Raw genomic sequence first — 57,267 nt, 5'->3', positions numbered from 1 at the left:
CTCGATGGCGATGGGCATGGTGAACTGGCTCGTCCCGGAGGCAAGGACAATTGTCGCCGAGAACTCCCCGATGGAGATGGCGAAGGCGAAGGCGGCCCCGGCGACGACGGCCGGCCAGACCAGCGGGAGTTCGATGTCCACGAGCGCCCTGGCACGCGGCGCGCCGAGCGCGCGGGCGGACTCGACCAGCGTGTGGTCGATGCTTTCGAGGCCGGGCGCGACGGTCCGGACGACGAAGGGGTAGCCCGCGACGGCGTGGGCGGCGATGATGGCGAGGCCGCCGCCGACAGCGAGTCGCGTCCCACCGACCTCGACGCCGAAGACGAGACCCCGGAGCAGCCCGAGGCCGACGACGATACCGGACACGGCCAGTGGGGCCATGGCAACGGCGTCGACGACCTTCCGACCGCGGTAGTCCCGCGTCGTCAGCACAGCCACGACGACGCCCATCGGGAGGGCAACGGCGAGCGAGGCGATGCCGAACAGCAGCGAGTTCCGGACGGCGTCCCACGGCTGGACCTGGAACGACGCGCCGGTCGTCTGCCGGTCGATAAGGAATCGGTAGTTCGCCAGCGTCAGCCCCTCCGGCCCGCTGAGGCTGGCCAGCACCATGCTCGCTATCGGCGCGACGAACACCGCCAGCGCGACGACGGCGTAGACGGCAAGACCCATCCGGGGAAGCAGTTCACGGACCGAGAACGACGGCGGCGTCAGTGGCCGCCGCGGGAGCGGTCGAATCCCCCGCGACCGGACGGTATGCTTCGCTTCGTAGCGGAGATAGGCGTACAGCAAGCCCAGCGAGATACCGAGCTCGATGAGCGCGAGCGCGGCCGCCTCGGCGTAGTTCAGGTCGCGGATGAGTCGGTAGACGAACACCTCGACGGTCGCCAACTGGAACCCGCCCAGCGCGAGGACGATGGGGAACGTGCTGAACGTGAACACGAACGTCAGCGCCGCGCCCATCAGCACCGACGGGTACAGTTGCGGGGCGACCACGTCACGAAAGGCTCGAAGGGGACTCGCACCGAGGCTCCGAGCGGTCTCGACCGCGCTGGCGTCGACGGACTCCCATGCGGCGGTCGTCACCCGCGCGACGAGGGGCGCGTTGTAGAACGCGTGGGCGATGATGACGGCCTCCAGCGTGAACAGGAGATTGACCTGTCCCAGACCAAGCGCACCGAGCACGGCGTTGAGCGTCCCGTTCCGGCCGAACGTGGCGACGAAGCCGACTCCGACCATTATCGACGGGAGGACGAAGGGGAGAATCGTCAGCGACCGGAGGGTCCGTCGTCCCGGGAACTCGTAGCGAGCGAGCAGATACGCCGCCGGCAGACCGAGGACGACGCTGGCGACCGTCGACAGCGCCGCCTGGTACGCCGTGAAGCCGATGACGCCCAGCCGCCGGTCCGGCGAAAGGGCGGCCTCAATGACTGCTCCTATTGGTTCGCCGGCGAGCAACCGCGCCGGTTCCCCGAAATAGAACGGGTCCCGAAGTATCGAGACGAACACCCGGCCGGTCCAGCGGCCTTCCACGAGAACGCTGTCGATGAACACTGTCGCCACCGGGTAGTAGAAGATACCGAGCAAGAGCGCGATAGTGGCGACCGCCAGCCCGACGATGGCCCGTCGCTCGATGCTGTTGCGGATGCTTCGGCGGCGCTCTTGGGTCGCGTTGCTCGCCGTCGTCGTTGACCCTTCGCCGTTGTCACTGGCACCGCTGTCGCCGCCTGCCCTGTCGTTGCCATCGGCACCGCCGTCGAGATCTCGGGCCACAGTCGGTCGTCGTTAGTTCGAGGCGAACTGCCGTTCCCAGTCGGAGATCCAGCCCGAGACCGAGCCCCTGAGTTCATCGTAGCCGAAGGTGACCGGCTCTGGGGGTTCCTGAGCCAGTTCGGCGTAGTCCTCTGGAAGCTCGGCAGATTCGGTCGCCGGGAACTGGACGTTTCGGACGGCGATTTCGCCCTGAATCTCCGGGCGCAGCAGGAAGCCCATGAATTCCCGGGCGAGGTCGGGGGTGTCCGCACCCTCGAAGACAGCCATCCCCTCGGGGTTGGCGTAGCCCTGGTCGTTCAGGAAGCGGATCTGGTGTTCCTCCAGGTTGGCGTCGTTCTGGTCGGCGAACACCTGATCGGTGGAGTAGGAGACGACCATCGGCGCTTCGCCGCCCGACCACGCGCTGTAGGCGTCACTCCAGGATCCCAGCACCCGAACGTCGTTGTCCTGCAGGTCGCTCCAGTAGTCTAGGTAGCCGTCGGGGCCGAACTGTTTTATCGTGTGCAGCAGGAACGCCCGCCCGGTCGCGGAGCTGGCGGGGTTCTGCGTGATGAGGTCGCCGGCGTGTTCCTCGGCCAGCAGGCCGTCGAAGGTCTCCGGTGCGGTGGTCGCCGTCCCGTCGAACACCAGGCTGATGTAGCCAGTGTCGTAGGGGATCGCCCGGCCGTCGGGGTCGAACTGCAGACCCGGCTTGATGTCGTCCTGACCGGCCACGTCGCCAACGTCGGCAAACAGCGCGTCGTCGAGGTTCTCGTCGACCCGGACGAGGTGGTCGGTGTTCAGTCCGAGGTACATGTCGGCCTCGATGTCGACGCCGGCGTTCCGGCGCTCGATGTAGTGGTTGACTTCGTTGCTCGGCGTCTGCCAGATGAGGCGAGCGTCGAACTCCTCCTCGAAGCGCTGTTTCACCCACGCGCCCGGACTCGTCGACGGCGAGTCGACGAAGGCGCTGTAGGTCCCGATGACCAGCGTCTCCTCGGCACCGCCAGCGTCGCCGGTGCTCGTCCCGGTCGCAGTCGACTCGTCCGTGCTCGACTCGTCGCTACCGCCCAGCCCGGCACAGCCAGCAAAGGAGACGGACACCGTCGCGCCGGCCGCTGTCAGGAACGAACGTCTATCCATTACTCCGTGGTCACACCCAGTGGTACTTAACCCCGCTGTTCCAGAAATGGCTGGCCCCAGCGGCTTAAATCGCGGTTGTGACCGTTATTACCCCTTGGTACTGCAGGATCGTCACGGAGTTGTAGACAACGACGGCCAGTGTCACTACGGCGAACAGGGTGAGAAAGACCGTCGCGTTGCGCTCGGAGAGCAGTCGCCACCCGAGGACTAGCCACAGCATCGCCCCGAACTTCACGAGCCAGAAGCCGGCCAGTCCGTACTCCGCGAGCATCGCGCTGACGACGACGTTGCCCTCCTGGAGCCCGACCGTGAGTCCGGTCATCGTCAGAAGGATGTCCCCGATTGTCGCAACGAGGATGACGGTCCAGAGCACTGCATGTGTGGGCGACAGGTTGTGTTCCCGCCAGCGCGCCACCCCATCTTTGTCTCCCTCTGTGCCGGGCATCATCGATATGTTGGGCGGAGATGGCATGAATGATCGGGGTTAGTGGGGCTGGTGAAGGGACTGTTTTATTTTCACCGTCGTGAAAACCCACTGTAATGAATCTCGTCGGCAAATGCCCGCCGTCTCCGGACGCACTCGCCGCAGCGGCCGACCGGGGGTTTGATAACGTCGAACTCCATCTGCGGCCCTCGGACCTCGACAGCGTCGAAGCGACGGCCGAGACGGTCGAACGCTCTCCAGTTACGGCGCTGTCGGTCCACACGCTTCACGCCCGCCCGGACGACGCCGAGCCGTTTCAACGGAGCAACGCCCTGGCCGACCGGCTCGACGCCTATCTGGTGGTCCACAGCCAGTACGCCCAGCACACGCACACGGCGCAGTTAGACGCCTACGATTTCACCGCGCCCTATGGGTACGAGAACAACCCCGGGATGAGCGCCCACTCCCTCCAAAACCTCGTGTTGGACCGTGGGCACGACCTCGTTCTCGATACGGCCCACCTGTACATGGCTGAGCCAGCGTATCTGGACTCGCTGACGGGGCTGCTTCGGGAGTATGGCGACCAGATTCAGGTCGTGCACTTCACCGACGGCACGTCGCTGGAAGACGGACTGGCGTTCGGTGACGGCGACATCCCGATCGAACGGACCGCGGATATTCTCGATAGCCATTTCGATGGGGCCGTCGTCCTCGAAGTGATGCCCGACGAGCAGGCTGACGCCCGTCGGCGTGTTCTGGAGTGGTTGGACTGACGGGACTCGGACACAGCTTTTTGCTCGTCCGCTTCGAGTGTGGTGATACGACATGGCAAACGACGTGCTCGACAGGGCGTACGACGATCAGATGCAGGCGCTGGACGCCGACGGTGAGATCGTCGAGCCCGACCTCATTCCGGACCTTTCTGACGAGGCGCTGGTGTCGATGTACCGCGACATGCGCTTTGCCCGCCGGTTCGACGAACGGATGATAAGCCTCCAGCGGCAGGGCCGGCTCGGCACCTACTCCTCGCTGGCTGGCCAGGAAGGGTCACAGATCGGGTCGACCTACGCACTGGCCGACGCGGACACCGTCTTCTACCAGTACCGGGAACACGGCGCGCTCGTCGCCCGCGGCCTCCCCTGGGAGTACGTCCTCTACTGGATGGGCCACGAAGCGGGCAACGCCGCTATCGGCGACGTGAACGTGTTCCCGCTGAACATCTCCATCGGTGCACACCTCCCCCACGCCGTCGGGTGGTCGTGGGCAGCAAAGCGCAAGGGCGACGAGCGCGCCGGCGTCGTCCACTTCGGCGACGGGGCCACAAGCGAGGGGGACTTCCACGAGGCGATGAACTTCGCGGGCGTGTTCGAGACACCGACGGTGTTTTTCTGCAACAACAACCAGTGGGCCATCTCCGTGCCGCGGGAGCGCCAGACCGCCAGCCAGACGCTGGCACAGAAGGCCGACGCGTACGGCTTCGACGGCGTGCAGGTCGACGGCATGGACCCGCTGGCGACCTACACCGTCACGAAAGCCGCGCGAGAGCGGGCCGTGGGGGCCGACAGCGGGGTGCAAGAGCCCATCTTCATTGAGGCCGTCCAGTACCGCTTCGGCGCGCACACGACCGCCGACGATCCGGACGTGTACCGGGACGACGCGGAGGTCGAGCAGTGGCGCAAACGTGACCCGCTGGACCGCCTGGAGAAGTTTCTCCGGAACTGCAATCTGCTGGACGACGAGAAAATCGACGTGATGGACGACACCATCGACGAGCGCCTCGGCGAGATTATCGACAACGCGGAGGGCCACGCCGCCGACCCGACGGACCTCTTTGCGGACGTGTACGCAGAGTCCACGCAGAATATCGACGAGCAGCGCGAGTACTTCGAGGCCCTCCGCGAGCGCCACGGCGACGACGCCCTGCTTGAGTCCGAGTAGCCGACCGAGCCTGTTATTGCCGTCCCGCCGCTTCCCTCGACTGTGACAGAGTGGCCACCGGCGGACCCCGCCGACGCGACAGCCGTTGCACAGCAGCGTGACGAACTGGTCGCGGCGGTCCGGGACCACGCCGGACAGGTCGCCTACCAGCTCGCTCGGCTGGAAGGCGGCGACTACGGGCAGGCGGACATCGAGACCGACCGCGGCGAGTGGACGGTCAAGTACGAGGGCGGCGACCTGGAGTACCTCCGATTTTCGCCGCGGCGTGGCTCCGAGGTGTACGTCATCTCCACCAAGCAGCCGCCCGAACCGGAGCCGCTGGCGGCCGCGCTCGCAGACTACGACGCCTTCGTCGAGGGATTCAACGACTACGTCGCGTCGCTCGACGGCGTCCTCGACGACGTGTCGACGGAGTTCCCCGAGATCGCGACGACCGACGGCGTCGTGGCCGAGCGTGACCGCGTTCTCGGTCGCATTCGCGAGATCTGCGACCAGATCGCCCGGGAGCTCCAGCGCTACGAGGGCGGGGACTACGGGACCTTCACCGACAGAATCGGTGGCACGCGCTGGGAACTGAAGTGGGACACCGACGGCGCGTCGTATCTCCGCGTCGGCGGGAGCAACGGCCTCTACCTGCTCTCGCAGTACGAACCGCCGTCTGCCGCCGACATCCGCGAGTACGCCCCGCAGTTCGCTGATTTCGTCGAAGCGTACAACGACCACGTTGAGGAGCTGGAATCGGACCTCGGGACCGTCGAGCTCTGAGTCGGCTTGATCTCCTGCTGACTGCGGTGGCAGTCTGATCGGTGAGCGGATAGTGTGTCGAATCGGCCAGCACTGTCGTTTTCGCGTAACCGCTGTACGGAAGTCGAATTACTGCAAAATACCACCGAACGATATATCGGCAGGGTTTTGAAGGGATATCACCCAAGCCGGAGGTATGAGTTGGACTGAGGCCGTCGATAGCTCGGCCGTCAGCAGGGGGACAGTCGGTGACTACGTCGAGGCGATGGGCCCGTCCTGGATCGCGGGCGCAATCGCCGCCGGCCCGGCGACGATTGCCAGCCTCGTGACCGCGGGCGGTGCCTTCGGCTACAGTCTTCTGTGGGTCGTCGTCCTCTCAGCGGGGGCGGGCGCGCTGGCGCAGTATCTCTCAATGCGACTGGGACTGCTGACCGAACGGGGTATCGTCGCCGTGGTCGAGGACCACCTCGGCGAAACGTGGGCGTGGCTGCTGGTCGGTGACGCAGTGCTTGCGGCCGGCGTGGCACAGCTTGTCATCATGAACACCCTCGCCACGGTTTCGGCGACGGTGACCGGTATCGACGCACGAATCTGGGGCGTCGCCTGGGCGCTCATCCTCGCGGCGGGACTGGCCGGCGGCGGCTATCGGTTTCTGGAACTGGCCGCGAAGGTCCTCGTCTTGCTTGTGATCGTCGCGTTCGTCGCCAGCCTGTTCGTCGTCCCAATCGACGCCGGCGCGGCAGTGACCGGTCTGATCCCGTCCGTCCCGTCCGGGAGCGCGCTGGTCGCGGCCGGCATCCTCGGCGGCGCGGTCCACATCACGCTCATCACGATGCACTCTTACACGATGCGGGCCCGTGGCTGGACCCGCGAGGACTACGACCTCGCGACGGTCGATGTCGGGGCGTCCATGCTGGTCGCGTTCGGCATCTACAGCCTCGCTATCTTCCTTGTGACGGCGAGCGTGCTCACCTCCGGCGACCTCACGACGGTCGGCGCTGCGGAGGCGCTCGGCCCGCTCGTTGGTGACAGCGCCCGCTGGCTGTTCCTGCTCGGCCTCTGGGGCGCTGCCGTGTCGACGCTCGGGGGCAACACCATCGTCCCGCCGTTCCTGCTCGCCGACAAGCTCGGCTGGGGCACCACTATCGAGGACAGCCGCTACCGCGGGCTGCTCGTCGCCGTTGCGCTGCTGTCCGCCCCGGGCGCGTTCATCGGCGGGAACGTCCTCGGCCAGCTCGTCCTCGTGCTCGCGCTCGGCACCGTCGGCACGCCCTTCGTCATCGCTCTCGTTCTCTACCTCCTGAACTCTGACGCGGTTCCGGAGTCGAACTCGCTGGCGGCGAACGTCGGCGGGCTGGCACTCATCGCTGTGTCGGGCGGCCTTGCCGGAAACTTCGTCGTCGAACAGATCGGCGGCGGCGTCGGCCCACTCTCCGGGTTCGTGCTAGCCTTCGCCGTCGCGCTCGGCCTCGCTATGGCCGGCCTCGGCGGGAAGTTCCTGCGGGAGGAACGCCTCGCGTGACTGGTATCGAAGTCCCGCTTTCGGGGTCGACGCTCGTCACTGGACCCTCGAACGCCGGCAAGACACAGACGACCGCGGCCGCTCTGGAGGCCTGGCTCGACCGCGAGGGAGCCGACGGCGTCGTCGTTCTCGATTTCGCCCCCGAACTCGAACGGGACGGGACCGTTCTGGGCGGTCGCCTCGACCGATTCATCACTGTGCCGGAGACGGTCTGGATCGGCCGGATAGACGCCAGTGCGCCACGTGCTGAGAGCGAGACCGACGATCAGGCGGTCGAACTCGCCCGAGACAACGCTCGGCGGGCCAAGCGACAGATAGATGCACTTCCGCAGAATCCGCGAGCGGTGTTCGTCAACGACGCGACCATCCCGTTTCAGCACGAGGCCGCCACGGTCAGCCGGCTCACAGAGTACTGTGACGGGGCGGCTGTGGCCGTTCTCAACGCCTTCGACAGCGACGAACTCGGCGTCGATAACCCGGTGTCTCGGGCCGAACGGGACGCACTCGACTGGCTTCGAAACTGGGCCGACCGAACCGTCGACCTGTCGTAGCGTTGGTTACTGGCGGGTTCCGATACGTTGTGTTAGCTCGTAACTGCCGTATCAGTCTGATACAGATACGCCGCTGCGGCGGCGAACACGACCTCGGAGACCTTGGATGCGATAGCCATCTGGTTGACCCGGCCACCCATCACGAAGAACGCGGCGACCTGTGCGAGTGCGAAGACGATAGCGACGAGATACAGCTCTCGCCGCCAGTATTTGGTCAGGTACAGCACGATACCGCCGATGAAGCCGAGCCCGGCCAGTATGAACAGGGCCCCCTGCACGGTATTGAACTGCATAACCATCGGTGCCAGTGAGAGGTGGATGTACGTCGAGACCAGTGCCGCGAGGATCGCGACGATGGGGACAACGCCGGAGGGGAGGCCAGTGAATAGCGACTGTGTGCCGGTGTTTGAATCGGTTGCTGACATGTTTTCGTACATGATAGATAGCAGCCAGAAGGCAGAAAAAGGTTTGCCGAAGGGAGGTGCGATTTGGACGTAAATCCGCCGTGTGGCGCTAGTATTTTAAAATATATCGGGGTATTGAGGAGGTCGATGGTATGGGGCCCATCTACTCACTTCCCTGGGTAGTAATGGGAAACATACGGAAACAGATATATTTGGGTGCGGCGTCACTGGGTGTGATTGCCGCCACTGAACGGTCCCGTACAAACGTCTCGCAGTGGGTCTCCGTTGGCACTCACCGGTTCCACTCGTAGAACCACCACGCGCCGCCCAGCGCCATCAGTCCGATACCGAGCGTCGAGGTCGCAGGCTCCGGAATAATGAACAGCACGAGACCGATGAGTATCATCCCGACCGGTTCGAGTTCGTCAAAATACTTGGTGAGGTCCATACTCGGGATTCACTCGCCTCCCGTATAGAGGTTCGTCCGACTATCGGGGATCGCCGACCCGTGGCAAGCGACCAACTCAGCGGAAGCGGAACGTTTCGAGGTTCTCCGGCGCGAAGGTCCGGATGTTCTGGTCGTGGTACAGCGACGAGGAGAGGTCCTGGGTCGCGGATTCGTCGCCGTGGACACAGAGAATCTTCTCTGGCCGGGGGTTCATCGTCTTCACGAAGTTCTCCAGGCCCTGCCGGTCGGCGTGTCCGGAGAAGCCGTCGACCGTCTCGACGGTCATCTCCAGCGGGACTTTCTCGCTGCGCCCGCTGCCGCCGACGGGTACCTCGTCGAGATCGCGCTGGAGTCGGTTGCCGAGGGTCCCCTGAGCCTGATAGCCAACGAGGGCGAGCGTCGAGTCCGGGTCGGGACCGAGCTGTTCGAGCCAGGACAGCACGGGACCACCGGTGAGCATCCCGGAGGGTGAGAGGACAATGCAGGCATCGCCGTCGGCGATCTCCTCCCGTTCTGCGTCGCTGCCGTCGATGTGGTTGAACTGGTCGGCCAGGAACGGGTTCCGGTCCTCGTCGAAGATGCGGTCCTGCAGCCCGTCGCGCAGGTACTCGGGGTAGGTCGTGTGGACGGCTGTCGCCTCCCAGATCATCCCGTCGAGGTGGATCGGCATCTCGGGGATGTCGCCTTCCCGCATCGCCTCTTCGAGAACGAGCATGAGTTCCTGTGACTGTCCGGCGGCGGCGGTCGGTATGAGGACCGACCCGTCGCGGTCGTGGGCGTTCTGGACGATCTGTTTGAGCTTGCGCTCGGAGTCGGACTGGTCGGTCTGGTAGTCGTTGCGGCCGCCATAGGTCGACTCCAGCACGAGCGTCTCCACGCGGGGGAAGTCGTTGACCGCGCCGTCGAACAGGCGCGTGTCGTCGTAGTGGATGTCCCCTGAGAAGGCGACGTTGTACAGGCCGTCGCCGACGTGGAAGTGACACACCGACGAGCCGAGGACGTGGCCGGCGTTGTGCAGCGTCAGCTTGATGTCGGGCGCGATATCGGTCACGTCGCCGTACTCAAGCGGGATGGTGTGTTTGATCGCCTCGCGGACCATCTCGGAGTCGTAGGGAGGGGTGTGACCCTCGTCGGCCGCGGTATCGAGGTAATCGAGCGTCAGCAGCCCCATCAGGTCTCGCGTCGGCTCGGTGCAGTAGATGGGGCCGTCGTAGCCGTACTCGAACAGCAGCGGGACCAGCGCGGAGTGGTCCAGGTGCGCGTGGGTCAGGACGACGGCGTCGATGCCGTTGGTTCCAGCCCCGAACGCCTCCGGGATGTCCAGATACGGCTGGTCGCCGTTCGAGCCGGGCTTGCTGCCACAGTCGATGAGGATCCGCGTATCCGGCGTCGAGAGGATGAAGGCGGCGCGGCCGACCTCTCGACAGCAGCCAAGCGTCGTGATGCGGACGTACTCGTCGTTGGACATCGGCTCGCGGTGGATCTGCCGGCCGACGCGTTCGAGGATGTCCCGGCGGTCCTCCCGTTCCTGTTTGAGGAAGTTCCGGACGTTGTCGACCGTCGAGGACTCGATAGGCGGCGTCCGAACGACCTCGGGCGTCCATCCGACCTCCTGTGTGATGTCACGCAGTGTCGAGCCGCGCCGCCCGATGACGACGCCGGGCTTCTGGGCCTGCACGACCACCTCGCCGGTATCAGCGTGGAAATTCAGGTCCACAACGCCGGCTTCCTCGGGGATGAGGTCCCGAATCGCCTCCTCAGCCTCCGCTGGCGGGGTCAGTACGTCCGGATCCGGGCGGACCGTGATGCGTTTGCGGAGTTTCGACGCGAGTCGGCGAACGAGATCACTGTTGGCAGCGAACTCCTTCGGGTCCCGCGTGTATATGACGAGTTCCGGGCCCTCGTAGGTGACATCCGAGACGGAGATACGGGGCGGAACTTCGCTATTAATCGTTGCCTTCACGTCTTCGAGTTGTTTGTCTACAGTGCTCATAGCTCAAAACGGGGTGTCATCCCGCCGTCCACGGCTGGTGCGGGCCGACCTGGAGCCGCGGGATGTACGCTCTCTAATAAAGTCATCAGTTATCGGTGAGTTGCCTCCGGACGTGGAGAGATGTCCGGAAAACCGTCCTCTGTTCGTCAGTAATCCCCTCGTATTATAAAAGCCTTCGCAATACGGCGGTCTGCGGCGTCGAGCCGGCGTGGGCCGACCTCCAGCCCGCTGTGGTGTCCGCCGTGCCACAAGGGGTAAACCAGAACCGTGTGAGTGGCCGACATGCAGCTGACACCGGAGACTGTCGCCGAGGAGTACGAGTGGGTGAAGGAACGCGACGACGCCGTCGTTCCACTAATCAACGAAACGCGAGCCCATCTGGGCGACCAGTTCGGCGTCGATGTCGACACGCTCACCGCAGCGGACTACACGGCCGCCATCGACGATGTGTTTGCCGACGGCGACCGCGCCGTCAACGTCGCTGCGCTGGTCCGTCTCCTTCGGGAACTGGACGTTACGGGCGATTATCCCGGCTTTGTCGTCGACGAACTGCTGGGCCGTGAACTGGCAGCCATGATCGCCGGCGAGCAACCGCTCCGCCTGCTCGCCGAGGCCACCTTCCACGTCGCGGACGTGCGAACACACGGTAGCGACACAGACACCGCGGGCGCTGATGACCTCGATGCGGCGCTCGCGGCCGGAGTCCAGACGCGGGTCCCGGGCTGGCCGTGGCAACAAACCGGGAGTCCGTTCACTGTAACGTAAGTTCGGTCGAGACTATCGACACTGTACTCGTCGTCTTGATTTCCCTCCAAGTATGTAGACTGAAAATAATTAATCAGATGTTGCTTTGAGAAATAAATATTACATACAAGAGTAAAACTGGTAACTACATAGACAGTATACATCCATGGTTGGTGAGCAGATTCCCGGTCAGTGTCCAAAATGTGGATCCGTAGACGTTCAGATAAACAGGGTTGCACCGTCCGCTCATGAGCGCGGGGAGGAATGGAGTGTCCGTGCGAAGTGTTCCGACTGTAGCGACTACACTGAGTGGTTCGATTAGCGTACGTGGCGGTTCTGTCACGGAACGAGTGAGAGCACATTGTCAGCGGTGTGGTTTCATCGCCGTTGAACTCGCTCCCAGTAGCGTGGCCATCGGTGAACTGAACGTGTCCGGGTCACCGCTTAGATAGGCGTTCGTCGTCGTAGCTACTTGTGAAAATCCGTCTTCAGTGATGGCTCTCCGGTGGTCATGGTGACAGACCGGAACCCCGCTCGCTGTGGGATACATCGCCCTCATATATAAGAATTGATATATACTATGTATGCATGAATAGTCCTGTAAAACCAGATATGTGGTAATTCACTAAACCCAATTTAGGGAAAGTAATAGTATTGCGGGGAAGGAAGCGATTCCCAACAGAGGGACCTCACTAGATGTCCAGTTCCAAGATACCAGGACAGTGCCCGAAATGCGGGTCGGTCAACATCAATGTGGTCAAGGTCGCACCCCCGAACCACGACCGCGGCGATAGTTGGGCAACCCGCGCCGAATGCGATGAGTGTTCGGACTACGTCGAATGGGTCGACTGAACGGATTGTTGGCGCGAGTTACCGGCATGTGCCGACCCCGGGCACTTTCCGGAAATAACTCCAGCAATCCGTATGAGCGGAGTCAGCTACCCGAAAACGAGAACGACGGCGTCGTCAGGAACGCCGTTTCGTACCCCTCGTGGCGAGACACCTGTGGCGGAGCGATGACATCGACACCGACCGACGGCTCCTGTACCGTCGTCTCGACGATTGCGCCGTAGTGATACCCGAGTTCGGGATGGACGGCGGCGGTCAGCGCGTCCTCGAACACCTGTTCGCCGTCGGCGTCTACCGTTCCGTCCAGTGACATCATCGGGAGCGGAACGCGGTTGTACGGCGTCCGGACCGAAACGGCCAGATACGACTCGCCCTCGGCAAGGAATTCGGCGTCCCGGAGCCACGTGACGGCGTAGACGCCGTCGCTTCCTTTGTCTGTCCCGAGCACCGTCCCGGGCAGGGCCGACACCTCGGGGACCTGCGAGGTCGGGATCATGTCCATGTTCATCAGGTCGACCGCCCCGCGGTCGCCCTGTGAGTCCGGGAACTCCTCGAAGGAGAGTTGGTCGCGGGCGTTCTGTGCGAAGTCGAACTCGACCGTGGTCTCGCCGGCCTCGCCGAACCGGCCCTCGAAGCCACCTAGTCGGCGTTCGTTCATGCCGTTGACCCGGACCGAGAGCTGGTAGACGCCGTCGCCGTCGAGCGCGTAATTGTCGCCGTAGTGAAAGCCCATGTTCTGGGAGATCATCGGCCACGGGGACTTGTCGGCGACCGTCTCGCCGTCGCGCTCGATGGTGATCGAGAGGCCGGCAGACACCGGAAGGACCATTTCGGTCTCGGGGTCCCAGACGGTCGCCATCAGGTGGACGCTGTCCTCGCTCCGGATGTCGACCTTTTCGGCCGTCGTTCCGGTGACCGTCCAGAAGCGGTGGGGAAAAGAGTAGCTCAGCCCGATCATGTACTCACCGGCCTGTGCCATCCCGGCCATTCCCATCCCCTCGGCGTGGGTGGGGCGGTACGTGGCGTCGGGGCGGTCCTCGACCAGCGGCGGCGCGCGCGTCGACTGGGAACTCAGCGAGCCACACCCCGCCAGGACTGTCGTGCCGGCGAGGCCGGCCCCGGCGAGGAACTGTCGGCGATTCATAGACCGCTCTTGGGTCCTCACCTGAAAGACCGTTCTGGTACGACAGCCGAAACCGGAAACCGCGATCCTACCCTCCCGCGTTCCTCATGTGTCGGGGTTCGCAGGGGGCAGTGCGCGCAGCGAGCGCGGCGGGAGCAAGTAGTTCCCGCGGCGTCTGACCGTCATGTACTGGAGGATGCCGTTGTTCACCCGCTGGCCGACAGCGGAGTCCTCAGCCACGTCGGTCCCGTTCATCGCCTGCTTCGTCGCGACGAACTCGGCGATGGACCGCTGGAGCGACAGGAAATGCACACCCGCCTCGCCGCCGTCGGTCGAGTCGAAGTCGCGCCGAAGAATGATCGGTGTGTCGTCCTCTCTGACCCGCGTCATTTTCTGGGCGTGACCGGCGACTCCTTCCCGTCGGCTACTTTCGACCACGTCCGCAGGACACTCGCCGACACTGCTGTCGGTGCCGAGGTTCTCGCCGACGCCCTCTACCTTGTCCTCGGCGGCGTGGGCCGGACAGAACATCTTCGAAACGCGCTGGTCCCGGGAGTCCTGTTCGTACCACTGCTGGAGTTGCAGCCGGATCTTCGAGAGGTGCTGGGTCGCCCCGCCCGCGAACGGTCCCGAGTCAACCGTCACGCGGTCCTCGGAGGCCTGGTTCCCATCGAACCCGGATTTGAACCCCATGAACAGCGGGGCCTCCTCGGGGACCGGCTCGGAGTCCGGAATCCCGTCGGCGTCCTGGTTCTCGGCGGGGAGGCCGGCCCCGACGAATCCCGTCCGGCGCTCCGCCTCGCGCAGCACGCCTTCGAAGGTCGCACTCATCTCGTGGTCGTTTGCGGTGTCGCGCCGGCCCTTCAGGGCTTCCTCGGCCTCGATGACGACGCGCTCGTCGTCGCTAGCGAGATGGAGCAAGGCGTCGGGCGTGTCGAGTTCGGGGTCCTCGAAGGGGGCGAGCGCCGTCGGCTCTGGAAGGTCGACGCCGGCCACGTCGCCCTCGAAGCGGTCGAAGTAGGCCGGACTGTAGCCGAGCGTGAACAGCAGCCCCTCGTTGCTCCACTCGTAGGCGCGTTCGAGGTCCCGAAGCGCCGTTTCGACCTGCTCGCGGTCGGCATCGGTCGGCGTCCCGTCGCCGGTGTAATCCAGCAACAGGAGGACGTGGTGGCGCGACAGGCGGTGGTTCCCCGCGTCGTCAGTCGCCAGCGCGTCGTTCCAGGCGTGCTGGCGGTCCGGGAGGGTGGAGGGGTCGTCGATTCCCTCGGGTACCGTCCCCGACCCGCGGTCGAGACAGGCGGCCAGCGCCGCGGTGCCGCCGATGGCGACGGCGCTCTTGGCGAACTCGCGTCGGGAGATCCCGCGTTCAGTCATCACCCACCCTAGGGACTGCCCGTCCAATTGGGTTGTGGTACGGAACTCGAAAACGTCCGCTGTCTATTTGAGCCAGACTATAGTAGCCATTGAAAATCAATGCACAACTGATCGCACGGTAGCACTGCGATCAGTGTGTAAATCGTTTCAATTGTTACTATAGCCGCTCTCGAAGAGGCGGTCGAGCAACCGGGTGAAGCGGTCCGACAGGCGGTCGGGGGCCGTGGGGTCGACCGCCGCCAGCAGTTCGACCGTCGACTCCGGCCGACAGAGCGCCAGTGTCACCCGACCCTCGTGTCGACGCTTGGCAACAATATCGTATTCGACCAGGCCGTCGAGGTGGTGTTCGAGCGTACTCCGGGCGATATCGAGGTGGTCGGCCACCTCGCCGGGGCTGGTCGCCTCGCGCTCGATGAGCGTGACGAGCACGTCTCTCGCTGTCTCCCGCCGGAGGAAGGCGATGGCGTGGCGCTCCCAGCGGTCGAACGACGCCGCGTAGTAGTGCGTCCGTCCGTTGACCGATTCGCTGTCGACGCGGTCGAGGCGGGCCAGATGGTACTGGACTTGCCCCGTTGCGAGGTCCAGCGTCCGTGTTAGCTTTCGGAAGTGGATTCCGGGATGGGACTCGATGTGTCGGTAAATTCTGTCTCTGGTGTCGCTCATAGCCCCTCCTCGTCGAGGCGTTTCTCGACGGTCCGAGCGTAGTACACCGCACCGAGAACGAGAACCACAAAGAGGGTATCGAGCGCGTGTTCGAGGAGGTGATGGGTCGGCGCTGAGACAATTGCGAACTCCGACAGCAGTGCGATGAGCGGCCGGACGAACAGGGCGGTGAGGGCCAGGAGAATCAACAGATACGCACGGGTCCCGCGCTGCCGGTACGCGACCAGGGCGAGCCCACACAGGACCGCCCCGGCCACAGCGGAGAGGACGACGACGGTGGCGATGTCCCCGCTCCCACCGCCGAAATGACCTCCAATACTGAGCAGTTTCATCACCCGTCCGATTCGAAACCACGGTGCCTCAGTCGTTCGGTTTGGCGCGACTTTTTTATCGGCCCGCTGAGACGTGGCGATATGGACTGCATCGGCTTCATCTGCGAGCCTGAGCATCCGGTGTTCGGTGCCGTCGGGGAGCGGCTCTCCGCTCGGGGGTTCAGCGTCCAGTTCCTCCGGCCCGGGAACCCAGTGTCAGAAGCCGATATCGACGACCTGGCCGCGCTCGTCAACACGACGCTCCGACCTGAGTCGTTCAGCGCCCTCCGGTACGCCGACAGGGTCGGCGTGGAAACGTGGAACGGGTTCCTGCCGACGACGGCGCTGTCCTGCCGCCTCGTCGCTCTGCATGGACTGGAACAGGTCGGCTGTCGAGTCCCGACTGTCTGGTTCGAAAAGCCCGACTGCGACTACATCGCCCGGACCCGCTACGCGTGGGACGGCGTGCCGGCAAACAGCGATGAGGGCGATTTCTACCAGGCCCGAGTCCGATCGGAGCCGGTCGAGTACAAGTACTTCGCCGTCAACGACGGCCGGGAGACCCACCTGCGGGCGGTGCAGGTCCGCTCGGAACTGTCCGGGCTGGACCACGTCATCAGCGAGGACACCGTCGAGGTGACGCTCGCGGCTCGCGTCCGGGAGCTGCTGGACCGATTTGGCGCGCGAGCACTCTGTGTCGAGTTCGTCGAAAGCGAAGAGGGGTTCTACGCACAGGCTGTCGACCCTGTCCCAGGATTCACCGGGACGGGGATGGAACGCCGCGTCGCCGACTCCATCGCCTCGCTGACGACAATCGGGGCCTGAGCGGGCGGTGCCGCCGGACGCAATCGACGCCACCTATTCTGTTACCAAGGCACAAGATTATACAGGCGCACCGACGTGGTAGCCATCGGAGCTTCACATGAGCACGTTCGTCCATCTCATCGCGGACTACGGCCCCTCAGACCCGGCCTTTTCCGAGGTCGTCCACCGCCTCACCGCCGCGGACCCGACTATCTCCGTCCAGTCGACCGAAGTCCGGCCGTTCTCCACCGTCGCCACGGGGTTCTGGATCGCACAGCTCGGCGTCCACAACCCCTCGTTCGACGACCTGCTGCTCTACTCGAACACCGCCCCACGAACCGCTGAATCGACACCGGAGCGGGCCGACACCGGCGGGGCGCTGTGCTATCTCGAACTGGACAACGGCGTCCCTGTCGTCGCCGTCGACGCCGGCTACAACCTCTCGTTTATCGCCGACCACGCGACGACGTTCCGCGAGATCGAACTGCCGGCCGATACCGGCCAGTTCCGGTCCCGAGACGTGTTCCCGCGCCGGGTCACCGAAATCGCCAACGGGAACCGCTCCTCGCTCGGGGCGGAGCGATCACTCGATGACGTGCCGGCCCCGCCAGAATCCGTCGTCTGTCACGTCGACGGCTACGGGAACGTCAAGACCTCGATTCGCGCCTCGGCGTTTTCGCCCGGGAGTGAGACGGTGGCTGTCGAACTCGGCGGCGAATCACGGGAGGCCGTCGTCAGGGATGCCGTGTCGGACGTTCCGGAGGGGTCCCTCGCTATCGTTCCCGGCTCCGCAGGGGGTGGGGACCCCTATCAGGAGTTGTTCCTGCGCGGCGGGTCCGCGGCGTCAGCCTTCGGTACTCCGGAGCCTGGAGACGAACTCACGGTCCGGGCCTGACAGTCCCAAACGCCGGCCCCGGTCGGCGTGCCAGCGGCTCACCACCCTTCGGGGAGTTTATTAGCGCCGTGGGCCACGACACATCTAATGAGTGGCGAGCAGGAACTCGGCATCACCGAGAGCAAGGAGCATTCACCCGGCGAGTGGTACGCCGAGGTCGTCCAGAAAGCCGGCCTCGCGGACTACGCCCCCATGGGCGGGTTCATCGTCACGCGCCCACGCGGCTACGCCATCTGGGAGCGTATCCAGAACAACCTCGACGGCTGGTTCAAGGACACCGGCGTCCAGAACGCCTACTTCCCGCTGTTCATCCCCGAGAGCTATCTGGAGAAGGAGAAAGACGTTGTCGAGGGGTTCGACCCCGAGGTCGCGTGGGTGACCCACGGCGGCCACGAGGAACTCGAAGAGCGCCTCGCCGTCCGGCCCACCAGCGAGTCCATCATCGCGCCGTTCATGGCCCAGTGGACCCGCTCGCATCGGGACCTCCCGATGCGGCTGAACCAGTGGTGTTCGGTCGTCCGGTGGGAGGCCACGGAGACGAAGCCGTTCTTCCGCACCAAGGAGTTCCTCTGGCAGGAGGGCCACACCGCCCACGCAGACGAGGACGGCGCGTGGGAGGAGACGATGACTCGCCTGGACCAGTACGCCCGCCTCTACGAGGATGTCATGGCGATGCCGCCGCTGAAAGGGCGCAAGCCGCCCCACGACAAGTTCCCCGGCGCGCACACGACGACGACCATCGAGACGCTGATGCCGGACGGCAAGACCGTCCAGGCGGCGACCTCTCACTACCTCGGGACCTCCTTCGGCGAAGCGTTCGACATCACCTACGCTGACGCCGACGAGGAAGAGAACACGGCCCACACGACCTCCTGGGGGCTGTCCTGGCGCGCGATGGGTGCCCTCATCATGACCCACTCCGACGACCAGGGCCTCGTGCTCCCGCCCGCACTCGCGCCCGATCAGGTCGTCGTCGTCCCCATCTGGCAGGAGGAGAACAAGGACGAAGTCGTCGACTACGCCGCCGACCTCGCCGCCGAACTCGACGAGGCCGGCGTCCGCGTCGAACTCGACGACCGCGAACACCGCAATCCCGGCTTCAAGTACAACGAGCACGAACTCCACGGCGTCCCACTCCGCGTCGAAATCGGCCCCCACGAGGTCGAAGACGGCGAGGCGACGCTCGTCCACCGCCCCGACGGCGAGAACGCGACCGTCGACCGCGAGGGCATCGCCGAGACGGTCGAGGAGCACCTCGACACCGTCCACGCCAAACTGTACGCTGACGCCGAAGAGACGCTGGAGGGCGAAATCCGCGAGGCCGAGTCCCGCGAGGAGATCCTCGGGACCATCGGCCAGCACGGCGGCTACGTGAAGTGTGGCTGGTGTGGCGACGCGGACTGTGAGGAGCCGATCAAGGACGCTATCGCGGCCGAAATCGTGATGGTCCCGCTCGACCGCGACGAGGAGCCGATTCACGACGACTGCGCTATCTGCGGCGAGGACGCAGAAGAGACGGCGTACTTCGCGAAGAGTTACTGAGCGCGCGGGTCGATTGCTTACTCCGGCAACCGCTCCAGAAACGCGTCGGCTTCGGTTCGGCCCTGTTCCATGAGGTCCTCGATGAACCGGGGGTCGCGGTCGCGTTTCGAAGCCGCTGTCAGTTTCTCGTTGAGGGCCAGTCGCCGAATCTCGACGTGTTTGAACTCGTCCGGGAGATACCCTTTTTCCACCCACTCGTTGACCTTCCGGACGAAGAATAGTTCCTGGTTCAGCGAGAGGTTCCCCGAGAGTTCCTGGCGGCGGTCGGTGATCTCCGCCAGCGACGTGGGCCGCCCGTCGCGGGTCTGTGGCTCGATCTGGATGACCCAGATCTCGTCGGGCTTTGGCCGGTCGCTGGTCAGGAACTCCCGAATCGGTGGGTTCTGTGAGAACAGACCGTCCCAGTGCCAGTGGCCGTTCAGTTCGACGGCCTTGTACAGCAGCGGATACGCGGCCGAGGCCAGTACCGTCTTCGCGGTGATCGCGTCGTCGCTGAACGTCTTGAACACGCCGCTGTTGACGTTGACCGTGCCGACGGTGACGTGTGGCGGGGCGTCGTCGGCGAGGGCATCGAACACGTCGAACTCGATGTGGCGGTCGAGCAGCGACAGGTACCAGCGGTGGCCCGACCGGCCCGGCGTCGCGTAGGGGGAGACATCGGCCACAGGAACCATGGCGTTCGCAAGCCGCCGCCGCCAGACCAGCGACTCGTTGAGCAGGAACGAGGGCGGCGTCGTGGCGGCGACATCACACCAGACATCCTCCAGCAGGTCCCCAGCGTACTCGGGACCTTCACTGAGCAGGCCGTACCAGGCCGTGACCGCACAGAGCGCGCCGCCGGAGGTGCCGCTCACACCCACGAAATCGTACTCGGCGTCGACCGCCGGAAGGAGCCGTTGCAGAGCGCCGGCGGTGAACGCGCTGTGGCTGCCGCCGCCCTGACAGGCGATGGCGACGCTAGGGCCATTACCAGACATGCGTCTGTGCTGATACGAACGGCTCGCACAGATACCTACCGGCTAAAGGAAGGATGGGGTCGGGGAGCGTGTGACGTTTTCCTCCGTGCCCCCGATGAGCACTGCTGTCCCTATGTATATAAATCGCCGTCAGACTACAGTCATACAAACGCCAAACGGCGAACAGATACCGCCGCGAGCACTCGGATTTGTGAGGAGTTATCGGCGTTCGTCAGCCGACCGGATCGCGGGGACCCAGGCGAGACGGACGGTCGATTCGACAGTATCACCGTTTGATATATTAAGACCTTATATATTATCCTTCGGCTGGGTATCTCGTGATATGGCTAGATATCCGGGACCGACACGGTTATATACTGTCTCATGTTACCAGTTGCCATGGATGACCTGTTTGTCGGACGAATTATGTCTTCACCTGTAACGACTGTCGCCGTCGACGCAAACGCGAAAGCGGTGGCGAAACGGATGCTCGACGAGAACATCAGTTCCGTCGGTGTCGTCGATGCGGACGGTGACCTGGCCGGGATTCTCACCTCGACGGACTTCGTTGAAATCGCTGCAGAGGGCGGAGATCCGGATGAGTTGGCCGTCTCGGCGTTTATGAGTACGGAGTTGGTGACGGTCACGGCGAACGACCCCGTCGAGACGGCTGCAAGCCTGATGCTGGACCACAGTGTGCATCACCTCCCTGTGGTCGATGAAACGGAAGGTGTAGTCGGAATTATCTCGACAACTGACATTACTGCCTACGTTTCCGGTATCGAGGAGCCGGCGGCACCGATGCTCGGCTGAAACTCGGACGAACCGCCAGCCTGCGGCCGCGATACATCATCCACGATACCGCCCGAATAATCGTTATAAATATATATGCCTTAATGTGGGGTTAAACAACACTAATACCATTAGGAGTACCCTCTTATAGGGGCACGCCTAGGCGTGAAACACATGGTTGAGCGACAGACAGGTCTCTCTGCAGGCGACGCCGGGCTTGCAGATCCCACGGACGAGCGGTCGAACTGTGGTGTCGGGGTCGTCATGGACCTCGACGGCCAGAGCGACCACTGGGTTGTATCGGACGGACTCGAACTTCTCGACAACCTCGAACATCGAGGGACGACAGGAGCCGAGCAGGACACGGGCGACGGAGCGGGTATCATGCTCCAGATTCCCCACGAGTTTTTCGCTGCCGAAGTCGACGCCGACCTGCCACCCGCTGGCGAATACGCCGTCGGCACGCTCTTTCTCCCGAAGGACGACGACGAGGTCGCCGCGAGTCTGAAAGACCTCGTCGAGACAGAACTCGCCGCAGAGGGCCTGGATGTCCTCGACTGGCGCGACGTGCCCACGGACAACAGCGACCTCGGCGCGACAGCACTCGAATCTGAGCCCGATATCGTCCAGTTTTTCGTCACTTCCGCGACGGGCAAAACCGGCGACGCCTTCGAGAACCAGCTCTATATCGGTCGCCGGTCGCTCGAAAACACCGTCGACGAAGAGAAACCACCGGGTCACGAGCGCTTCTACGTCGTTTCGCTCGCGACCGACGTAGTGGTGTACAAGGGCCTGCTCAAGGCCGAACAGCTCGAAGACTACTATCCTGATCTCGAAGACGAGCGCGTGCAGTCGACGTTCGCGATGGTCCACGCCCGCTTCTCGACGAACACGCTCGGTGCGTGGCACCTCGCACACCCGTACCGCCGAGTCATTCACAACGGCGAGTTCAACACCATCCAGGGGAACATCAACTGGATGCGCGCTCGGGAGACCGACATCCAGAGCGACGAGTTCGAGGGCGACTTGGAGAAGATCAAGCCCATCATCGACGACCCCGAGCAGTCAGACACCGCGAGCGTGGACAACGCGCTCGAACTCCTACTGCAGGGCGGCCGCGACCTGCCCCACGCGCTCCGGATGCTCATCCCCGAGGCCTGGCGTGGCGAGATGAACGACGTGACCGGCGACCGGCGTGATTTCTATGATTACCACGCCTCGCTGGTCGAACCCTGGGACGGTCCGGCGCTCGTCGCGGCGACGGACGGCGACCGCATCGGGGCCGTGCTGGACCGGAACGGCCTGCGCCCGTGTCGCTACGACGTGCTGAAGGACAACACGCTCGTGATGTCCTCGGAAGCCGGCGCGCTGGAACACGACGCCAGCGAAATCGAGGAACGCGGTCGACTCCAGCCCGGGCAGTGCTTCCTCGCCGACCCGGAAGAGGGACGGGTCATCCCCGACGCGGAAGTGTTTGACGACATCACCGACGACAAGTACGGCGAGTGGGTCGCCGAGGAACAGGTCGGCCTCGACGAGGTCGCCGACCGCGAGGACAACGCGCCCCGCGACCCGTCGGACGCCCTGCGGAGCCACCAGGCCATGTACGGCTACACGTACGACGAGGTCGACCACCTCATCGAGCCGATGGCCGAGAAGGGGAAAGACCCCGTCGGCTCCATGGGCGACGACACGCCGCTGTCGGTGCTTTCGCAGTTCAACCGCCCGCTGTTCACCTACTTCAAGCAACTGTTCGCCCAGGTGACGAACCCGCCGCTTGACTACATCCGCGAGGAACTCGTCACCTCGCTGGAATCGCGGCTGGGCCACCAGCGCAACATCCTCGACGAGAGCCAGGACCACGCCCGCCAGCTCGTTCTTGACTCGCCGATTCTCACCGACGCGGAGACGCAGTCGCTCAAGGACCTGAACGCGAACGGCATGTCTACGAAGGTTCTCGACATCACCTACGAGAAGGGCGGCGATCTCCGCGAGGCTATCGAAGACGTGCGGGCCGAGGCTGACGCGGCTGCCAGGGAGCACGACATCATCGTCCTCTCTGACCGCACGGCCAGCGAGGACCGCGTGCCGATTCCGAGCCTGCTGGCGGTCGGCGGTATCCATCACCACCTCGTCCGCAACGGTCTCCGCAACCACGTCGGTCTCGTTATCGAGTCCGGCGACCCGCGTGCAGTCCATCACTTCGCGACGCTCATCGGCTACGGCGCTGGCGCGGTCAACCCCTACCTGGCCTACCAGACTATCGAGGACCTGGTGGCCGGGCCGGACGGTGCAGACCTCGCCGACGCCATCGACGCCTACATCACTGCTGTCGAGGACGGCCTCCTGAAGACGATGGCCAAGATGGGTATCTCAACGGTCGAGTCCTATCAGGGTGCCCAGATCTTCGAGGCCGTCGGCCTCTCCTCTGATTTCATCACCGAATATTTCGAAGGAACGACCTGCCGGACCGAAGGGATCGGCATCGAGGAGATCGAGGACGACCTCACCCAGCGCCACGAGGTCGCCTGGAGCGAGGAAGAGCCCGACATGCCCCGCCAGGGCGAGTACGAGTTCCGCTCGAACGGCATCCACCACCAGTGGAACCCCAACACGGTCGGCAAGATCCAGCAGGCCGTCCGCATGGGCGACTACGACACGTACAAGGAGTTCGCCGAGCTGGTCAACGACCAGAACGAGGAGCTCCAGACGCTCCGTGGCCTGCTCGAATTCGACTCCGACCGCGAGTCCATTCCCGTTGACGAGGTCGAACCGGTCGAGGACATCGTCGAACGGTTCGAGACCGCGGCGATGTCGCTCGGGTCGCTGTCGCCCGAGATGCACGAGAACAACGCCATCGCGATGAACCGACTGGGGGCCAACGCCAACACGGGCGAGGGCGGGGAGCCGCCCGAGCGCTTCGACACCGAGAAGGAGTGTACGACCAAGCAGGTCGCCTCCGGCCGCTTCGGCGTCACCTCCGACTACCTCGCGTCGGCCGACGAACTCCAGATCAAGATGGCCCAAGGGTCAAAGCCCGGCGAGGGTGGCCACCTGCCCGGCAAGAAGGTCAACGAGATGATCGCCCACGTCCGGTACGCGACGCCGGGCGTCGGCCTCATCTCGCCGCCGCCGCTGCACGACATCTACTCCATCGAGGACCTCAAGCAGCTCATCCACGACCTCAAAGCGTCGAACCCCGAGGCTGATATCAACGTCAAACTGGTCTCGGAAGACGGCATCGGGACCATCGCGGCCGGCGTCGCCAAGGCCAATGCCGACGTGGTCCACATCTCGGGCCACGACGGCGGGACCGGCGCGTCGCCCAAAACGTCCATCAAGAACGCCGGCCTCCCGTGGGAGCTCGGTGTTTCGGAGGCCAACCAGATGCTCCGTGCGACTGGCCTGCGTTCGCGCATCAAGGTGACCACCGACGGCGGCATGAAGACCGGCCGCGACGTGGCCGTCGCCGCCCTGCTCGGTGCCGAGGGATACACCTTCGGGACCGCCTCGATGGTCACCTCCGGCTGCGTGATGGCCCGGCAGTGCCACGAGAACACCTGCCCGGTCGGCATCGCTACGCAGAACGAGAACCTCCGTGAGCGGTTCCCCGGCGAGCCACAGCACGTCATCAACTACATGACGTTCGTGGCCCAGGAGCTGCGGGAGATCATGGCCGAACTCGGCTTCGAAACGGTCGACGAGATGGTCGGCCGGCCGAGCGTGCTGGCACAGCGCGACGACGTGTCCCAGCCCAAGGCCCAGAAGCTCGACCTCTCCTCTGTCATCGCGGAGCCGGCCGACAACGACGGCCGCTACAAGCAGCGCGAGCAGACCCACGAGGTCGACGAACAGCTCGACTGGGAGCTCATCGACGCCGCCGAGGGCGCTATCTACGAGGGTGACCCGGTCGCCATCGACACGGACATCAACAACGTCGACCGCGCGGTCGGGGCCACGCTCTCGAACCGCATCTCCCGCGAACACGCCAGTGCGGGCCTCGCCGACGACACCATCCGGGTCGACTTCGACGGCACGGCCGGCCAGTCCTTCGGCGCGTTCCTCGCACAGGGCGTGACGATGGAGCTGACCGGGACGGCCAACGACTACGTCGGCAAGGGCCTTTCCGGCGGGAAGCTGATCCTGAACACGCCGGACAACGCCTCCTTCGACCCGACGGAGAACATCGTCATCGGCAACGTCGCGCTGTACGGTGCGACCCAGGGCGAGGCCTACGTCAACGGCATGGCCGGCGAGCGCTTCGCCGTCCGCAACTCCGGAGTCAAGGGCGTCGTCGAGGGCGTCGGCGACCACGGCTGTGAGTACATGACCGGCGGTGCCATCGTCGTGCTGGGCGAGACGGGCAAGAACTTCGCGGCCGGGATGTCCGGCGGCGTCGCCTACGTCTACGACGCTGACGGCGCGTTCGCGGAGAAGGCAAACACCGGCATGGTGTCGCTCGACGACACGCTGGAGGCCAAGGACCGCCAGATGATTACCCGCCTCGTCGAGAACCACGCCGCCTACACCGACTCCGACCGTGCGGCGGAACTGCTGGAGAACTGGGACGACGAAGTCGAGAACTTCACGAAGGTGATGCCCGACGCCTACGCCGAGGTCATCGCCGACCGCGAGCGCGACGACGTGCGCAACGAACCGCCGGCCAAGGCCACGCCGAGCGCCGAGGCCACTGAAGCGGACTTCGCCGCCTCCACCGACGACTGAGGTCGCTGGGCGGCGAGGTCGGGAAACCCTTATTTTTGTCAGCCGAGTAGTGGGAATAGAGTGGTCCAAAATGGGAACAACGGAACCGAACGCAGAGTCCGACGCTGACGATGAACGTGTGTCGTTACACGTCGACGACCGGGGCCGCATCACGATTCCGAAATCCGTTCGAGACCGGCTTGGAATCGAACCGGGAACCGACGTGTCCGCCCGACTTTCCGGGTCGGTTCTCACAGTCGACCCAAAGCCCAGTGTGGGGCTCGAAACTGCGACAGCAGGCCGCGACTCCTGGGAAGAGACCACGCCCACTGACGCCGGCCAGTCGCTGTTCGGGCCGATGACTGACGACGAGCAGTAATCATGGACAGCGCGATTCCACACGGTGTCAAAATCCTCACGGATGTCAACGTCCTCGCTATCGGACTCACCGATGACCATCCGGCCCATGACTACGTCTGGCCGTGGATTCGGGACGCGCTCGATGGGCCGAACGTGTTGCTGGTGTTCGATTACTACCCACTCAGATCACAGTACATCATGACACAGGAGTTCGGTGTCGATGAGACCGACGCCCGCAACGCAGTCCAGTCGCTCGTCCAGAGCCCGGCACGGCTGGTCGGAGCCACCGACGGAACGATGCTGGACGCGTACGAGATCAGCGCTGAGAAAAACCACGACGTGTACGATTCGTTTATCGTCGCACTCGCGCGAGAGCACGACGCGGACCTGCTCGTGACGACTGATACTGATTTTGAAGCGCTGTGCGCTGACGAAGCAGTCGAGTACAGAAACCCGGTTCCGTTGGACGAACTCGACGTGCTGGCCGTCGACGGATAGAGGGATTGGGTGGACGGGCCACACTGTTTTGCCGGTCCCGTTCGAGCAGGGGATATGGACAGCGTCCTCATCATCGGCGGCGGTCGGTTCATCGGCCGACACACGGTCACCGAGTTCCGCGACGCGGGCTACGACGTGACGATGCTCACCCGCGGGCAGCGTCCGAACCCGTTTTCCGACACTGATGTTACCCACGTGGAAGGTGACCGCCGCGAGCGGGCCACGCTCGAAACCGTGCGCGAGCGTGTCGACCCGGATGTGGTCGTCGACTGTGTGGCGTACTTCCCGCGGGACGTGCGGGCGGCCACCGATGTTTTCGCCGACACCGAGGCGTACGTCTACGTCTCAAGCGGCGCGGCCTACGGCGTCGAGCGGACGCCAAAACGGGAGGGCGAGACGCCGCTTGCGGGCTGTACCGACGAACAGGCCACGACCGACAGCAGGGAGACGTACGGCCCGCGCAAAGCCGAGGGCGACCGCGAGGTGTTCGCCGCCGCGGCGGACGGCGTCCGAGCGATGAGCGTCCGACCGACTGTCGTGTACGGTCCCCACGACTACACCGAGCGGTTCGCCTACTGGGTGGCCCGCGTGGCCGAGTACGACCGAGTGGCCGTTCCCAGCGACGGGCTCAGCCTGTGGCAGATGGCCTACGTCGAGGACGTGGCGAGCGCACTCAGACTCGTCGCAGAGCGGGGAACGGCCGGCGAGGCGTACAACGTTGGCGACGAGCACGCGCCGACGCTCCGGGAGTGGATCGACCTGCTCGCCGGTGTCTACGAGACGGAGGTCGAGACTGTCGGCGTTGGCGAACGTGAACTCGCGGCGGCGGGACTGACACCCGATGATTTCCCCATCTACCGCAACTCGCCGCATCTGCTATCGACGGCGAAGCTCCGCGAGTTGGGTTGGTCGTCGACGCCCCACGAAACGGCGCTGGCCGTGACCGTCGCCGAACACCGAGAAAACGACCGCACCGGGCGGGAGTTCGGACCCGACCGGGACACCGAAGCGGCGCTGATTGACCGTCTCACCGACTGAAAGAGGGAATACTACGCCTGGCGCAGCATCGTGTGCTTGACCTCGTAGTCTTCGAGAAACGCACCGTACCCGCCGACGGTGATTTGCTCCTGTCCGGTGTCGACGACCAGCGAGTTTTCGAAGCCGAAGTCGCTGTTGGTCGGTTCGAGGAGGTTCTGTCGCACGTCGACCACTTCGCCGGTTAGCATCTCGAAGTCGTCGTCGGAGCCCGTCGGCCGGGCGTACAGGTCGGCGACGACTGACTTGCCAGCCCGGAGCGCGAGCGTCGTGGTGAACACGACGGGGCGGAACATGTCGTAGCGAACGGGGAGGGTTGGCGGTCGGGAGACCAGGACTTCCTCGCCGATGGGCCAGTAGTTGCCCAGGTAGGAACCGACCAACACTGCCGCGACAGCCTCTTGCGTGAACGTGATCGCGTTCGTCTCGTCGTGGTCCCAGCTGAGCATCGTTGATGGCGAAACCAGCCCGCGCTGCTGGTCCGTCGCCAGGAGCGACGGCGCACCGTCAAGGCCGAGCCGAACGGCGTTGGCGACGCCGTCCAGTTCCAGTTTCATCGAGTCGGCGTCGTACCCGGACAGCGTCAGGAGTACGAGGATGCCTCGCTCGCGGGCGCGACGCAGCGGCTCGCGGATGTCGGGCAATCGGCGCGCCGGGAGCTGGAGCACGACCTCGCAGTCGGCGGCGGCGATGTGTTGCTCCAGCCGTTTGACGATAGTCGGTCGGGATTTGACTACCTCGAAGGAGTTGTCATCGGCCGGGTTGTCCTCGTATCGGGTCTGTACCGCCGTCTCGAGCGTGTCGAGTTCGCGTCGCAGCGCGCCGAAGGCCTCCGCCGGGGGCGTCGCACGGATGACCGTCGGCGTCCGGTGGTCGTCGACGGTGACGAAGCCGTCCGCGGCCAGCGAATCACAGATATCGTACACGTAGCTCTTGGACACCCCTGCGGTTTCGGCCACTGTCCGGGCCGTCGCCGGTCCCTTCTCGACGACGGCGAGGTACGTCTCGGCCTCTGTCTCGGAGAGCCCGTACTGCTGGAGTCGGTCCCGAACTGTCGCGTTCGGCTGGCGTGTGGAGTCAGGCATGGTGAGCGGAGCAGAGCGTGCTGAGTGGTCTCATGTCACGAGGACGCTGTTTCAGCTAGTTTCATCGAACGTATATAATAATTGGTAAGAGCTCGAGCGGGCCGAAATGCGTCTCTGCGGGGCGGTGTTGGACGGAACGGGGGTATCCCGGAACACCGAGAGTTCAGGCGCTGGACCCGTCTCAGGACCGCCCTCGAACCTCATCGAGGAGGTCGACGACATCTTCCATAGTGGGGTCGCGGCTGGTGTTGTTGCCGTTCCCGTTGCCATTTCCGTTGTTACCGTTTCCGCTCCCGTTCCCATTGCCCCGGCCGGGGTTACCGCCCGACTCACCGGGAAGCCCCGGAACGGGGTCCGGGTCAGTGATGCTCCCCTCGTTCTGGACGGTGAGTGTTGCCGTCGGGCCGTCCTGGCCGACCGTGAGTTCGTACTCGCCGGCCTCGACGACCTTCGGGCCGAGTCCGAGTACGTCACCGGGGACGACTTCTAACGCCGACAGGTCGGCGGTCACGTCCACCGTGGTCGACCCGCCAGGGTCCAGTGAGACGCGTTCGTAGCCCAGCAGGCGGCGCATCGGCTGGAGCACTGAGCCGTAGGACTGGGTATTGAACACCTCGACGATATGCTCGCCGGCCATGTCGCCGGTGTTCGTCACCTCGACGCTGACGGTCACCTCGGACTGATTGGCCGGGTTCCCGACGGTGGGCTGGGTGACGGAGACGCTGCCGTACTCGAAGTCGGTATACGAGAGCCCGTGGCCGTACTCGAAGATCGCTGTGTTGTCCGTTCCGCCCGTCGATGTCGGGTCGTAGCGGTTGTACTGCACGGGCGTGGTCCCGACGTTCTCGGGCCAGCTAAAGGGGAGCTTCCCGGAGGGATTGTACTCGCCGACCAGCGTCTCGGCGATGGCGACCCCGCCGTCGCTGCCGGGCTGGCCGGCAAAGAGGAGGGCGTCGAGTTGGCTGAACGTCTCCGGGGATCCCCGTGGCGCGCCGGCGAGCATGACACCGATGATCGGCGTCGACTCGTCGGCGGACTCGACAACGGTGTCGAGGAGAGCTTGCTGGGACTCGTCGAGAACCAGTTCGTCTCGGTCGCCGAACCCCTCGTTGTGGGTCCCTTCGCCGATGACGACGACAACCGCGTCGGACTCAGGGGCCGCTGACTCGACCTGGGAGCGCTGCTCGTCGGTGAAATCGAAGTTGCCGTTCTCGTCGCTTTGCTGGTTCTCGCCGTCGCCCTCGCCGGCGTACCAGGTGGTGTTTTCATACGAGGTGGGCACGTGCGTGAGACTGCCGACGCGGGCGCTCAGTTCCGCTTCTAGGAGGTTCTGGCGCGGGTACGGGCCGCCGGCGCTCGCTCCCTGCCAGCCGAGTGTCCAGCCGCCGTGTTGCATCAGCGCGCGTGTGTTGTTGCCGTTTGCGTCGACACCGGGACCGGTCAGAAGGACGCTCTCGTCGCCCGACAGCGGGAGCGTGTCCTCGTCGTTTTGCAGGAGGACCAGCGACTCCTTGGCCATCGTCTCGGAGGCTTCCTGCGCGCCGCCGAGTACGTTGCCGATGCGGGACTCGTCGACCGTCGGCTGCTCGAACAGGCCGAGGTCGGCCTTCAGTTCGAGTATCCGCCGGACCGCTTCGTCGATGCGCTCGATCGGAATCGCGCCGTCCTCGACGAGGCCGACGACGGTGTCGATGAACTGGACCGGCCCCGGCGCGTCGCCGCCGTTGCCGATCATGTACATGTCGACACCGGCGTTGATCGCCAGCTCCGTCGCCGTCTCGAAGTCGGGCGCGTAGTCGTGGTTCGTAATCATCCGGTTGAGGTCGTCCCAGTCCGAGACGACCATCCCCTCGTAGCCGTAGGTGTCCCGGAGCAGCGTCGTCAACAGCCAGTGGGAGGCGTGGGCCGGAATTCCGTTGATAGCGCCGCTGTTGACCATCACCGTCCCGGGCTCGGCCGCCAGCGCCTCTCGGTACGGCGGGAAGATATTCGTCCGGAGGTCACGCAGCGAGGTCGATGCCGGGGCGCGGTCGTTGCCGTTGTTCGGAATGGAGTAGGCCGCGAAGTGTTTGACACACGCCGTCAGTCGGTCGTCGTTTTCCAGTGCCCGCGCTCGGACTCGCGAGACATCCCCTTCGAGTTTCGGGTCCTCGCTGATACCCTCGAAGAAGCGTCCCCAGCGCGGGTCCCGCTGGAGGTCCGTCGTCGGCGCGAACGTCCAGTGTGCCCCCATGGACGCCGTCGAGTCGCTCGTGTGGCGTTCGGCTTCCTCGATCAGGCTCAGGTCGCGTGTCGCGCCCATGTTCAGCCGCTGGGGGAACACCGTTGCGCCTTCTAGCAGACCGTTGCCGTGCGTGGCGTCGACGCCGTAGAGGAACGGGATGTCGTGGTCGGCGTTCTCCAGGTTGTACTCCTGTAGGGCGTTGATGCCCTGCACCACCTCGTTAGCGTCGAAACTCGGCGGCTCGGCCCCACCTGAGAGAATCGACCCGACGCCGAGTTCGCTGAAGTACTCTCCGACCGTTTCGACACCGAAGCTGTCGGGGACGTTCGATTCCTCCGGTTCCGCCTCGAAAGAGCTGATCGCGACCTGTGTCATCTGGGCCGCTTTCTGCTCCAGCGTGAGGTCATCGAGGAGTGTGTCCACGTCCTGTTGTGCCGCGGCGGTTCCAACACCTGCGCCGGTCGCGGCCGCTGCCGTGGCCACTCCGGTCGCTTTCAGAAACGTCCGCCGAGACGCCTGCATGCCGTCGTCAGTCGTGTCATGTGCCATGACAGACGCACCCAAACAGTGATGTTAATAATTGTTTTTGGAAAAATGGTGTGTAATAGTTGTCAACAGCTTTGTCACCGGTTCGGTTTCGGAGCCCTGACTGGTACTGCGCACCTAAACTGTTTTCACGCGTGGCCGGAGACAGGCTACCATGTTCGAGAAACGCACCTGGATCCGCCTGCCCCGCAACGTCGTGGTCGGGCACGGGGTCCTCGGGCAGACAATCGAGGCCGTCAGCGAACTTCACCTGACCGGCCGGCCGCTCGTCGTCTCCAGTCCGACACCGCACGAAGTCGCCGGCGAGCGGGTCGTCGCACAGTTCGAGGACGCGGGGTACGACCCCTCCGAGATCGTCATCGAGGAGGCCAGTTTCGACGCCGTCCAGCGCGTCATCGACCACGCGTCGGAGATCGACGCGGGCTTCTTGCTGGGCGTCGGCGGCGGGAAAGCCATCGACATCACGAAGATGGCGGCCGACGATCTGGACCTGGGCTTCGTCTCGGTCCCGACGGCCGCGAGCCACGACGGTATCGTCTCCGGCCGGGGGTCTGTCCCGGAGGGCGATACGCGCCACAGCGTCGCCGCCGAACCGCCGCTGGCCGTCATCGCTGACACCGAGGTGCTGGCGGAGGCCCCCTGGCGGCTGACCACCGCCGGCTGTGCCGACATCATCTCGAACTACACCGCGGTCCGGGACTGGCAACTCGCCCACCGTCTGAAGAACGTTCACTACTCCGAATACGCCGGCGCGCTCTCGCAGATGACCGCGGAGATGCTCGTCGAGAGCGCCGACTCGATCAAGCGCGGGCTGGAGGAGTCCTCCTGGATCGTCGTGAAGGCGCTCGTCTCCTCCGGCGTGGCGATGTCCATCGCTGACTCCTCGCGCCCCGCCAGCGGCGCGGAACACCTGTTTTCCCACCAGTTAGATCGTCTCGTTCCAAACGGCGCGCTCCACGGGCATCAGGTCGGTGTCGGCTCGATCATGACGGAGTATCTCCACAGCGGCCAGAAAGGCAAGTGGAAAGACGCCAGGGACGCGCTGGCGGCCATCGGCGCACCGACGACGGCGGACGAGCTCGGCATCGACGACGAGACGGTGATCGAGGCGCTGACGACGGCCCATCAGATACGGGACCGCTACACGGTGCTCGGGGACGGGATGAGCGAGGAGGCGGCGATAGAAGCGGCGACGGTCACCGGCGTTATCTAAACCAACTCTGCGACGGCGACCTCGCCCGGGTCGTCCCATCGAATCGACGCCTCGGTTTCTTCGGCCGTTTCGGCGTCGCTGTCTTCGAGCGCACCGCTCTTGATTTCGGCGTCGAAGACGATACTGAGCCGGTACACCGTCTCGGCATCGGAGTCCGTTTCGTTTCGGACGCCACAGATAGTCGCCCGGACCGCGTCCCGAATCGTACACGCGACGCCGGCCGTCTCCGAGACGACCCGCTCGACCGCCGTCGCCGGCCGCTCGGCCCCCTGTGTCTGGCCCTGTGGGACCTCCCAGGACCCGTCGGCGTCCCTGAGTAACACGTCGCCCGACTCGTTGTGGACGAACGCGTGTACGTCGACCTGTCCCTCCCGCGAGCGCTCGACGGCACGCTGGTACGCCTCCGCGCCCACCGAAAAGGTGGTCTGGTCCACCGGCGTCGAGCCGAACTCCTGTTCGAGACGGGCGAGGCGCTCCTGAACCCGCGCTCGCGAGCGCTCGGCTATCTCCATACGAAACGCTGCTTCGGCACCACCATAAAGCCGCCTGAACGTTTTCGCCGACTGAAACACCCGTATAAAAACCCTGCAATGCCACCGTCTCCGGATTCCCGTCGAGACCGCTCAGACGTGCTCGTCGAGGAACTCGACGACAGCGGTGTAGGCCTCGATGCGGTTCTCACGCTTGCTGATGCCGTGGCCCTCGTCGTCGAAGACGAGTTTCTCCACGGGAACGCCCTGCTTTTCCGCCTGCTCGGCGATCTGTTCGGCCTCGCCGACCGGGACCCGCGGGTCGTTGGCCCCGTGGAGGACGAACAGCGGCGCGTCGATGCGGTCGACGTTGTTGATGGGGGAGATGGATTCGAGGAACTCCCTGTCCTCGGCCAGCGAGCCGTACTCGGCCTCACGGAGTTCGCGCCGCCAGTCGCCGGTGTTCTCGAGGAAGGTGACGAAGTTGGCGATGCCGACCACGTCGACGCCGGCCGCCCAGAGGTCCGGGTACTCGGTCAGCGCCGCCAGCACCATGAACCCGCCGTAGGACCCGCCCATCGCGACGATTCGGTCGGGGTCGACGGCCGGGTGATTGTGGAGCCAGTCGACGCCGGCCCGCAGGTCCTTCACGGAATCCAGCCGCTTTTCCACGTCGTCGAGGTGCGTGTAGGCCTTCCCGTAACCAGTCGACCCGCGGACGTTGGGCTCGAAGACGGCGTAGCCCCGCGAGAGGAAATACTGTGTCAGGCCCGAGAACGACGGCCGGCGCTGGCTCTCCGGGCCGCCGTGGATGTCGACGATGACGGGCGTGTTGCCGTCAGTGCCGGCCCCGGTCGCAGCGCCGTCCGGCAGCGAGAACAGCGCCGGAATCTCCCGCCCGTCGAACGAGTCGAACCGGACGACCTCCGGTTCGACGAACGTCTCGCGCGGGATGCCGGCCGTCGAGGCGGCGGTCCACTGCTTGCTCTCGCCGGTGGCGGCCTCGACGACGAACACGTTGGTGTTGACCGTCCGCCCGGTGACGCTGACGGCGAAGCGCTCGGCGTCGGGTCCCCAGGAGACGCCCCCCGCCAGCCCGCCCGGCAGGTCCGGCGTCGGGAACGTCTCGATGCTCGTCGGCCCCGTCAGTTCGCCGACGGTGATCTCGTTGTAGCCGTCGACGTTGCGCGAGTACGCCAGCCGGCCACTGTCCCGGTCCAGCGCGACGCCGTCGATGTTCCACTGGTCGTCCGAGCGCACGATGTCGAGGTCCCCCTCGAGCGAGAGGCGAGCCAGTTCGAGCGTGTCGCTCTCGGCGTCGGTGACGAGATACACCGCATCGCCGTCCGGTCCCCACGACGCGCTCGTGTAGCGGACCTTCCCCTCGTGTGGCGTGAGATGCGTGAGGTCCTCGCTATCGAGGTCCAGCACGTAGATGTCCTGGTCGAAACTGGAGTGGGCTTCGCTGACCAGCAGCCGTGTGCCGTCTGGTGAGAACCCACCAACCGAGAGCCAGCCGTCGCCCTCCCAGACAAGTTCCGCGTCGTCGCCGGTGGCGTCGCGGTCCTGTACGTAAATATCGAAGACAGCCTCGTTGCGGCGGTTGGACGCGAACGCGAACCGCTCGCCGTCGGGCGACCAGCCGCCCCAGCGGTGTTTCGCGTCAGGCATCCCGGTGAGTGCGTGGATGTGTCCGTCCGCGTCAAGTCGGTACAACTGTGCCCGCTCGTTACCGCCCTCGTCCATGCCGAAGGCGAGTTCTTGGCGCTCGGGCGAGTAGCCGACGAAGCTCACGGTATCGTCGTAGAAGGTCAGTTGCTCGGGCCAGCCCTGTGGTTCCGTGAGCGACCAGATCTGGCCGACGCCGGTCGTGTTCATCAAGAAGGCGAGCGTTCCGTCCGGCGCGAACGAACTGCCGTAGGCGCTGCGGACGTTCAGATAGCGAGAGAGGTCGTACGCGGTCACACACGAAGGCAGGGCAGGCACGGCCAAAACCTTTTGTTGCAAACGGGGGCTTTTTGAGCAGCCACGTCGTCGCACCTGTATGCGTGTCGCGGTCGTCGCTATGGAGACGAGTCAGTACCGGGACACAGTGGGCCGGACCCGGCTGGAGCGGGTGGCTACCGAACTCGCCGACGCCGGCCACGACGTGACCGTGTTCTGCTCACAGTGGTGGACGGGATTCGACAATCAACGCGAGCGCGACGGCGTCACCTACCGCGCCGTCACCGTCTCGCCGACCGTCCCCTCCTTTTGCGCTCGCCTGCCGTTTCTGCTCGCGCAGTTCCGTCCCGATGTCGTCCACGTCCATCCGACGCCGGCCTCAGTCGCGCTGGCCGCCAAAACCGGTGCAGCCCTGTCCCGCGCGCCGCTTCTCACGGAGTGGTTCGGCGACGAGGACGTGCCCGAGAACCGCCGGGCCGACCTCGCATTCCGTGCGTCGGACTGTCTCATCACCCCCTCCGAACTCGTCCGCACGCGGGTCCGTGAGCGGGGAGCGACAGCGGACCAGACGGCGATTCTCCCACAGAGCATCGACATGGATCTCGTTCGGGAGACCGAAGCCGACGAGGAGATCGACGTGGTGTACGCCCACCGCCTCGACGGCAGCGCGAACGTCGAATCGCTACTGCTCGGCCTCGCGGAACTCAGACAGAAAGGTTGGTCAGCGACAATCATCGGCGACGGCCCGGAGCGAGGGTACTACGAACAGGAAGCTGCCGACCTCCGTATCGACGACCGCGTGACCTTTGTAGGGTCGTGCGACATCGAGGACCGGGTCTCCATTTACAAGGGCGCACACGTGTTCGTCCAGACGGCGTTCCGGGAATGCTTCGCCACCGACCTCCTCTGGGCGATGGCCTGTGGCTGTATCGGCATCGTGGAGTATCAGGCCGAGTCCAGCGCCCACGAACTCATCGAGCAGCGCGGCCGCGCGTTCCGGGTGACGAACCCCCAGGAGATCGCCGACAAGATCACTGAGTCAGCCGACTTCGAGCGCTGGACCGTCGACGAGTCTTGCGCCGAGTTCGACCACGCGCAAGTCCGCGCCGACTACGAGGACCTCTACGAGGATCGAATCGAAGACCACGGTTTCCTGTAGTCAGTACGGGATGACGCTGAATCCCTCGGGGAGTACCAGTCCGAACACGAGGAACAGCGCAGCCGCGATGCCGGCCGAGATGAGGGCGTAGGGTGCTTGACTCCTGACGTGGACCATGTGGTCGCTCCCGCTGGTCGACGACGCGAGAACGGTCGTGTCGCTGATGGGCGAGGTGTGATCGCCGAAGATCCCGCCGCTGAACACTGCTCCGAGGACCAGCGGGAGGTTCGCGCCCGTCGAGAACGCCAGTGGGATCGCGATGGGGAACATGATGCCGTAGGTCGACCACGACGAGCCATCGGAGAAGCTGACGAACGAGGTCACGAGGAAGACCCCGACCGGGATAATAAACGCCGGCACGCCGCCGAAGACGTTCGTCACGAACGCCGAGATGCCGAGTATCGACACCGCGTTCTGGATGGAACTGGCGAACATCAGGATGACAGCCGCCAGGAAGATGCCCTTGAACCCGACCAGCAACGCGTCGGTGGCGTCGTCGTTCGACGGGATGTCACCCTTCCAGCGGTACAGCAGGAAGGCGACGATCAGCGCCGAGAACGACGCGAGACCGAGCTGCACGCCGCCGATGTTGAATGCCCACGGTCCGCTCGGCGGCGTAATCAGCTGCCAGCTGCCGAGCTGGAGCAGCGTGGCCCCCATCCCCTCTTTCCCCTCGACGTAGATGACGGGGCTGGCCCGCCAGAACATCGCGCCCAGCCCGACGACGATCATGGTCAGGATCGGCCAGGCGAAGTTCTTCCAGTCCGGCGTGGCGGTCTCGGACATCTCGTACTCGTCCATCTCCGCCGAGATCATCGGGTCGGCGTCGTCGCCGACGACTTTCCCCTCGGTTCTCGCGCGGGACTCCTCGACGCCCATCTCGTAGAGGTTCGGGACGACCTGCCAGGCGACCAGCCCCGCGAGAGCGAGCGCGATCCAGGAGTAAAAGCCCGTAAACAGCGTGTTGAAAAACAGCGGCCAGACGGCCCCGGTCGCCGCGGTGACCTGGTCGCCGCCGGTGTTTACGACGTTCGCCATGTCCGACGGGAGTATCCCCTGTTGCTGGGCCTCGACGAGACCGCTCCCCATGAACCCGACCATCGCCGCGCCCCACGTCGAGTAGAACGCGAGCCGCGAGGCCGGCGACCCTGCGGAGTCGACGTAGTAGGCGAGCTTGGCCCGCGAAACATCGAATTTGTCCGTCAGCGGGCGCATCATCGAGCCGACCACGAGGCAGTTGAAGTAGTCGTCGATGTGGATAGCGATACCGGCCAGGAAGGCGGCCTTCTCCGCGTCTGCGGCGGAATCCGCTCGCGACACCAGCGCCTCCAGCACGCCCTGAACCGCCCCGGCCCGGATCATCAGCCCGATCAGCCCGCCGATAGCGAAGATGGCGAGCAGGACGTTCTTGACGTACCACTCCCCGAACAGCGGGGCCGTGGCGATTATCTCGGGGACGACTTTCAGTCCGAAGATCGCTCCGAGCACGATACCACCCACGCCGACCGTCCACGGACTCCCGTCCTCAGCCTGGGGCTGGACGGTCGCCACCTCGCCACCGGCGGTGATGAGGTCCGACGGGACCCCGACCGCCTGGGGGTGTAATGCCCCGACCAGAACGCCCGTGACGACGATGCCGACGAACAGCCCGATCAGGGCGTCACGAGTGTACCAGGCCAGCCCGATGGCGACGAGCGCGGGAACGATAGACCACGGTCCGGCCGCGATTCCCTCAACCATGCCGGCAGGTCCGGGTGGCGCTATATTAATGTACGTGTTCGAGCCGACGGCGACCGCCCAGACGAAACCCGTTTGAGCGTCGGCCGCCTCCATCCGGTAGTGACAGCCGAGGAGCCAGCCGACCGAGACGACGAGTCGGACCCACCCGACGACCTCGAACTCGATACCGTCTACGACGCTATCGACGCCGTCGGCCGCCCGCATCTGACGGCGACTGAACTCTCCCGGAAGACGGACCTGACGCCCGACCAGGCCCGGACGGCACTGGAGCGTCTGGCCGCCGACGGCGACATCGAGCGCCAGGACGTGACAGCGGTCGAGTCCGTGTGGTATCCCGCAGATATCGCCGAGGTGACCGACCGCGAGCGCGTGGTTCTATTTCCGGACCGCCGCGAAGTCGTCGTCGAACACCCGGAGCAGTTCACCCGCGCACAGCTCTCGCAGTTCGCGCGCCTGCAAGACACCAACCGCTCTGGCGGCTACGTGTACGAACTCCGCGAGGAGGACATCTGGGCCGCACCACACGAGTCCCTGGAGGACCTTCTGGCGACGATGCGGGACGTGCTGGGCGAGCGCTCGCCCCACCTCGAAGAGTGGGTGACGAGCCAGTGGGAACGCGCCCGGAAGTTCCGCCTGAAGACTCACGAGGACGGCTACGTCGTGCTGGAAGCCGAGAGCGACGACCTGATGGGCAACGTCGCGCGCCCGAAACTCGACGACGACCACCTCCGAGCCCCCATCTCGGACTTGGAGTCGTGGGTCAACGAGGACGCGACGGCCGAAATCAAGCGTACACTGTACGAGGCGGGCTATCCCGTCCGTGACGACCGCGACCTGGAGACCGGCGACGCCATCGAGATGGACCTTCGCCTGCGTCTGCGGGACTACCAGCAGGACTGGGTCGAGCGGTTCACCGAGCAGGGGTCGGGCGTGTTCGTCGGCCCGCCCGGGTCGGGTAAGACCGTCGCCGCGATGGGCGCGATGGCCGCTATCAGCGGTGAGACACTGATTCTCGTCCCCTCGCGTGAACTCGCGACCCAGTGGCACGACGAACTGGTCCGACACACCTCCCTGACCGACGACGATATCGGCGAGTACCACGGCGGCGAGAAGAACATCAAACCTGTGACCATCGCTACGTACCGCACGGCTGGGATGGACCGCCACCGGAAGCTGTTCGACCAGCGCAAGTGGGGGCTCATCGTCTTCGACGAGGTCCACCACGTGCCGTCGCCGATTCACCGCCGGAGCGCGGACCTCCAGACCAAACACCGGCTGGGGCTGACCGCGACGCCGACCCGGGAGAGCGACGACGAGGAGGAGATATTCACGCTCATCGGCCCGCCCATCGGGACGGACTGGGGCAAGCTGTTCGACGAAGGCTACGTCGCCGAGCCGGAGGTCGAAATCCGACTTGTCCCGTGGGGCAACGAGACCGAGCAGTCCGAATACAGTTCCACGTCGGGCCACGACCGCCGGCAGGCCGCCGCCAACAACAGCGGGAAAATCGACGAAATCCGCTACGCGCTGGCCGAGAACCCCGCCGCGAAGGCGCTGGTGTTCATCGAGTACCTAGACCAGGGCGAGGCCATCAGCGAGGCCATCGGCGCGCCGTTTATCAGCGGCGAGACGCCACACGCCCGCCGGGAGAAACTGTTCGACGAATTCCGCCGGGGCGAACTGGACACGCTGGTCGTCTCTCGGGTCGGCGACGAGGGCATCGATCTCCCGGACGCCGAACTCGCCATCGTCGCTTCTGGACTCGGTGGGTCCCGCAGACAGGGCGCACAGCGGGCCGGGCGGACGATGCGCCCCGCCGGTGACGCCCGGATGGTCATTCTGGCGACGCGGGGCACGACCGAGGAGGACTTCGTCCGCCGGCAGATGCGCCACCTCGCCTCGAAGGGAATCCGCGTGACGGAGACGGAAGCCGAGGCAGTCGAGCCACCGGAGCCAGAAGAGTAAGGCAGTCGTTTTGGCCGGGTTCAAAATCAGTCCGAGTCGGTATCGAGTCGGCGTGCGGTCTCGGCCACGTCCTGAATCTTCGCGGTCTGTTCCTCGTTCGTCGCCGCGAGGTCGTCGAGCTGTTGTGACATGTCGTCGATGCCACTCGACAGTTCATCGATCATGCTGGCGACCTCTTCGGTCGAGGCTGCCTGGTCGTCGGTCGCCGCCGACACCTCCTGGATACCCTGTGACGCCTCGTTGACCGCCGACACGATTTCTTCGAGGCGCTCAGTTGCGTCCTCTACCTGCTCGATGCCCTCCGTCACCTGGTCGGTAACGGTTTCGAGGCTCTCGACGGCGTCGACGGTCTCGTCCTGGATTTCCGTGACGGTGTCCTCGATCTGGTTCGCATGCTCCTGGGAATCGCCCGCGAGCGTCTTGATTTCGTCGGCGACGACGGCGAACCCGTCGCCGGCTTCGCCGGCCCGGGCGGCCTCGATGGAGGCGTTCAGCGCGAGCATATTCGTCTGGTCCGCGATGTCGTTTATGACTTCGACGATGTCGTCGATCTCGTCGGCCTGCTCCCGGAGACCGGCGATGTCGGTCGACACCGCGTCGACGGCGTCATCGACATCGTTCATCACCGCCGCGGCTTGCTGTGCGGCTTCGTTCCCGCGCTCGGCCTTCCGCTCGGCCGACGTGCTGGTGCTTGCGACCTCCTCGGCAGTCGAGGCGATCTCCTCGATGGTCGCGCTCATGTCGGCGACCTCGGCCGCCACTTCGTCCATCGACTCGGACTGGGTCTCGGCAGTGGCGTTGATTTGCTGGTTCGTTTCGGCGACCTGTTCGGCCGAGGTGCTCAGTTCGTCGATTGGCTGCTGGAGCCCGTCTTCGACCTCTTGCATCAACGTCTGCTGGTCTTCGATTGCCGATTCCAGTCGCCGGCTGTAGGAGTCGATGTAGGTGTCCATCGCCACCTGCTGGTCGAGATTGAGGAGCTTGAAGACGGAGAGGACACGTGACTGCATCTCCGCAAGTGCCTCGTCCCGGTCGGCATCGCCCGACTGCAGATCGTCGACGATCACGTTCAGGAAATGCTCGAAGTAGATGCTGTAGGCCCCGAGATAGATCTTCGGGCCGAGGTCGAGCATATCGTGAATCTTCCCGATACGGGCCCTGTTCTCGAAGTACTGCTTGTCGTAGTCTCCGGCAACAAGGTCGCGGAGGTATTGTGACTGGGTCTGCTTGAGCTGGTCGACGGACTTGGTGGACCGCCCGAAAATCTCGACTGTCTCGTCGAACGACTGGAGGTGGTCGTAGAAATCGTCGACGACAGCGTCTGCCCGGGCGTTCGTCTCGTCCGCCATCGCGGTGAGATTGTCGATATCCGACTCGTCGAAGCCGGTGAACTCCTTCCGCCAGCGTATCTCCCTGTCGTCTAGCCCGATACGTTCGGTAAGTGTCGCGCCATCGACCGCCTTTCTATCGGACGAGTTGATCCGCTTTCGGGAGCCCGTACTCCCGTCCTGTAATCCCATGCCCAGTTTCGACCGATACAAACCTTATATGTTCGCACCCGATTTTCACCGTTGAAAGTGTCCTCGAGAGTACCCCAAATATAATGGGTAAACACTTTCCGTCCGGTGAAATAACGGATAGCAACCCTCACTCCTCGAATTTATCGGGATTCTGGGCCGCCTCGGCGACTCGGACGGCGGCGACGTTCTCGGGCACGTCGTGGACCCGAACGATGTCAGCGCCCCGTTCGGCCGCCAGCGTCGTCCCGGCGATAGTCGCCTCCAGACAGTCGCCCGCCTCCTGCCCGACCAGCCCGAACAGCGATTTGTGGGAGTGGCCGACCAGAATCGGACAGCCGAGCGCCTCGAACTCCGGGAGGCGGTCGAGCAGTTCGAAGCTCTCCACCGGCGACTTCCCGAAGCCGATGCCTGGGTCGACGATGATCTGGTCGCGGTCCAGTCCGGCTTTCTCAGCGAGCAGCACACGCTCGGTCAGCTGGTCGATGCAGTCCTCGACCACGTCGTCGTAGTGGATGTCGCTGTCGGGGTCGACCGGCGTTTCGATGGAGTGCATCACGACGACGGGCACGTCGTACTCGGCGGCGACCAGCCGCATCTCCGGGTCTTCGAGGCCGGACACATCGTTGAGGATGTCCGCGCCGGCGTCGAGCGCGGCCCGCGCGACGGGGGCCTTCCGCGTGTCCACGGAGACGGCCACGTCCAGGTCCGAGAGGGCCTCGATGACCGGAACCACGCGGTCGATTTCCTCCTCGGCCGGGATCGGCTCCGCGCCGGGACGGGTCGACTCCCCGCCGATGTCGAGGATGTCAGCGCCAGCCTCGACCATCTGCTCGGCGCGGGCGACGGCGTCCTCGACGGCGTTGTACTCGCCGCCGTCATGGAACGAGTCCGGCGTGATGTTGCAGATGCCCATGACGGCCGTGCCGTCGTCCCAGGGATACGTCGTCGACGTGTCTGGCTCGGGCTGCTGGATGGACAGCGCCCCCCGCAGTTCGTCGGCGAACGGCGACAGCCCGTAGGGCTGGCCGTCCAGTTTGTCCACGAGCCGTTTGTACTGGGCCATCGTCGCCATCATGACCACGTTCAGGGACTCCTCGTCCTGGTCGTTCAGGCCGGAAATCGCACACTCACCCCCCAGGGACAGCAGTTCCTCCTTGAGGTACTGGGCCTGTCGCGGCTGAACACGCGTTCGCAGGACGCGGTGGACAGCCTTGCCCCGCATCCGCCAGGCCCCGGCGTCGGTGACGTGGGCGTCCGCGATGGTTTCGCGGGCCTCGGCCAGCGAGTCGACCTGTTTGGGGATCAGCGAGCGCGACCAGCGCGTTCGGGCTTCCCGGACGGTATACAGCGACCCTGTGACGAGGACGGCGTCGCCCTCGTCTGCGGCATCGAGCGCGATACCGAGCGCCCCAGCCACGTCATGGCGCGTCTCGACTGTCGCGTCAGTCGCTGTCTCCACTGCGGTTGCGACGACGTGGTGGGACTCCGCCCGGTCGACGGCCGGCTGGCAGGCGACGACGTGGTCCGGGTCCGGCAGCGCCGTTGCGATGCCCTCGTGGTCCTTGTCGACCATCGCCCCTATGACGACGTGGAGGTCGTCGTAGTCGAACGAGGACAGCGTCTCGGCGGTCCGTTCGATGCTTCCGGGGTTGTGTGCCCCGTCGAGGACGACCAGCGGCGACTCGTTCATCACCTCGAAGCGACCGGGCCAGTGGGCGTTTCGCAGGCCGCGTTCGAGATCCGCCCGGGATACGTCCGCGACTTGCCGGCACAGCGTGGCCGCGATACCGGCGTTCTGTGCCTGATGTGCGCCCAGCAGCGGGAGGTGCGTCTCGACCGACCAGTCCGGTCCGTCGACCGAGACAGCACTTTCCAACCCGTCGCGGCCGCCGTAGGTGGCTGTCACGTCCATGTCGTCGCGCTCGCCGACGGTCACGACATCGCCGGCGACCTCGCGGATAGCCGCGAGCGCATCGCCGGTCGTCCCGGTCACCAGCGGATTGTCGTCCGGAGCGACGTGGGCTTTGTCGTGGGCGATTTCCTCGACGGTGTCGCCGAGGATATGTGTGTGTTCGAGCGTCACGGACGTGACGGCGCTGGCGACCGGGTCGACCACGCTCGTGGCGTCGTAGCGGCCGCCGATACCGACCTCCAGAACGGCGATGTCCACGTCCTGCCGGTCGAACTCCCACAGCGCCATCGCCGTCAGCGTTTCGAAGAAGGTGGGCGAGTCGTTGGCCGCGCCCTGCTCGGTCACGTACGCCTGGACCGCCTCGACGAACTCGACAAGGGCAGCTTCGGAAAGTTTTCGGCCGTTGATACGGATCCGCTCGCGCACGTCGTCGAGATGCGGTGACGTGTACAGTCCGACATCGAGGCCCGCTTCCCGGAGCGTTCGTTCGACCATCCGCGCGGTGGACCCCTTCCCGTTGGACCCCGCGATCTGCACGCAGCGAAGCCCCTCCTGTGGGTCACCGAGCGACGAAAGCAGGTCCTGCGTGGCATCAGTGCCGGGTCGCGAGGCGAACCGGCGCAACTCGAAGAGGAAGTTCGCGGCCTCGTGGAACTCCATAGTCGGGCTTTCGGAGCCGCTCGCTTTAGCCTGTCGGACTATTGTGTCGGTGGTGTCCGACGCGTAGAGAGCCCCGTACAGCCCGCCGTATCCGATCCGCTGTGTCCGGGATTCGGGTCCGCTCGGCGACGGTTACGTCTGGTCGTTGCGCTCGCGCGTCGCCCACCGGCCAAGCGCGCTCGAAAGAATTAGGAACGCGGCACCGAGCAGCGGTGCCGGGTCGATCTTCGCCGCCGGTCGCTCGTCGGTGTCCGTCTCATCCGCTCCGACGCTATCGGTCTCAGTTTCCTGCCCTGTAACGCCCGTCCGGTCCGTCTCCATCCCGGTGTACTGCCGCCGGTCCTCGGATTCAGTCGGTGTCGTCTCCGAGGCCAGCGCCGTTTCCCGTGTCTCCGGAGTCGACGTGTCCTCGGCATCGTCTTCGGCTGCTGTGGGTTCGAAATCCGTGTCCGTTGGAGAGGGTGTATCAACGGTCGATTCGGCTGGCGGCGGCGTCTCACTCGGGTGCTCTGTGGCCCACTCCGACGCGTACTCGTCGGGACTCTCGTCATCGAGTCCATCGGCGTTTCGGCGGCGGTACCACCAGAGTCCGGCCGTCGCCGCGCCGAGCACGATGAGCGACAGCCCCGTGCCGAGCAGGCCCCACTGTCGCCACAGCGACCCGAGGCGCTCTGTCAGACTGGGGCCATCGGGCTGGGAATCGTCGGCACTGTCCGGTCCCGCCGGTGCTGGCGTTGCGGTAGCGGAGGCATCATCGACAACGGCGATGCCGGGGACGGCATCGAGGGCCGAGGCGACGGCGTCCCGTTCCACCTCGACTTCGAGGAACGTGGGCGTGTCCATAGCAGACCTGTCGTCGGGCGGCCATGTAAAACCCGCTCAGTGTTATTCGCGGGCGGGTTCGCGTTCGGTGTCAGGTGCTGAGGCCCGTGCCGATTCAATTTCGATCTCGGAGGCGTCCCGTGGTTCGGCAGCCGGCTCCTCAGATTCGCCGAGAAGCGCTTGCAGTTCGCGTTCGTACTCGGCTTCGGAGAGGTCCCCCTCGACGTACCGGCGCGTCAGTTCCTCGTGGCGCTCTTCGACCGTCGGTTCGGGCGGTTCGAACACGTCGGAGAGACCGAGCGACGCGAGCGGTGGGAGTGCCGATTCGAGACTGGCAAGCCCAGCGGCGACGCGCTGGCTCTTTGGCACCGACGCCTGCCGCGCCAGCTCCCGGACCAGCGCGACCGAGAACACGATATCGACGCCCATCAACAGCAGCGTGCCGAGCAAGAACGTACCGAAAGTCTGGACGACCGCACCACCGCCGAGCAGTGCTCCGAGTGTCGCAACGACACCCACGACACCCATCCCGACGGCTCCCAGCGTGGTCAGCACGACGGCAGCAAACAGCAGGAGCAGGCGGTTGTTCTTCACCCAGTTCACACCAACGATAGCCGGAGCGCGTTGAAATGGTTTGTGTCAGGGTTTGTCGTCTCTCGACCCCGGATCGTTTCGGGGAACTTCATCGGTCGCCGGCACGTACGAGCGGCCGGAGGCGGACCACCCGCCCCAGAGCCACTCCCGGAGGGTAAGCTGGCGCTTTGACCCTTCCTCCCGGGCCGTTTCGAGCCGTCGCTCGGTCGTGTGGAAGTAGTTGACAACGGTCACGAGAACGACGCCGCCGACGGAGTTGCCCACAAGCACCGGGAGGACGAACTCCCAGAGGCCGACAGACAGCGCCAGCTCGCCGATGAACACCAGATAGAACATCTCCGTCGCGGAGACGACGACGTGATAGAGGTTCCCGAACGGAATCGCCAGAAACGAGATGTAGATCAACACGAGCCGGGAGATGCTGTCCCGCAGCGAGTAGTCGACCCAGACGACGCCGGCGACGATGAGCCCGGCGAACACCGCCTTCGAGAACAGCGTCACCTGCGAGGTCTCGATGGCTTTCTGCGCGAAGCCGGCGGCGGCCCCCGCCGCATCAGCTGAAAGGACGTTGGTCGTCGCGAGTGCAAGCGCACCGAGCATCCCGCCGAGGATGTTCGACGCGAGCACGACGGCCCAGATACGGAGCAGCGACGGGAGGCTCGCCAGCCGTTCGAGGACGAGCGCGACCGGCGGGAGCGTGTTCTCGGTGTAGAGCTGATAATCGCCGAGAATGATGAAGACGAACCCGAGCGGGTACAGCAGCGCGCTCAGTATCGGGTCGCCGCCGGTCTTCGCGTACAGCGACGCGTACAGCATGAACGTCACCGTGATAGCGAACCCGCCCGCGATGCCGGCGAAGAACAGTTCGCGGGTCCCGACCGTCACCTCTTCGTCGGCCGCGACGATGATACGCTGGAAGATCTCGTCGGCGGAGAACCGGTCGCGGATGACACTGCCACCCGCCGGCGCACCGCTCCGAGACACGTCCACGGCGTCGCGGACAGCCGTCTCTCTGTCGTTGTCGTCTGCCATCGACAGCGGGTTCTGATGCCTCGGAAAAACCTCTTTCGCTGGAATCTGGGTCGATAGGTCGGACCTGCCGTCGCGGTACGGCTCAGTCGTGCCGGAAGGACCGCTGGCCGGTGAACACCATCGTCATGTCGTGCTCGTCCGCGGCCTCGATGACACTCTCGTCGTTTTTCGAGCCGCCGGGCTGGATGACGGCCTCGATTCCGGCGTCGGCGGCCTCCTCGATACCGTCCGGGAACGGGAAGAAGGCGTCCGAGGCCATCACAGCACCCTCGGCGTCCTTGCCCTGGGCGTGTTCGTCGGCCTTCATCGCGGCCAGCCGGACGGCGTCGACCCGGGAGACCTGTCCCATGCCGATGCCGACCGTCTCGGTCCCCTTGGCGAAGAGAATGCCGTTGGACTTGACGTGCTTGAGCGTGTGCCAGGCGAACAGCAGCGACTCGACCTGCTCGTCTGTCGGTTCGCGCTCGGTGACGACTTCGAGGTCGTCGGCCGAGAGGTGCTGGGTGTCCCGCTCCTGAACGAGTCGGCCCCCGACGAGGGGCTTCTCGGTCAGGCTGTCCGTGACCTCGAAGTTCTCGTTTACATCGAGCACGCGGAGGTTATCTTTCTCGAACAGCACGTCGAGTGCGGCGTCGGTGTAGCCGGGCGCGACGACAACCTCCTTGAACGAGTCGATGATCTGCTCGGCGGTGGCGGCGTCGCACTCGCGGTTCAGCGCGACGATACCGCCGAAGGCGCTCATCGGGTCCGTCGACAGCGCCTTTTCGTAGGCGTCGGCCATGGAGTCGGCGGTCGCACAGCCGGCCGGGTTGGTGTGTTTGATGACCGCGGCGGCCGGTTCCTCGAACTCCTTGATGAGGTTCAGCGCGCCGTCGGCGTCGTTGTAGTTGTTGTACGACAGCCCCTTCGCGCCCTCGTTCAGTTGGTCGGCGTGGACGACACTGGCCTCGGAGACGGTCGTGTCGGTGTAGAGCGCGGCATCCTGATGGGGGTTCTCCCCGTAGCGCAGGCTCGACGCGAGGTCGTCCGAGACGATGCGACGCGCGGGGAAGTCGCCGCCGTCGTCGCCCTCGATTGAGACGGTCCCCTCGTCCCAGTCGACGGTGACGCGGTCCTCGGCGAACCACTCGATGACGCGCGGATAGGCGGTGAACTCGCCCTCGTAGAGCACCCGCTCTTTGAGGCTGTCCTCGTCGTCACCCTCGAAGACGGGGATGGGTTCCTGCGTGACGATGGGGCCGCCGTCGAGGGTCTCGTCGACGACGTGGACGGTACAGCCCGTCACCTTCACGCCGGCGTCGAGGACCTGTTCGTGGGCGTTTGCACCGGTGAAGTTCGGCAGCAAGCTCGGATGGACGTTCAGTATCGTCGTCGTGTCATCGCGGAACGTCTCGCTGAGGACGCGCATGTAGCCGTCCAGCGTGACGAGGTCGAAGTCGTACTCCGAGAGCGCGTCGAGAACGCGCTCCTCGTGGGACTGGCGCGACTCGTCCGCGTCGCGTTCGACGACTTCGGTCGGGATGCCGCGCTCGGCGGCCGCTTCGAGTACCGGCGCGTCGGCGTCGTTTGTCAAGACGACGGCGAAGGACGCACCGCCCGGGGCGCGGTCCGCGATGTTCATGAGATTTCGGCCGCGGTTGCTGGCCATACCGGCGAGTTTCATGTGCGACCGACGGACCGGCCCGTGCAAAGTTGTTGCGAAACCCCCGTCCGCCCCGTCGCGTGCGACCGGACCACACCGACCCTGGCTCACTAGTGGCGGCGTCTGCAGGTCCGATGTGCATTTGTAGCCCGCCGCCAACTCGCCCGTATGGCGAAGCTACGGTGTCAACGCGCTGGCGCGGTCGCCGCTGTCGGCGGTGTCGTCTGGATCGGCTGGGCCGTGGCGCTATCTATGACCGGCCAGACAGCCACGAATCCACCCGTTCTGGCCGGAATCGTCGTCTCTGCGCTTGGTGTCGTGGCCGGCCACTACGCCGTCGAGGACTTCTACGGCGCGCGGATGAAGCGACCCGGGACCATCGGCGCGTGGGTCGGCGCGGTCGGCGGGCTCGTCTTCGCGGCCGGCCAACTGGTCCGCCTCCTCACCGGTGGCGGCGATGTGATCATCGGGATCGGCGTGCTCGCACTGGTCGGTGGGTCGGTACTGGTCGCGGTCGGCCTCGTCAGGACCCGTATCCAGCCGCCGTGGCTGGGCGTCTTGCTGGGCTTCGGAACCGTCGTGTTCCTCGGGTTCGATATCCAGCCAGCGACGGCGACCGTCTACGGTCTCGCGTGGGCCGCGCTCGGCCAGGACCTCTACCGCTTCGATCCGCCGGACGGTCGCTTCGGTGACGCCGAAGCTGACTACGGTTGGCTGCGCTGATCGCGGATCTCTCCAGTCTGGCGGTTGTCACAGTACGGGGCAGTCATTCATTTCTCTCGCAATGAGGCAAACACTGATGCCCGAGAAATTCATTAGAAATTCATATGAGCCGAACGTCAATTCCCATCGACACCGATACAAAGGACAGGCTAGACGAGGCAAAACGGGATAACGAAACGTGGGATGAGTTCTTGCTCCGGATCGTTGCGTCGACCGGTGACGGAATGGCTCCGGGAACGCTGTCTGACGAAGAAGCCGAGGAAGCGATGGAAATCGTACGGGACGGCCGCGAGCGGTAATGTTTCTCGACACGTCTGCGATTATCGCCTACCAGCAAGGGGACGAGCGTGTTGTCGAGTATCTCGATGGTGGGAAACCGTGGTACACGTCTACGATCTGTGCATTCGAGTATATCAACGGCCGCCTCGGGAGCGGTGAGACCGATGTACTGGCCGTCAGACAGGAGTTCTCGGATGTACAGACGCTCGATCTGAACGAACCGATCGCGGTCGAGGCCGCACGTCTCCAAGATGAGATCCTTGCCGATGGGGATAGGCTGGCAACTGCCGATATGCTCATCGCGGCGACGGCCCGCTCGACCGGTGATGAACTCGTCGTCGCGGACCGCGACTTCGAGACTGACATCCTTCAGACCGTGATGGAGGTTACGAACCTCCGCAAATGACCAGCATACACCTGTACTGAAGACGAGACTACAGAGTCCGTTGTAACTCATCTTTCCGTACGACCGGAACGACACGCTTTTTCGCGCCTCCCGCGCACACTCGGGTATGACCGAAAGAGGGCCACTGACCGCCGTTTCGCCGCTCGACGGCCGATACGCCCGCTACACCGAACCGCTCGTCCCGTACGCCAGCGAACGGGCGCTAATGTGCGCCCGCGTGGAAGTCGAAGTCGAGTACCTCATCGCGCTTGCTGACCTCGACGCCACGCCGCTATCAATCGATGACGACCAGCGCGCGGCGCTCCGGGTGCTGTACGAGGAATTCGATGACGAGGACGCGACCGTCGTAAAACAGCTCGAAACCGAAGGCTACGGCGAGTATTCGGCGACCAACCACGACGTGAAGGCCATCGAGTACTTCATCCGGCTGGGCATGCCCGAGGACCTCGACGCCGCCAACTGGATTCACTTCGGGCTGACAAGCGAGGACGTGAACAACCTCGCCCAGCGGCTGCTCGTCAAGCCCGCCGCCGAGGAGGTGCTTGTGCCCGAACTGCGCGAGATTCGGGACACGCTGGTGGAGATGGCCCACACCTACGCCGACGTGCCGATGCTGGCCCGCACGCACGGCCAGCCCGCGACGCCAACGACCTTTGGCAAGGAGATGGCCGTCTACGCCTCGCGGCTGGGCCAGGCCATCGGTCGCGTGGAGCGCGCAGCCGACGGCCTCTCGGGAAAGCTCGCCGGCGCGTCGGGAACCTACGCGGCCCACGTCGCCGCCTACCCCGACGTGGACTGGCCGGCCGTCGCCGAGTCGTTCGTCGGTGACCTCGGCCTGGAGCACGAACCGCTGACGACGCAGGTCAACCCCTGTGATGACCTCGCGGTCCTGTTCGACGCGCTGCGTGGCGCGAACAACATCCTGCTGGACCTCGACCTCGACGTGTGGCTGTATGTCTCGGACCGATACCTCGGCCAGGAGGCCGTCGAGGGTGAGACCGGGTCCTCGACGATGCCCCACAAGGTCAACCCCATCGACTTCGAAAACAGCGAGGGGAACCTCTCGAAAGCGAACTCCGACCTCGTCTTCCTCGGGGACTACGTGACGAACTCCCGGCTTCAGCGGGACCTCTCGGACTCGACGGTCAAGCGCAACATCGGGGCCGCCTTCGCCCACTGTCTCATCGGCTACAGCAAGTGCCAGAACGGGCTGGCGAAGGTCGTCCCCAACGAGCAGGTGATGCGTGACGACCTGAACGCGACGCCGGAGATAATCGGTGAGGCCGTCCAGACCATCCTCCGCCGCGAGGGGTACGCCGACGCCTACGAGCAGGTGAAAAAGGCCACACGTGGCCGCGATGTCACCATCGAGGACTTCCACGACATGTTCGCTGACCTCGATGTGAGCGACGAGGTACGAGCCGAACTGGAAGCGCTGACGCCGACCGACTACACGGGCATCGCGGCGCAGCAGGCCGACGGTATCTGAGCCGCGAGCTACCGCTCGAACGCAACGCTCAGGGGAGTGGGACCGTTGGCGTACGGTAGATGGTCCTCGGCACTGACACGCGAGTCCTGACGCTCGCGTTCGCCCGGATGGCGGACGCGTTGGGCAACTCGTTTCTCATCATCGTCCTTCCCCTGTACATCGCCAGCGGGCAGGTGTCGCTTGCGGGCATCGTCGGCGAACAGATACTCGGGTTCACGCTCCAGACGGAGACGCTCATTGGCCTGGTGCTGTCCCTGTTTGGCCTGCTGAACAGTTTCGGCCAGCCCTTTACCGGGCGACTTTCGGATCGGACCGGACGGCGGCGGATTTTCGTCCTCACGGGGCTGGTCCTCTTTGCTATCGGCAGTGCGGCCTACCCGTTTCTTTCCTCGTACTGGACGGTGCTGGCCGCGCGGGCGTTTCAGGGACTCGGTGCGGCCTTTACGATTCCGGCGACGGTCGCGCTGGTCAACGACTACGCGGCGAGTGACGCCGAGCGCGGCGGGAACTTCGGCGTGTTCAACACCTTCCGGCTCATCGGCTTTGGCTTCGGGCCGATCATCGCTGGCGTCGTCATCACGGGCGGACTCGCGGCCAACGACGTGGTAACCTACCGGGTCGCCGGCTTCTCGATGTCAGGCTTCACCGCCGCCTTCGCTATCGCCGTGCTGGGCGCTGTTGTGAGCTTCGTCCTCGTGTGGGCGCTGATTCGGGACCCGCCGTTCGAGGCCGAGGCGGGCCAGAATCTCTCGATAGCGGTTCTGGACCGAAACGGAGAGGGACTGGACTCGGTGTTCGTCCTCGGCGTGGGCACGTTCATGATGGCGACCACCATCGCCCTGTTCGCCACGCTCGAAGGGCCGATCCGGATGCGGCTGGACGAGTCGACCCTGTTTTTCAGCGTTCAGTTCGCCGCCGTCGTCATCGCGAACGTCGTCTTTCAGGTCCCAATCGGCCGGGCGAGCGACCGCTTCGGCCGCCGACCGTTCATCGTCGCCGGCTTCGTCGTCCTCGTCCCGTCGGTGTTCGCACAGGGTATCGTGACAGGCCCGTGGTCCATGCTGCTGGCACGGTTCATCCAGGGTATCGCCGTCGCACTTGTGTTCGCCCCGTCGCTCGCACTCGCTGGTGATCTTGCTGGCGCGCGCGGCTCCGGGACGACGTTGTCCGTCCTGACGATGGCGTTCGGCCTCGGCGTCGCTATCGGACCGCTGGCGTCGGGCCTGCTGTACAATCTCGGGTCATTCAGTACGCCCTTTACCGCCGGTGCCGCGCTCGCGTTCGTCGGCCTCGTTCTGACGTACACGCAGGTCGAGGAGACGCTGGACCTCGGGCAAGAGCCGGAGCAGCCGGCACCCCAGGACTGAACCGAGGGAGTGCGGTCAGTCACCCGCCCGCCGGAACCACCTGACAGATCCTCCTGATCGGAATCATTAGGATGCACGATTTCATACAATGGTGCATGTTCACAGACCGCTCGGATGCGGCGCAACAGCTCGTGACCGCGCTGCGCCAGCGGGATGTCGCCGGCGATGTCGTCGTCGCCCCTGCACCGAACGGCGTCCCCGTCGGTAACGTGGTCGCCGACGCGAAAGGGACGCCAATGAATGTCATTGTAATACAGCGCATACAAGCGCCCGACCACCCGGAGTTGACCATCGGCGCGGTCGCACCGGGCGGGTTCTCCTGGATCAACACCCCGATGCTGCGGTTCCTGGACGTGAACTGGGAGTACGTCCAGGAGGCCAAAACCCACGCGAGCGATACCGTCGAGACCCGAGCGGTCGCCTACGGAGAGACGTGGGGGCCGCTGGACGTGTCCGGCAAGCAGGTCCTGCTGGTCGACGACGGGATTCCGACGGGTGCGGTGATGCGCGTCGCTACCCAACGCCTGCGAAAAGCGGGCGCTGCGGAGGTTATCGCCGCTGCCCCCGTCGCACCGCCGGACGTGCTTGAGGAAGTGCGGCGGTGGACTGACGACGTGGTCGTCCCGCTGCAACCGACGGCGTTCCAGTCGACGGCGGAGTACTACGAGGAGTTCAGTCGGATGACCGACGAGGAAGCGACGACGGCGTTGTCGGACATCGTTCAGTCGCAGTCGGCCTGAGAGCAGTGCCAGCCGGTCTCAGACCAGCCGTTCGACCGTCTCCCGCACGGCCCGCGCGGCGGTCCGCACTTCTGAAAGACGGACGTACTCGCGTTTCGAGTGAGCGACAGCGCCCACCTCGTCGCTCAGATCGCCGGGGCCAAACACTACGGTCGGACCGTTTTCAGCAAAATATGAGGCCTCCGTCGCGGCCCCGAACTGCCGGACGCCGCCGCCGCTGGCGTCCTGTAGCGTGCGGACGAGTTCCGCGTCGGCATCGGTCGCAAACGCTTCGGGGAACGGCGTGTCCGGCCGGATGAGTTCCACGGAGAGGCCCATCGACTCCGGGAGCCACTGTTCGAGGTGGGCCTGGAGGTCGGCACAGAACGATTCGCTCGTCTCCGGCGGGACGCTCCGCCGGTCGAACGTGATGGTACACTCTGCCGGGACCTGATTGGTCGCCTCGCCGCCTTCCACCATCGACGGCGTAAGGATTGGGTAGCCAAGCGTCTCGTGCTCACCAGGCCCTTTCTTGTCGTCATAGCTCTCCATTGCCTGCAGTATCGGCGCGGCGGCCCGAATCGCGTTGTGGCCGCTGCCGGGGTCAGCGGCGTGGGCGCTTTCGCCGTGGATGGTGACCGTCCCCTCGAACTGGCCGCGGGCGGCGGTACACACGTCGAGGCCGGTCGGCTCACCGATGATGTAGCCATCGGCGTCGATGGTGTCCGCGAGGTGTGCACCGCCGGTCTGAGTCGTCTCCTCGTCGGTGGAGATCGCCAGCGTGACCCGGCCATCGTCGGGCGTGACGGTGAGAAAGGCATCGAGGAGAGCCGCCAGCGGCCCCTTTGCGTCGCAGGCCCCGCGGCCACAGACGATGTCGCCGTCTCCGTTGCCGCCAGTGCCGTCGACAGTCTCGTCCGGTTCCGGCGGCTCCGTTCGCCGCTCGTAGGGCAGATGCGGCGGCACGGTGTCGATGTGCGTGTTGAGCAGGATGTGCGTCCCGTCGGGGTCGCCCCGCGAGGCGACGACGTTGCCGAGGTCGTCTCTCTCCGGGGACTCGCCGGCGTCTTCTAGCGTATCGACCAGCAGCGACCGCATCTCGTCGACGTGCTCGTGAGACGGCGTCTCGACGGCCTGCCGGTGGAACGTGGGGATGTCGAACGCCATCACTCCTCCATGCGGGTCACGTCCGCCAGGTCTTCCCGCTCCCGAACGACGCGCGTTTCGCCGCCCTCGAAGGCCACCTCGGCCGGCCGCGGCTGGGAGTGGAACTGGTTGGCCAGTTCGTAGCCGTACGCGCCGGCGTTGCCGATAGCGAGCAGATCGGTCCGCTCGGGCCGGGCGATGGGGCGGTCGGTACAGAACACGTCGGCGCTCGTACAGCAGGGGCCGCCGACGGACACCGGCTCGCTGTCGCGCTCGGGCGCGGTGACGTTGCGGATCGGATGATACGAGCCGAACATCGCCGGCCGGATGAGCGTCGCCAGCGAGGCGTCGACGCCGACGACGGTCGCCGCCGGGGTCTCCTTGACGGTGTTGACCTCGCTCAGAATCAGTTCGGCGTCGGCGACGACGTAGCGACCGGGTTCGAGTTTGACCTGCGCGTCGAGGTCCCCGACGGCCTCGCGGACCTTCTTGCCGACCACGTCCATGTCAAGCGGCTCGACGGTCTCGCGGTACGGCACGCCGAAGCCACCGCCGAAGTCGACAAAGTCCAGCTCCGCGCCGTCGGCGATGACTTCCCGGCCCATGTCGGCGACCTTGGCGATGGCCCGGCAGTGGTCGTCAAGGTCGTCGTGGAGGACGCCGCTGCCGGCGTGAGCGTGCAGACCCACGAGGTCGAAGCGCTCGCGCACGTCGGCCGCGACTTCGGGCACCTCGTCGTAGGGAATGCCGAACTTGGCATCTTTCCCGGTAGCGACCTTCTCGTGGTGGCCCGTCCCGATTCCGGGGTTGATGCGGATGGCGACCCGGCCGTCGTAGCCCCGTTCTTCGAGCCGGTCAAAGGTGTCCCGCGCGCCCGCCGTAATCGTCAGGCCGGGGTGGTCGGCGGCCAGGTCGACGGCGTAGTCGAGGTCACGATCCGGCGGATTGACGGCCGTGTACTGGAGCGTATCCGGGTCCGCGCCGGCGTCGATGGCCCGCTGGAGTTCCCCCCAGGCCGCACACTCGATATCGGCCCCCGTCTCAAGCAGTTTCGAGAGGACAGCCTGCCCGGTGTGGGCCTTTGCGGCGTACATGACGTGGGCGTCGGGAAACGCCCTGGCGAACCGCTCGTAGTTCTCGGCGACGCGGTCGAGGTCGACGGCGTACAGCGGCGTGCCGTACTCGGCGGCGACCGCCTCCAGGCGCTCGTGATCCCAGTCCGCGAGGCGGCGGACCGGCGGCGAGTCGTGGCTCATTGGGGAAACCACGGCGTCGGCGGCTAACAAGGGTTCCGTTTCAGGACACGCAACGCGGGTCTATCCCTCGGCCGCGACTGTCTCCGTCACCAACCCCTCCCGGGACAGGGCGTAGGCCGCGCCCAGAAGTAATCCGTACACCAGATGTGCGACGCCGACCGAGATGATGACGAGGAAGCTTCCGAGCATCCCCGGCAGCGGCACCAGCGGCTCGGGGAACGACTGGACGCCAAGCATGTTCATCGAAATAGGCAACAGAATCCCGGTCGAGACGAGTCCGATAGCGGCCGCGTACACGACGCCGGCGGCTACGCTCTCCGCTGTGGCTGCGGTCTGGTCCCGGAGAACGGGGCGGGAGATGATGACCGCAAATATCAGCCCCGCCACAACGCTGTTCACCAGGTGGACGACCCATCCGCCGAGGACCGTCGGCCAGCCGTACAGCGCCCCGATGAAGGGCATGAGGTTCGCGCCCGCGTGAAAGACGATTCCCATGCCGATGCCCGCGACTAGCCCGCTCGCCGCTCCGGCGACCCATCTGAACCGCACCAGGTTCGCAACGCGAGAGCTAGCGTGTTGCTGGCTCATACGAAATACTGTGTGTCATGGTACCAAATAACAGCCGATAGTGCAGCACCGGTAACGTGGCCTTACACGTTCGCTGGCTGTGAGAATCAGGCCCGAGTGGTTATGGCGGGGTGATTGATTGCTCGCGGGTCACTCCGTTCCCCGTCGTCGGGCGGCGATACCGCCCGACTGCCTGCGGGACCTTCGGTCCCGCTCCGCTCGCGTGTCGAGGTTCTTCGCTTCACTCAGAACCTCGCTACTCCACGGCTCCCGCCGGTCGCCGTTCCGCCGAGGGCCGCGCTTCGCGCGCCCCTCGCTGCTCACGGTTCGATTCGCTCACCGTTCGCATACCGAGAGCCGCTCCCTTCGGTCGCGCCTCTCGCTACTCCCGAAGCGCGTCTTCTCGCTCCGTCGCTTCGAGCGTCTCCTCCTCCACGTCAGTCGCCACGACGGCAGGCTTGTACGCGCCGCCGGGAATCAGATCGGACTCGCCGACCGAGGAGTCAACGAAGCGCTGGAAGGCGCGTCGCTCCGGCGGCAGTTCGCCGTACAGCACCTGGTCTTCGACGAGGTCGTAGACCGGAATCCGCGGGGTCAGGAGCGTGTTCTCGCCGACAATCGAACCCTCGCCGACGACAAAGCCGCTGGTGACGCGACAGCCAGCGCCCAGCGACACCTCGTCCTCAACGATGACGGGCGCGTTCTCGACCGGTTCGAGGACGCCGCCGATGAGCGTGTTCGCGCCGAGCTTGACGTTCTCGCCGATTTGCGCGCAGGAGCCGACGGTGTCACAGGAGTCGACGAGCGTCCCGTCGCCGACGTACGCCCCGATGTTGACGAAGGAGGGCGACATCATGATGCAGTCCTCGCCGAGATACGCGCCCCGGCGGATGGTCGTCCCGTCCGGCGTGTTTCGGGTCCCGCGCTCCCCGAGGTCCGTGGTCTCCCGCAGCGGAAGCACGTCGTGGTAGTCGACACCGCCGTACTCGCGGGCGACGGTCTCACGAAGGCCGAAGTTCAGTAGAATACCCTGTTTGACCCAGGCGTTTGCCTCCCACTCGCCGCCGGACTTCTCCGCGGCGCGGACCTCGCCGGCTTCCAGCGCTGCGAGGAACTCCTCGAGTACAGCGAGGTGGTCGTCGGTCGCGTCGGTCGCTGACAGGCCGTCCTGTTTCCGTTGCCAGAGATCGCCGATGTCGGCTTCGAGACTCATACCTC

The 57,267-nt window shown here is 65.2% G+C and carries 50 protein-coding genes (1 of these 50 cut by a window edge); 24 read left to right on the top strand and 26 right to left on the bottom strand.

From position 1 onward, the window contains the following. The 3 genes from NDI54_RS15175 to NDI54_RS15165 form a co-directional block, all read right to left on the bottom strand. Positions 1-1,773: the 5' portion of an ABC transporter permease gene (locus NDI54_RS15175; RefSeq protein ID WP_406600192.1), read on the bottom strand. 117 nt of this gene lie to the left of the window's left edge; only the first 1,773 of its 1,890 coding nucleotides appear in the window; the start codon lies at positions 1,771-1,773; its stop codon lies beyond the left edge, outside the window. 12 nt (positions 1,774-1,785) lie between these two features. Beyond that, the gene (locus NDI54_RS15170) at positions 1,786-2,895 is read right to left on the bottom strand and encodes a thiamine ABC transporter substrate-binding protein (RefSeq protein WP_310897281.1); all 1,110 of its coding nucleotides are present in this window, start codon (positions 2,893-2,895) and stop codon (positions 1,786-1,788) included. Between the two features lie 64 nt (positions 2,896-2,959). Beyond that, positions 2,960-3,343, bottom strand: a complete 384-nt coding sequence (locus NDI54_RS15165) for a DUF5658 family protein (protein ID WP_310897280.1) — start codon at positions 3,341-3,343, stop codon at positions 2,960-2,962. A 92-nt stretch (positions 3,344-3,435) separates the two neighbouring features. Between NDI54_RS15165 and NDI54_RS15160 the strand changes: the two genes are divergently transcribed. From NDI54_RS15160 to NDI54_RS15140, 5 genes are all read left to right on the top strand, one after another. Then, positions 3,436-4,092 carry a sugar phosphate isomerase/epimerase family protein gene (locus tag NDI54_RS15160; protein WP_310897279.1) on the top strand — a complete coding sequence of 219 codons (657 nt, stop codon included), beginning with the start codon at positions 3,436-3,438 and terminating at the stop codon, positions 4,090-4,092. 52 nt (positions 4,093-4,144) lie between these two features. Further along, on the top strand, positions 4,145-5,257 hold the full coding sequence (pdhA, locus tag NDI54_RS15155; protein WP_310897278.1) for a pyruvate dehydrogenase (acetyl-transferring) E1 component subunit alpha: 1,113 nt from the start codon (positions 4,145-4,147) through the stop codon (positions 5,255-5,257). A 42-nt stretch (positions 5,258-5,299) separates the two neighbouring features. Next, positions 5,300-6,022, top strand: coding sequence for a hypothetical protein (locus NDI54_RS15150; protein ID WP_310897277.1), 723 nt, complete (start codon positions 5,300-5,302; stop codon positions 6,020-6,022). A 175-nt stretch (positions 6,023-6,197) separates the two neighbouring features. Further along, a complete protein-coding gene (locus NDI54_RS15145) occupies positions 6,198-7,523 on the top strand; it encodes a divalent metal cation transporter (protein ID WP_310897276.1) in 1,326 nt (441 codons plus the stop codon). Next, a complete protein-coding gene (locus NDI54_RS15140; RefSeq protein WP_310897275.1) occupies positions 7,520-8,074 on the top strand; it encodes a hypothetical protein in 555 nt (184 codons plus the stop codon). The genes NDI54_RS15145 and NDI54_RS15140 overlap by 4 nt, the downstream gene beginning before the upstream one ends. Before the next feature lie 32 nt (positions 8,075-8,106). Here NDI54_RS15140 and NDI54_RS15135 read toward each other — a convergent pair whose 3' ends face one another. The 3 genes from NDI54_RS15135 to NDI54_RS15125 form a co-directional block, all read right to left on the bottom strand. After that, positions 8,107-8,499 (bottom strand): DUF7475 family protein, encoded by a 393-nt coding sequence (locus NDI54_RS15135; protein ID WP_406600193.1) that lies wholly within the window; start codon positions 8,497-8,499, stop codon positions 8,107-8,109. A 271-nt stretch (positions 8,500-8,770) separates the two neighbouring features. Continuing rightward, entirely contained in the window at positions 8,771-8,926 is a 156-nt protein-coding gene (locus NDI54_RS15130) for a hypothetical protein (RefSeq protein WP_310897273.1), read from the bottom strand. Between the two features lie 76 nt (positions 8,927-9,002). Further along, complete coding sequence (locus NDI54_RS15125) at positions 9,003-10,919, bottom strand: beta-CASP ribonuclease aCPSF1 (RefSeq protein WP_310897272.1); 1,917 nt, start codon at positions 10,917-10,919, stop codon at positions 9,003-9,005. A 282-nt stretch (positions 10,920-11,201) separates the two neighbouring features. On the opposite strand from NDI54_RS15125, the gene NDI54_RS15120 reads away from it, so the two are divergent. Next, positions 11,202-11,684, top strand: coding sequence for a hypothetical protein (locus NDI54_RS15120; RefSeq protein WP_310897271.1), 483 nt, complete (start codon positions 11,202-11,204; stop codon positions 11,682-11,684). A gap of 675 nt (positions 11,685-12,359) precedes the next feature. Continuing rightward, positions 12,360-12,515, top strand: a complete 156-nt coding sequence (locus tag NDI54_RS15115) for a hypothetical protein (RefSeq protein ID WP_310897270.1) — start codon at positions 12,360-12,362, stop codon at positions 12,513-12,515. Between the two features lie 82 nt (positions 12,516-12,597). Here the strand turns inward: NDI54_RS15115 and NDI54_RS15110 are convergent, their stop codons facing one another. The 4 genes from NDI54_RS15110 to NDI54_RS15095 form a co-directional block, all read right to left on the bottom strand. Next, on the bottom strand, positions 12,598-13,656 hold the full coding sequence (locus NDI54_RS15110; RefSeq protein WP_310897269.1) for a twin-arginine translocation signal domain-containing protein: 1,059 nt from the start codon (positions 13,654-13,656) through the stop codon (positions 12,598-12,600). Between the two features lie 84 nt (positions 13,657-13,740). Then, on the bottom strand, positions 13,741-15,009 hold the full coding sequence (locus tag NDI54_RS15105) for a DUF7405 family protein (protein ID WP_310897268.1): 1,269 nt from the start codon (positions 15,007-15,009) through the stop codon (positions 13,741-13,743). A 147-nt stretch (positions 15,010-15,156) separates the two neighbouring features. Further along, entirely contained in the window at positions 15,157-15,672 is a 516-nt protein-coding gene (locus NDI54_RS15100) for a winged helix-turn-helix transcriptional regulator (RefSeq protein WP_310897267.1), read from the bottom strand. Continuing rightward, positions 15,669-16,004, bottom strand: coding sequence for a DUF7471 family protein (locus tag NDI54_RS15095; RefSeq protein ID WP_310897266.1), 336 nt, complete (start codon positions 16,002-16,004; stop codon positions 15,669-15,671). Before NDI54_RS15095 ends, NDI54_RS15100 begins: the two co-directional genes overlap by 4 nt. Positions 16,005-16,085: 81 nt before the next feature. Here NDI54_RS15095 and NDI54_RS15090 point away from each other — a divergent pair, with 81 nt between their 5' ends. The 3 genes from NDI54_RS15090 to proS all read left to right on the top strand — a co-directional run bounded on the left by NDI54_RS15090 (position 16,086) and on the right by proS (position 19,224). After that, positions 16,086-16,808 (top strand): hypothetical protein, encoded by a 723-nt coding sequence (locus NDI54_RS15090; RefSeq protein ID WP_310897265.1) that lies wholly within the window; start codon positions 16,086-16,088, stop codon positions 16,806-16,808. 97 nt (positions 16,809-16,905) lie between these two features. After that, positions 16,906-17,682 (top strand): SAM hydroxide adenosyltransferase, encoded by a 777-nt coding sequence (locus tag NDI54_RS15085; RefSeq protein ID WP_310897264.1) that lies wholly within the window; start codon positions 16,906-16,908, stop codon positions 17,680-17,682. A gap of 87 nt (positions 17,683-17,769) precedes the next feature. Then, positions 17,770-19,224, top strand: coding sequence for a proline--tRNA ligase (proS, locus tag NDI54_RS15080; RefSeq protein ID WP_310897263.1), 1,455 nt, complete (start codon positions 17,770-17,772; stop codon positions 19,222-19,224). A 17-nt stretch (positions 19,225-19,241) separates the two neighbouring features. On the opposite strand, the gene NDI54_RS15075 is transcribed toward proS, so the two are convergent. After that, positions 19,242-20,201 (bottom strand): patatin-like phospholipase family protein, encoded by a 960-nt coding sequence (locus NDI54_RS15075; protein ID WP_310897262.1) that lies wholly within the window; start codon positions 20,199-20,201, stop codon positions 19,242-19,244. 378 nt (positions 20,202-20,579) lie between these two features. Here NDI54_RS15075 and NDI54_RS15070 point away from each other — a divergent pair, with 378 nt between their 5' ends. From NDI54_RS15070 to NDI54_RS15050, 5 genes are all read left to right on the top strand, one after another. Beyond that, on the top strand, positions 20,580-20,993 hold the full coding sequence (locus tag NDI54_RS15070; protein WP_310897261.1) for a CBS domain-containing protein: 414 nt from the start codon (positions 20,580-20,582) through the stop codon (positions 20,991-20,993). A gap of 153 nt (positions 20,994-21,146) precedes the next feature. Continuing rightward, positions 21,147-25,697 (top strand): glutamate synthase large subunit, encoded by a 4,551-nt coding sequence (gltB, locus tag NDI54_RS15065; RefSeq protein ID WP_310897260.1) that lies wholly within the window; start codon positions 21,147-21,149, stop codon positions 25,695-25,697. A 70-nt stretch (positions 25,698-25,767) separates the two neighbouring features. After that, positions 25,768-26,055, top strand: coding sequence for an AbrB/MazE/SpoVT family DNA-binding domain-containing protein (locus NDI54_RS15060; RefSeq protein ID WP_310897259.1), 288 nt, complete (start codon positions 25,768-25,770; stop codon positions 26,053-26,055). Positions 26,056-26,057: 2 nt separating this feature from the next. Next, positions 26,058-26,534 carry a type II toxin-antitoxin system VapC family toxin gene (locus NDI54_RS15055; protein ID WP_310897258.1) on the top strand — a complete coding sequence of 159 codons (477 nt, stop codon included), beginning with the start codon at positions 26,058-26,060 and terminating at the stop codon, positions 26,532-26,534. A 54-nt stretch (positions 26,535-26,588) separates the two neighbouring features. Beyond that, positions 26,589-27,572, top strand: a complete 984-nt coding sequence (locus NDI54_RS15050) for an NAD-dependent epimerase/dehydratase family protein (protein ID WP_310897257.1) — start codon at positions 26,589-26,591, stop codon at positions 27,570-27,572. A gap of 11 nt (positions 27,573-27,583) precedes the next feature. Here the strand turns inward: NDI54_RS15050 and NDI54_RS15045 are convergent, their stop codons facing one another. Beyond that, positions 27,584-28,654, bottom strand: a complete 1,071-nt coding sequence (locus tag NDI54_RS15045) for a TrmB family transcriptional regulator (protein ID WP_310897256.1) — start codon at positions 28,652-28,654, stop codon at positions 27,584-27,586. Between the two features lie 181 nt (positions 28,655-28,835). After that, positions 28,836-31,427, bottom strand: a complete 2,592-nt coding sequence (locus NDI54_RS15040) for a glycoside hydrolase family 3 N-terminal domain-containing protein (protein WP_310897255.1) — start codon at positions 31,425-31,427, stop codon at positions 28,836-28,838. A 151-nt stretch (positions 31,428-31,578) separates the two neighbouring features. On the opposite strand from NDI54_RS15040, the gene NDI54_RS15035 reads away from it, so the two are divergent. Further along, a complete protein-coding gene (locus NDI54_RS15035) occupies positions 31,579-32,637 on the top strand; it encodes an NAD(P)-dependent glycerol-1-phosphate dehydrogenase (RefSeq protein WP_310897254.1) in 1,059 nt (352 codons plus the stop codon). Here the strand turns inward: NDI54_RS15035 and NDI54_RS15030 are convergent. Continuing rightward, a complete protein-coding gene (locus NDI54_RS15030; RefSeq protein ID WP_310897253.1) occupies positions 32,634-33,149 on the bottom strand; it encodes an NUDIX hydrolase in 516 nt (171 codons plus the stop codon). The two genes, NDI54_RS15035 and NDI54_RS15030, sit on opposite strands and share 4 nt — an antisense overlap. 111 nt (positions 33,150-33,260) lie before the next feature. Next, positions 33,261-35,072, bottom strand: coding sequence for a S9 family peptidase (locus tag NDI54_RS15025; protein ID WP_310897252.1), 1,812 nt, complete (start codon positions 35,070-35,072; stop codon positions 33,261-33,263). A 79-nt stretch (positions 35,073-35,151) separates the two neighbouring features. On the opposite strand from NDI54_RS15025, the gene NDI54_RS15020 reads away from it, so the two are divergent. Next, positions 35,152-36,210: a glycosyltransferase gene (locus tag NDI54_RS15020; protein ID WP_310897251.1), complete on the top strand. Its 1,059-nt coding sequence runs from the start codon at positions 35,152-35,154 to the stop codon at positions 36,208-36,210. Here NDI54_RS15020 and NDI54_RS15015 read toward each other — a convergent pair whose 3' ends face one another. Beyond that, positions 36,211-37,950 (bottom strand): Na+/H+ antiporter NhaC family protein, encoded by a 1,740-nt coding sequence (locus tag NDI54_RS15015; RefSeq protein WP_310897310.1) that lies wholly within the window; start codon positions 37,948-37,950, stop codon positions 36,211-36,213. Positions 37,951-38,049: 99 nt separating this feature from the next. On the opposite strand from NDI54_RS15015, the gene NDI54_RS15010 reads away from it, so the two are divergent. After that, positions 38,050-39,915: a DEAD/DEAH box helicase gene (locus tag NDI54_RS15010; protein ID WP_310897250.1), complete on the top strand. Its 1,866-nt coding sequence runs from the start codon at positions 38,050-38,052 to the stop codon at positions 39,913-39,915. A gap of 26 nt (positions 39,916-39,941) precedes the next feature. On the opposite strand, the gene NDI54_RS15005 is transcribed toward NDI54_RS15010, so the two are convergent. The 6 genes from NDI54_RS15005 to purH form a co-directional block, all read right to left on the bottom strand. Next, a complete protein-coding gene (locus NDI54_RS15005) occupies positions 39,942-41,435 on the bottom strand; it encodes a globin-coupled sensor protein (protein WP_310897249.1) in 1,494 nt (497 codons plus the stop codon). Between the two features lie 127 nt (positions 41,436-41,562). Then, on the bottom strand, positions 41,563-44,007 hold the full coding sequence (gene folP / locus NDI54_RS15000; protein WP_310897248.1) for a dihydropteroate synthase: 2,445 nt from the start codon (positions 44,005-44,007) through the stop codon (positions 41,563-41,565). Positions 44,008-44,139: 132 nt separating this feature from the next. Further along, complete coding sequence (locus tag NDI54_RS14995; protein ID WP_310897247.1) at positions 44,140-44,850, bottom strand: hypothetical protein; 711 nt, start codon at positions 44,848-44,850, stop codon at positions 44,140-44,142. A gap of 42 nt (positions 44,851-44,892) precedes the next feature. Continuing rightward, positions 44,893-45,432: a hypothetical protein gene (locus tag NDI54_RS14990; RefSeq protein ID WP_310897246.1), complete on the bottom strand. Its 540-nt coding sequence runs from the start codon at positions 45,430-45,432 to the stop codon at positions 44,893-44,895. Between the two features lie 36 nt (positions 45,433-45,468). Then, positions 45,469-46,455: a formate/nitrite transporter family protein gene (locus tag NDI54_RS14985; protein WP_310897245.1), complete on the bottom strand. Its 987-nt coding sequence runs from the start codon at positions 46,453-46,455 to the stop codon at positions 45,469-45,471. An 82-nt stretch (positions 46,456-46,537) separates the two neighbouring features. Next, positions 46,538-48,118 carry a bifunctional phosphoribosylaminoimidazolecarboxamide formyltransferase/IMP cyclohydrolase gene (gene purH / locus NDI54_RS14980; RefSeq protein WP_310897244.1) on the bottom strand — a complete coding sequence of 527 codons (1,581 nt, stop codon included), beginning with the start codon at positions 48,116-48,118 and terminating at the stop codon, positions 46,538-46,540. Positions 48,119-48,265: 147 nt separating this feature from the next. On the opposite strand from purH, the gene NDI54_RS14975 reads away from it, so the two are divergent. From NDI54_RS14975 to NDI54_RS14950, 6 genes are all read left to right on the top strand, one after another. Next, positions 48,266-48,820 (top strand): hypothetical protein, encoded by a 555-nt coding sequence (locus NDI54_RS14975; RefSeq protein ID WP_310897243.1) that lies wholly within the window; start codon positions 48,266-48,268, stop codon positions 48,818-48,820. Positions 48,821-48,924: 104 nt separating this feature from the next. Continuing rightward, a complete protein-coding gene (locus NDI54_RS14970; protein WP_310897242.1) occupies positions 48,925-49,119 on the top strand; it encodes a DUF7557 family protein in 195 nt (64 codons plus the stop codon). Beyond that, positions 49,119-49,505 (top strand): PIN domain-containing protein, encoded by a 387-nt coding sequence (locus NDI54_RS14965; protein ID WP_310897241.1) that lies wholly within the window; start codon positions 49,119-49,121, stop codon positions 49,503-49,505. Before NDI54_RS14970 ends, NDI54_RS14965 begins: the two co-directional genes overlap by 1 nt. A 106-nt stretch (positions 49,506-49,611) precedes the next feature. Beyond that, entirely contained in the window at positions 49,612-50,994 is a 1,383-nt protein-coding gene (gene purB, locus NDI54_RS14960) for an adenylosuccinate lyase (RefSeq protein WP_310897240.1), read from the top strand. 59 nt (positions 50,995-51,053) lie between these two features. Further along, the gene (locus tag NDI54_RS14955) at positions 51,054-52,361 is read left to right on the top strand and encodes an MFS transporter (RefSeq protein ID WP_310897239.1); all 1,308 of its coding nucleotides are present in this window, start codon (positions 51,054-51,056) and stop codon (positions 52,359-52,361) included. A 95-nt stretch (positions 52,362-52,456) separates the two neighbouring features. Next, complete coding sequence (locus NDI54_RS14950; RefSeq protein WP_310897238.1) at positions 52,457-53,101, top strand: phosphoribosyltransferase; 645 nt, start codon at positions 52,457-52,459, stop codon at positions 53,099-53,101. A gap of 18 nt (positions 53,102-53,119) precedes the next feature. Here NDI54_RS14950 and NDI54_RS14945 read toward each other — a convergent pair whose 3' ends face one another. From NDI54_RS14945 to NDI54_RS14930, 4 genes are all read right to left on the bottom strand, one after another. Further along, positions 53,120-54,247 (bottom strand): M20 family metallopeptidase, encoded by a 1,128-nt coding sequence (locus tag NDI54_RS14945; protein ID WP_310897237.1) that lies wholly within the window; start codon positions 54,245-54,247, stop codon positions 53,120-53,122. After that, positions 54,247-55,482, bottom strand: a complete 1,236-nt coding sequence (lysA, locus tag NDI54_RS14940) for a diaminopimelate decarboxylase (protein WP_310897236.1) — start codon at positions 55,480-55,482, stop codon at positions 54,247-54,249. The genes NDI54_RS14945 and lysA overlap by 1 nt, the downstream gene beginning before the upstream one ends. Before the next feature lie 60 nt (positions 55,483-55,542). Beyond that, positions 55,543-56,070 carry a hypothetical protein gene (locus tag NDI54_RS14935; protein WP_310897235.1) on the bottom strand — a complete coding sequence of 176 codons (528 nt, stop codon included), beginning with the start codon at positions 56,068-56,070 and terminating at the stop codon, positions 55,543-55,545. Between the two features lie 361 nt (positions 56,071-56,431). Then, positions 56,432-57,262, bottom strand: coding sequence for a 2,3,4,5-tetrahydropyridine-2,6-dicarboxylate N-succinyltransferase (locus NDI54_RS14930; protein WP_310897234.1), 831 nt, complete (start codon positions 57,260-57,262; stop codon positions 56,432-56,434). Between the last annotated feature and the right edge of the window lie 5 nt (positions 57,263-57,267).

It is taken from the genome of Haloarcula terrestris, from assembly GCF_031624315.1.
GTDB lineage: Archaea > Halobacteriota > Halobacteria > Halobacteriales > Haloarculaceae > Haloarcula > Haloarcula terrestris.
The sequence above is the reverse complement of the archived record's forward strand: the minus strand, read 5'-3'. Positions and strand labels throughout refer to the sequence as shown.

What these genes read in the sequence shown, in the direction of transcription:
- NDI54_RS15145 (WP_310897276.1), top strand. Translation starts at nt 6,198, where the DNA reads ATGAGTTGGACTGAGGCCGTCGATAGCTCGGCCGTCAGCAGGGGGACA.
- NDI54_RS15090 (WP_310897265.1), top strand. Translation starts at nt 16,086, where the DNA reads ATGGACTGCATCGGCTTCATCTGCGAGCCTGAGCATCCGGTGTTCGGT.
- NDI54_RS15115 (WP_310897270.1), top strand. Translation starts at nt 12,360, where the DNA reads ATGTCCAGTTCCAAGATACCAGGACAGTGCCCGAAATGCGGGTCGGTC.
- NDI54_RS15170 (WP_310897281.1), bottom strand. Translation starts at nt 2,895, where the DNA reads ATGGATAGACGTTCGTTCCTGACAGCGGCCGGCGCGACGGTGTCCGTC.
- NDI54_RS14935 (WP_310897235.1), bottom strand. Translation starts at nt 56,070, where the DNA reads ATGAGCCAGCAACACGCTAGCTCTCGCGTTGCGAACCTGGTGCGGTTC.
- NDI54_RS15085 (WP_310897264.1), top strand. Translation starts at nt 16,906, where the DNA reads ATGAGCACGTTCGTCCATCTCATCGCGGACTACGGCCCCTCAGACCCG.
- NDI54_RS15035 (WP_310897254.1), top strand. Translation starts at nt 31,579, where the DNA reads ATGTTCGAGAAACGCACCTGGATCCGCCTGCCCCGCAACGTCGTGGTC.
- NDI54_RS15160 (WP_310897279.1), top strand. Translation starts at nt 3,436, where the DNA reads ATGAATCTCGTCGGCAAATGCCCGCCGTCTCCGGACGCACTCGCCGCA.
- NDI54_RS15120 (WP_310897271.1), top strand. Translation starts at nt 11,202, where the DNA reads ATGCAGCTGACACCGGAGACTGTCGCCGAGGAGTACGAGTGGGTGAAG.
- folP (WP_310897248.1), bottom strand. Translation starts at nt 44,007, where the DNA reads ATGGAGTTCCACGAGGCCGCGAACTTCCTCTTCGAGTTGCGCCGGTTC.
- NDI54_RS15125 (WP_310897272.1), bottom strand. Translation starts at nt 10,919, where the DNA reads ATGAGCACTGTAGACAAACAACTCGAAGACGTGAAGGCAACGATTAAT.
- NDI54_RS15100 (WP_310897267.1), bottom strand. Translation starts at nt 15,672, where the DNA reads ATGAGCGACACCAGAGACAGAATTTACCGACACATCGAGTCCCATCCC.
- pdhA (WP_310897278.1), top strand. Translation starts at nt 4,145, where the DNA reads ATGGCAAACGACGTGCTCGACAGGGCGTACGACGATCAGATGCAGGCG.
- NDI54_RS15070 (WP_310897261.1), top strand. Translation starts at nt 20,580, where the DNA reads ATGGATGACCTGTTTGTCGGACGAATTATGTCTTCACCTGTAACGACT.
- NDI54_RS14945 (WP_310897237.1), bottom strand. Translation starts at nt 54,247, where the DNA reads ATGGCGTTCGACATCCCCACGTTCCACCGGCAGGCCGTCGAGACGCCG.
- NDI54_RS15020 (WP_310897251.1), top strand. Translation starts at nt 35,152, where the DNA reads ATGCGTGTCGCGGTCGTCGCTATGGAGACGAGTCAGTACCGGGACACA.
- NDI54_RS14930 (WP_310897234.1), bottom strand. Translation starts at nt 57,262, where the DNA reads ATGAGTCTCGAAGCCGACATCGGCGATCTCTGGCAACGGAAACAGGAC.
- NDI54_RS15045 (WP_310897256.1), bottom strand. Translation starts at nt 28,654, where the DNA reads ATGCCTGACTCCACACGCCAGCCGAACGCGACAGTTCGGGACCGACTC.
- purB (WP_310897240.1), top strand. Translation starts at nt 49,612, where the DNA reads ATGACCGAAAGAGGGCCACTGACCGCCGTTTCGCCGCTCGACGGCCGA.
- NDI54_RS15030 (WP_310897253.1), bottom strand. Translation starts at nt 33,149, where the DNA reads ATGGAGATAGCCGAGCGCTCGCGAGCGCGGGTTCAGGAGCGCCTCGCC.
- NDI54_RS15095 (WP_310897266.1), bottom strand. Translation starts at nt 16,004, where the DNA reads ATGAAACTGCTCAGTATTGGAGGTCATTTCGGCGGTGGGAGCGGGGAC.
- NDI54_RS15165 (WP_310897280.1), bottom strand. Translation starts at nt 3,343, where the DNA reads ATGATGCCCGGCACAGAGGGAGACAAAGATGGGGTGGCGCGCTGGCGG.
- NDI54_RS15040 (WP_310897255.1), bottom strand. Translation starts at nt 31,427, where the DNA reads ATGGCACATGACACGACTGACGACGGCATGCAGGCGTCTCGGCGGACG.
- NDI54_RS15015 (WP_310897310.1), bottom strand. Translation starts at nt 37,950, where the DNA reads ATGGTTGAGGGAATCGCGGCCGGACCGTGGTCTATCGTTCCCGCGCTC.
- NDI54_RS14950 (WP_310897238.1), top strand. Translation starts at nt 52,457, where the DNA reads ATGTTCACAGACCGCTCGGATGCGGCGCAACAGCTCGTGACCGCGCTG.
- NDI54_RS14975 (WP_310897243.1), top strand. Translation starts at nt 48,266, where the DNA reads ATGGCGAAGCTACGGTGTCAACGCGCTGGCGCGGTCGCCGCTGTCGGC.
- NDI54_RS15075 (WP_310897262.1), bottom strand. Translation starts at nt 20,201, where the DNA reads ATGTCTGGTAATGGCCCTAGCGTCGCCATCGCCTGTCAGGGCGGCGGC.
- lysA (WP_310897236.1), bottom strand. Translation starts at nt 55,482, where the DNA reads ATGAGCCACGACTCGCCGCCGGTCCGCCGCCTCGCGGACTGGGATCAC.
- NDI54_RS15055 (WP_310897258.1), top strand. Translation starts at nt 26,058, where the DNA reads ATGGACAGCGCGATTCCACACGGTGTCAAAATCCTCACGGATGTCAAC.
- purH (WP_310897244.1), bottom strand. Translation starts at nt 48,118, where the DNA reads ATGAAACTCGCCGGTATGGCCAGCAACCGCGGCCGAAATCTCATGAAC.
- NDI54_RS15105 (WP_310897268.1), bottom strand. Translation starts at nt 15,009, where the DNA reads ATGACTGAACGCGGGATCTCCCGACGCGAGTTCGCCAAGAGCGCCGTC.
- NDI54_RS15110 (WP_310897269.1), bottom strand. Translation starts at nt 13,656, where the DNA reads ATGAATCGCCGACAGTTCCTCGCCGGGGCCGGCCTCGCCGGCACGACA.
- NDI54_RS14955 (WP_310897239.1), top strand. Translation starts at nt 51,054, where the DNA reads ATGGTCCTCGGCACTGACACGCGAGTCCTGACGCTCGCGTTCGCCCGG.
- proS (WP_310897263.1), top strand. Translation starts at nt 17,770, where the DNA reads ATGAGTGGCGAGCAGGAACTCGGCATCACCGAGAGCAAGGAGCATTCA.
- NDI54_RS14985 (WP_310897245.1), bottom strand. Translation starts at nt 46,455, where the DNA reads ATGGCAGACGACAACGACAGAGAGACGGCTGTCCGCGACGCCGTGGAC.
- NDI54_RS15135 (WP_406600193.1), bottom strand. Translation starts at nt 8,499, where the DNA reads ATGTCAGCAACCGATTCAAACACCGGCACACAGTCGCTATTCACTGGC.
- NDI54_RS15060 (WP_310897259.1), top strand. Translation starts at nt 25,768, where the DNA reads ATGGGAACAACGGAACCGAACGCAGAGTCCGACGCTGACGATGAACGT.
- NDI54_RS14965 (WP_310897241.1), top strand. Translation starts at nt 49,119, where the DNA reads ATGTTTCTCGACACGTCTGCGATTATCGCCTACCAGCAAGGGGACGAG.
- NDI54_RS15050 (WP_310897257.1), top strand. Translation starts at nt 26,589, where the DNA reads ATGGACAGCGTCCTCATCATCGGCGGCGGTCGGTTCATCGGCCGACAC.
- NDI54_RS15130 (WP_310897273.1), bottom strand. Translation starts at nt 8,926, where the DNA reads ATGGACCTCACCAAGTATTTTGACGAACTCGAACCGGTCGGGATGATA.
- NDI54_RS14970 (WP_310897242.1), top strand. Translation starts at nt 48,925, where the DNA reads ATGAGCCGAACGTCAATTCCCATCGACACCGATACAAAGGACAGGCTA.
- NDI54_RS15005 (WP_310897249.1), bottom strand. Translation starts at nt 41,435, where the DNA reads ATGGGATTACAGGACGGGAGTACGGGCTCCCGAAAGCGGATCAACTCG.
- gltB (WP_310897260.1), top strand. Translation starts at nt 21,147, where the DNA reads ATGGTTGAGCGACAGACAGGTCTCTCTGCAGGCGACGCCGGGCTTGCA.
- NDI54_RS14995 (WP_310897247.1), bottom strand. Translation starts at nt 44,850, where the DNA reads ATGGACACGCCCACGTTCCTCGAAGTCGAGGTGGAACGGGACGCCGTC.